At 56.2% G+C, this 42908-nt stretch carries 34 protein-coding genes; 14 read left to right on the top strand and 20 right to left on the bottom strand.

Annotation, left to right across the window (positions count from 1 at the left end):
• The 3 genes from CKW19_RS12840 to CKW19_RS12830 all read right to left on the bottom strand — a co-directional run.
• Positions 1 to 688 (bottom strand): aldehyde dehydrogenase family protein (locus CKW19_RS12840; RefSeq protein ID WP_143500354.1); only part of this gene is annotated, 688 nt, incomplete at its 3' end.
• Between the two features lie 72 nt (positions 689 to 760).
• Positions 761 to 2401, bottom strand: a complete 1641-nt coding sequence (locus CKW19_RS12835; protein ID WP_095058174.1) for a GMC family oxidoreductase — start codon at positions 2399 to 2401, stop codon at positions 761 to 763.
• A gap of 16 nt (positions 2402 to 2417) precedes the next feature.
• Positions 2418 to 3092, bottom strand: coding sequence for an NADPH-dependent F420 reductase (locus CKW19_RS12830; RefSeq protein WP_048393001.1), 675 nt, complete (start codon positions 3090 to 3092; stop codon positions 2418 to 2420).
• A gap of 189 nt (positions 3093 to 3281) precedes the next feature.
• Between CKW19_RS12830 and CKW19_RS12825 the strand changes: the two genes are divergently transcribed.
• The gene (locus CKW19_RS12825; protein WP_048392999.1) at positions 3282 to 4175 is read left to right on the top strand and encodes a LysR family transcriptional regulator; all 894 of its coding nucleotides are present in this window, start codon (positions 3282 to 3284) and stop codon (positions 4173 to 4175) included.
• 146 nt (positions 4176 to 4321) lie between these two features.
• On the opposite strand, the gene CKW19_RS12820 is transcribed toward CKW19_RS12825, so the two are convergent.
• From CKW19_RS12820 to CKW19_RS12805, 4 genes are all read right to left on the bottom strand, one after another.
• The gene (locus CKW19_RS12820; RefSeq protein ID WP_095058173.1) at positions 4322 to 5299 is read right to left on the bottom strand and encodes a ketopantoate reductase family protein; all 978 of its coding nucleotides are present in this window, start codon (positions 5297 to 5299) and stop codon (positions 4322 to 4324) included.
• 121 nt (positions 5300 to 5420) lie between these two features.
• Entirely contained in the window at positions 5421 to 6209 is a 789-nt protein-coding gene (locus CKW19_RS12815) for an HpcH/HpaI aldolase/citrate lyase family protein (RefSeq protein WP_048392996.1), read from the bottom strand.
• Between the two features lie 92 nt (positions 6210 to 6301).
• Entirely contained in the window at positions 6302 to 7753 is a 1452-nt protein-coding gene (locus CKW19_RS12810; RefSeq protein ID WP_095058172.1) for an aldehyde dehydrogenase family protein, read from the bottom strand.
• Positions 7754 to 7794: 41 nt separating this feature from the next.
• Positions 7795 to 8619 carry an SDR family NAD(P)-dependent oxidoreductase gene (locus CKW19_RS12805; protein ID WP_048392992.1) on the bottom strand — a complete coding sequence of 275 codons (825 nt, stop codon included), beginning with the start codon at positions 8617 to 8619 and terminating at the stop codon, positions 7795 to 7797.
• 582 nt (positions 8620 to 9201) lie between these two features.
• Here CKW19_RS12805 and CKW19_RS12800 point away from each other — a divergent pair.
• Both CKW19_RS12800 and CKW19_RS12795 read left to right on the top strand, forming a co-directional pair.
• Positions 9202 to 9993, top strand: a complete 792-nt coding sequence (locus tag CKW19_RS12800; protein WP_197679442.1) for a hypothetical protein — start codon at positions 9202 to 9204, stop codon at positions 9991 to 9993.
• Between the two features lie 112 nt (positions 9994 to 10105).
• Positions 10106 to 11557 (top strand): NAD-dependent succinate-semialdehyde dehydrogenase, encoded by a 1452-nt coding sequence (locus CKW19_RS12795; RefSeq protein WP_235868230.1) that lies wholly within the window; start codon positions 10106 to 10108, stop codon positions 11555 to 11557.
• A gap of 135 nt (positions 11558 to 11692) precedes the next feature.
• Here the strand turns inward: CKW19_RS12795 and CKW19_RS12790 are convergent, their stop codons facing one another.
• The gene (locus CKW19_RS12790) at positions 11693 to 12631 is read right to left on the bottom strand and encodes a LysR family transcriptional regulator (RefSeq protein ID WP_095058170.1); all 939 of its coding nucleotides are present in this window, start codon (positions 12629 to 12631) and stop codon (positions 11693 to 11695) included.
• A gap of 168 nt (positions 12632 to 12799) precedes the next feature.
• Here CKW19_RS12790 and CKW19_RS12785 point away from each other — a divergent pair, with 168 nt between their 5' ends.
• The 4 genes from CKW19_RS12785 (at position 12800) to CKW19_RS12770 (ending at position 18004) form a co-directional block, all read left to right on the top strand.
• Complete coding sequence (locus tag CKW19_RS12785) at positions 12800 to 14179, top strand: MmgE/PrpD family protein (RefSeq protein ID WP_048392984.1); 1380 nt, start codon at positions 12800 to 12802, stop codon at positions 14177 to 14179.
• Positions 14180 to 14270: 91 nt separating this feature from the next.
• Positions 14271 to 15035, top strand: coding sequence for an SDR family NAD(P)-dependent oxidoreductase (locus CKW19_RS12780; RefSeq protein ID WP_048392982.1), 765 nt, complete (start codon positions 14271 to 14273; stop codon positions 15033 to 15035).
• 173 nt (positions 15036 to 15208) lie between these two features.
• Positions 15209 to 16513, top strand: coding sequence for an MFS transporter (locus tag CKW19_RS12775; protein WP_048392980.1), 1305 nt, complete (start codon positions 15209 to 15211; stop codon positions 16511 to 16513).
• Between the two features lie 9 nt (positions 16514 to 16522).
• Complete coding sequence (locus CKW19_RS12770) at positions 16523 to 18004, top strand: aldehyde dehydrogenase (protein WP_048392977.1); 1482 nt, start codon at positions 16523 to 16525, stop codon at positions 18002 to 18004.
• Positions 18005 to 18097: 93 nt separating this feature from the next.
• On the opposite strand, the gene CKW19_RS12765 is transcribed toward CKW19_RS12770, so the two are convergent.
• The 10 genes from CKW19_RS12765 to CKW19_RS12720 all read right to left on the bottom strand — a co-directional run bounded on the left by CKW19_RS12765 (position 18098) and on the right by CKW19_RS12720 (position 30505).
• Positions 18098 to 19120: an SMP-30/gluconolactonase/LRE family protein gene (locus CKW19_RS12765; RefSeq protein ID WP_095058169.1), complete on the bottom strand. Its 1023-nt coding sequence runs from the start codon at positions 19118 to 19120 to the stop codon at positions 18098 to 18100.
• A 130-nt stretch (positions 19121 to 19250) separates the two neighbouring features.
• Entirely contained in the window at positions 19251 to 20624 is a 1374-nt protein-coding gene (locus CKW19_RS12760; RefSeq protein ID WP_048392973.1) for an MFS transporter, read from the bottom strand.
• Between the two features lie 142 nt (positions 20625 to 20766).
• The gene (locus tag CKW19_RS12755) at positions 20767 to 21510 is read right to left on the bottom strand and encodes an SDR family NAD(P)-dependent oxidoreductase (protein WP_095058168.1); all 744 of its coding nucleotides are present in this window, start codon (positions 21508 to 21510) and stop codon (positions 20767 to 20769) included.
• Positions 21511 to 21594: 84 nt separating this feature from the next.
• On the bottom strand, positions 21595 to 23172 hold the full coding sequence (locus CKW19_RS12750) for an aldehyde dehydrogenase (RefSeq protein ID WP_256580333.1): 1578 nt from the start codon (positions 23170 to 23172) through the stop codon (positions 21595 to 21597).
• 301 nt (positions 23173 to 23473) lie between these two features.
• Positions 23474 to 24301: an IclR family transcriptional regulator gene (locus CKW19_RS12745; protein WP_053078266.1), complete on the bottom strand. Its 828-nt coding sequence runs from the start codon at positions 24299 to 24301 to the stop codon at positions 23474 to 23476.
• Positions 24302 to 24555: 254 nt separating this feature from the next.
• Positions 24556 to 24846, bottom strand: coding sequence for a putative quinol monooxygenase (locus tag CKW19_RS12740; RefSeq protein ID WP_048392967.1), 291 nt, complete (start codon positions 24844 to 24846; stop codon positions 24556 to 24558).
• A gap of 55 nt (positions 24847 to 24901) precedes the next feature.
• Positions 24902 to 26347 (bottom strand): MmgE/PrpD family protein, encoded by a 1446-nt coding sequence (locus tag CKW19_RS12735; RefSeq protein WP_218232079.1) that lies wholly within the window; start codon positions 26345 to 26347, stop codon positions 24902 to 24904.
• Positions 26348 to 26383: 36 nt separating this feature from the next.
• Positions 26384 to 27853 carry an NAD-dependent succinate-semialdehyde dehydrogenase gene (locus tag CKW19_RS12730; RefSeq protein ID WP_048392963.1) on the bottom strand — a complete coding sequence of 490 codons (1470 nt, stop codon included), beginning with the start codon at positions 27851 to 27853 and terminating at the stop codon, positions 26384 to 26386.
• Positions 27854 to 27897: 44 nt separating this feature from the next.
• Positions 27898 to 29535, bottom strand: a complete 1638-nt coding sequence (locus CKW19_RS12725; RefSeq protein WP_048392960.1) for a GMC family oxidoreductase — start codon at positions 29533 to 29535, stop codon at positions 27898 to 27900.
• A 121-nt stretch (positions 29536 to 29656) separates the two neighbouring features.
• A complete protein-coding gene (locus CKW19_RS12720; protein WP_048392957.1) occupies positions 29657 to 30505 on the bottom strand; it encodes an SMP-30/gluconolactonase/LRE family protein in 849 nt (282 codons plus the stop codon).
• 750 nt (positions 30506 to 31255) lie between these two features.
• Between CKW19_RS12720 and CKW19_RS12715 the strand changes: the two genes are divergently transcribed.
• The 4 genes from CKW19_RS12715 (at position 31256) to CKW19_RS12700 (ending at position 35982) form a co-directional block, all read left to right on the top strand.
• Positions 31256 to 32254: a sugar ABC transporter substrate-binding protein gene (locus tag CKW19_RS12715; RefSeq protein ID WP_082157790.1), complete on the top strand. Its 999-nt coding sequence runs from the start codon at positions 31256 to 31258 to the stop codon at positions 32252 to 32254.
• 47 nt (positions 32255 to 32301) lie between these two features.
• Entirely contained in the window at positions 32302 to 33834 is a 1533-nt protein-coding gene (locus CKW19_RS12710; protein ID WP_048392955.1) for a sugar ABC transporter ATP-binding protein, read from the top strand.
• 3 nt (positions 33835 to 33837) lie between these two features.
• Positions 33838 to 35100, top strand: a complete 1263-nt coding sequence (locus CKW19_RS12705; RefSeq protein ID WP_218232077.1) for an ABC transporter permease — start codon at positions 33838 to 33840, stop codon at positions 35098 to 35100.
• Positions 35101 to 35205: 105 nt separating this feature from the next.
• Positions 35206 to 35982 carry a glucose 1-dehydrogenase gene (locus CKW19_RS12700; protein WP_048392950.1) on the top strand — a complete coding sequence of 259 codons (777 nt, stop codon included), beginning with the start codon at positions 35206 to 35208 and terminating at the stop codon, positions 35980 to 35982.
• Between the two features lie 392 nt (positions 35983 to 36374).
• Here the strand turns inward: CKW19_RS12700 and CKW19_RS12695 are convergent, their stop codons facing one another.
• Positions 36375 to 37430 (bottom strand): tartrate dehydrogenase, encoded by a 1056-nt coding sequence (locus CKW19_RS12695; protein WP_048393611.1) that lies wholly within the window; start codon positions 37428 to 37430, stop codon positions 36375 to 36377.
• Between the two features lie 644 nt (positions 37431 to 38074).
• Here CKW19_RS12695 and CKW19_RS12685 point away from each other — a divergent pair.
• A complete protein-coding gene (locus tag CKW19_RS12685) occupies positions 38075 to 39268 on the top strand; it encodes an MFS transporter (protein ID WP_095058165.1) in 1194 nt (397 codons plus the stop codon).
• 38 nt (positions 39269 to 39306) lie between these two features.
• Here CKW19_RS12685 and CKW19_RS12680 read toward each other — a convergent pair whose 3' ends face one another.
• Entirely contained in the window at positions 39307 to 40203 is an 897-nt protein-coding gene (locus tag CKW19_RS12680) for a LysR family transcriptional regulator (RefSeq protein WP_095058187.1), read from the bottom strand.
• A gap of 130 nt (positions 40204 to 40333) precedes the next feature.
• On the opposite strand from CKW19_RS12680, the gene CKW19_RS12675 reads away from it, so the two are divergent.
• Both CKW19_RS12675 and CKW19_RS12670 read left to right on the top strand, forming a co-directional pair.
• The gene (locus tag CKW19_RS12675; RefSeq protein WP_095058164.1) at positions 40334 to 41419 is read left to right on the top strand and encodes an AbrB family transcriptional regulator; all 1086 of its coding nucleotides are present in this window, start codon (positions 40334 to 40336) and stop codon (positions 41417 to 41419) included.
• A gap of 1102 nt (positions 41420 to 42521) precedes the next feature.
• Positions 42522 to 42908: carbohydrate porin (locus CKW19_RS12670; protein ID WP_256580332.1), on the top strand; the 387-nt coding region annotated here is incomplete at its 3' end.

Here is a 42908-nt window from a genome sequence, read left to right as displayed (position 1 = left end):
CTACCTGCGCACCGGCACCGGTCGAGCCCGTGAAGGAAACCATGTCGACATCGGGATGCCTCGACATCGCCTCGCCAATCACTCGCCCCGAGCCGTTGAGCATGTTGAAAACGCCCTTGGGTACGCCCGCGGCATCCAGCACCTCTGTCAGCAAAATAGCGCTGACCGGAGAGTTGATACTGGACTTGGATACGACTGTACAACCGGCGGCCAGCGCATAGATCAGCTTGATGACGGTTGTCTGGATCGGCCAGTTCCAAGGCGAGATCAGTGCGCAGACACCCAGGGGTTCACGGCGAACGATCGTATTGCCAATTCGCGCCTCGAACTCGTACGTCTTCAACAGGTCGCGAGCGACCTTCATATGTTCGATTGGCCCCATGACCTGAGCACGGGCGCTGCAGGGAATACCCACCTCTTGCGCAATGGCCTGTACAAAATCATCGGCGCGCAATTCGTAGGCTTCGATGATACGGTTGATCAGGTCGTAACGCTCATCGAGGGAAGACTGCGAATAGCTTTTGAATGCACGCCGAGCTGCGGCCACGGCAGTGTCCACCTCTTCAACGGTCGCCATGGCGACCGTGGCAAACGCTTCTTCGGTAGTCGGATCAATCAATTCCTGGCGCTGGGAGGTCGCGGCCTCTACCCATTCACCGTCGATATAAAACTTCGCGTAATCGTGCATCTTGCTGGTGCCTCCAGTTGTTGTTATTCGGTGAGGATTTTCGTGACAGGTGGCAACACGGTACCCGCCGATTCAACCAACAGTTTCGACCGGCGAACTGCTTGCCCGGCGAGCCATTGCATCTTCACGAATCAGGTCGGCGGCTTTCACACCAATCATGATGGACGGCGCATTGGTGTTGCCCGACGTGATGAATGGCATGATCGAGGCATCCACCACCCGCAGTCGCTCGATACCGCGGACACGCAGTCGTTCGTCCACCACCGCCATCGCGTCGTTACCCATCTTGCAGGTGCCGCCCTGGTGGTGGGCCGAATTGCCGGTTTCGACCAGATAGTTGTAGATATCTTCATCGGTACGAATGTGGGGCCCCGGCAATTCTTCCGAAACCACGCGAGACTTGATGGGCTCGCTGTTCATGATTTTGCGTATCCAGCGCACACCACTGATCACGGCATTGATGTCGTAATCGCTGCTCAGGAAATTTGGTGTGTAATCGGCCGGGTCAGACGGGTTGGTTGAGCGCAGCGTCACTGTTCCCGTGGTGCTGGGACGCAACTGATAGACCGACACCCCGAGCCCGGGATGCTTTTCAACGTCAACCGTGCCGTCAGGGAAGTATTGAAAGGTCATGGGCCGAAAGCTGATTTGGAGATCAGCGTAGTCCTCGTCCGGGCTACTTTTAACAAACGCCGCGACCTGGGAAGAGCCAAGGGCAAGATACCCTTTGCGGGTCATCAGGTAACGGAAGCCTTCCCAGTACTTTCGCAGGCCTACGAGGTTGGCGTTGTACGAACTGTCTGGGGTGCAACGGAAGGCTGTGTGAATATAAAAATGATCCTGCAGGTTTTGCCCTACTCCTGGGGAATTCAGAACTTCGGGAATTGCGTGTTTTTCCAGTTCAGCCCTTGGGCCGATGCCGGACAACATCAGCATCTGCGGTGTCTTCAGCGAGCCTGCTGACAGAATCACTTCGCGCGCCGCATAGATACGCTCCAAACGGCCACTCTTCAAAACCTCTATACCGACAGCGGTACGCCCCTCGAATAAAACGCGCTGCAGCTCGCATCCGGTTCGAACCGTCAGGTTCGGCCGTTCAATGACAGGCTCGATAAATGCCCGGTAAGTCGACATCCGTTGCCCGTCCTGGATGTTGTGCTGCATGAAACCTACGCCATCGTGCAAGGCGCCGTTCATGTCCTCGGTCACCGGGATACCGATACGGTTAGCGGCCTCTATAAAATCGTAGCTACTCTTTTCTTTGACGACCGGATCACTGATCCATAGCGGACCATTCGCTCCGCGATATTCATCGCCGCCCCGCTCAAAGTGCTCCATCTTTTTGAAATACGGCAAGACATCTTCATACCCCCAGCCTGGGTTGCCCAAGGCACGCCAGCCGTCAAAATCTTTTTGGTGACCTCGGATGAATACCATGCCGTTGATGGAGCTGGATCCACCGAGCAATTTGCCCCTAGGCCAGTACATCCGACGCCCTTGAAGCTTCTCCATTGGCGAGGTGCGGAAATTCCAGTTCAATGACTTATTGAAATAGAGCTTGCCCATTCCCGCGGGCGTATTGACCCAGAAACGATCTGAAGCAGGTCCCGCCTCAATAAGCAGGACGTTGTTCCGGGGATCGTCAGACAAACCGCGCGCAACCGGACAGCCCGAAGAACCGGCACCGACAACGATGTAATCATAAATCTGCATGTACCCGCTCCTCCCGCTATTTCCCGACGCGGGAAGTGCCTTTGAACAACCTGTCAAAACGCTCGAAGCGATAAGCCCATTCGGGCCCCTGGTCCGTTTCGTAAGCCAACACTGCGGAGAGCATCGCGAAAGGCTCTATATAACGGGCAACCTTCAGAGCCCCAGCGTCCACCGGATCAAAGCCCACCTGACTGATAAGATCCGAAACTGTGGCTTTACTGGCTTCGTCCTCGCCACAGAAGATCAAACTGGGACGTAACGCCTCGCCCCTGGCCGCGAACACATCGAACAGAACTTCACTGGGCGTCGACTGGAAGGCCGCAACGACATGGGCCCCAGGTATCATCTGTGCCAGCGTTTCCGCACCGGAAATCGTGTGGCCGATGACAAGCTCGGTGTCCTCTTCGTTTAAAGGATTGCAGCAGGTCATGACGATTTTGCCGCTCAAGTCATCCACCTGGCTGAGGACGTCAGGCACTTGAAGCCAATGCACAGCCAGGAGGACCAAGTCAGCATTTAATGCCGCGTCTGCCGGTGTGCTGGCCTGTGCATTTTTACCTGCCGACGCAGCCAGATCGGAAAGTTTCTGCTGATTACGCGAGTAACTGAAGGAGACCTCATGGCCAACCCGGGCGAACATGGTGCCCAGATGACTGCCCATTCGGCCGGAGCCCAGGATTCCGATTCTCATGAAAGGCCTCTTGCTATTTTTTCGATTAAAAACACGGATGGCGTTCGGGTGAAAGGCTCGACGGCGAATAGAGGTATGATCCAAATTGATTAATCCCCTACACGATCGGCATGGCCAGCTCATGAACATAGATCCTTGGCGCGGGCGCTTGAGCTGATACAGTATTCGCCCCCACGCAGAGAATGATGAATGGCAAAGGAACACTACAGCGACCTGCTCGCGCTCATTGCAGTTGCACGAGAGCAAAGTTTCACGCGAGCGGCCTCCCAGCTGGGAATCTCTCAATCGATGCTCAGTCATAGCATCCAGAGACTGGAAGCTCGGGTCGGGGTACGTCTGCTCACTCGAACGACCCGCAGCGTATCCGTTACCGAGGCCGGTGAACGTCTGCTCAATACCGTTGAACCGCGGTTACGGGAAATCGAAACCGAACTGATCGCCGTGGCCGAACTTGGCGACACCCCCGCCGGTAACATTCGCATCACCGCAACCGACCATGTCATCGAAACGGTTCTTTGGCCGAAATTGGCGCAAGCCCTGCCGAAATACCCACAAATAAGTGTAGAAGTCGTTATCGACTATGGCTTGACGGACATCGTGGCCGACCATTTCGACTTTGGCATCCGGCTCGGGGACGGATTGGCAAACGGGATCGAAGCCGTTCGTATCGCTCCCGACATGCGTTTTGTAATGGTGGGCGCGCCGTCCTACATGGAGTCTCGTGCCATGCCCACCAGACCTCAGGACCTCATGGAACATGAATGTATAAATATGCGCCTGCCAACACGTGGAGGCCTGTACGCGTGGGAGCTGGAAAAAGACGGCCAGGAAATCAATACGAGAGTCAAAGGCAGGCTCGTATTCAATGGCATCAATCAGATTTTGGATGCCGCTGTATCGGGTTTCGGACTGGCCTATGTTCCCGAGGACATCGCCCATCCCCATCTGGTTGATGGCACCCTGGTCCCTGTCATGGAAGCCTGGTGGAGAACATTTCCGGGACTGCACCTTTACTACTCAAGCGAGCGCGAGAAGTCTCGGGCGATGCAGGTTCTAATCGATGAGTTACGGTACCCCGGATAGTCACCGACGCTCTGAGCCTCTTCCTTCTTCGCATCTGAAAGTGCCATGCAGGGGCACTCAGGGGCAGGTCCCGATCAGTAGAGACCGACTCATACCAATCACTAATGAGGTTGCCGCGCCGGGCATCGGCGCGGGCTTTACCGAACTTAGTTGTCGTACAGACCGGCGGCTTTCGCCCGCTGCACAGCCAGGTCAACCACCAGATCAAGCGCAGGCGTCTCGACATCAGCCAGCCGTGCGAGCTCCAGCGGGGCCCTGAGTATCGTGTCGACTTCCATTGAGCGCCCCAGCTCGAGGTCTTGAAGAATGCTTTGTTTATGCGTCGAAACGGCCAATCGACGAAGCCCCTCCTCGACATCTCCCGGGTCGCATCCCAGCTTCCGAGCAATCGAGGCAGCCTCGTTTGCCATAGCCTGGGCAGTTTTCGAAATTGCTGGGCTAGCCAGGGCTTGCTTCATCGTCGACGCAGTCAGAATGGCCAGCGATCCACCCGTCAGATTGATGACCAGCTTAGTCCAGATAGCGTCCCGTATCCTGTCGGTGACTTCAATTTCCAGCCCCCCTCTGATCAAACACTCGGCCAAAGCATCCAGGCGCGCATCCGATTTCCCATCCGGGCGCCCGAGAATGAGCCGGTTACGTGGATTTTCCGCCTTGATCACTCCCGGCGCGGTAACCGTGCAAGCGGTATAAGCGACCGCACCCACTACGCGCTCGGGGGCAATGGCAGCCGTCAGGAGCGATTGCGGATCGATCCGAGGAAGTGATGCCCCCTCAAGCATTCCTCCTTGGCCTTGCAGGTACCACCAGGGAATGCCATTCAAGGCGAACAACACCAACGTTTCATCGCCCAATAATGGCTTGATACCTGCCACAATCCCGGGAAGCGCTGGTGCCTTGACCGATACAACCACGACGTCCTGTCGACCCAGCGATGAGGGATCATCGGTGGCCACTGGCTGACTCACGAAAACGCCATCCTTTGTTTCCACGCGCAATCCATTTGCGCGGATAGCAGCCAAATGCTCTCCCCGAGCGACCAGAGAAACCTCGGCTCCCCCCTCAGCAAGTCTCGCTGCAATATGCCCGCCGACAGCGCCGGCTCCGTAAATGCAAACTTTCATTCTTCTGCTCCGCTGCACGCACTCCAGCGGGCGAATCAAGGCATCACGCACGGACGCCTTGAGTCACCCTACGTTCGTGCAGTACCGATAGTTGTTGAGGCTTAGCTGCAGATCAGCCGGGTTATGCAAACTGTTGGCGTTTCTGTATCGCCGCCGCGAGAAGAAATGAGATGTCGTTGCCGGTTGAAACATATCGTGCGCCCAACGCCACGAGCTCTTTGATCAAGTCGGGCCGGCTGCCCAACCCTCCTACACCGAGAACCTTATTGTTCGCCAGACAGGCATTCAACACGCGCCTGTAGGCGTTACGCACCAGTTCATGGTCCATCTCGCCAGACACACCGAGGGCGCTGCTGAGGTCGTTGGCCCCCACCAGCAGGATGTCGACGCCTTCTACTGCTGCGATTTCCTCAACCGCTTCAAGACCTTCCAACGATTCGATCATGGCAATAATCATCGTCGCGTCGTCGAGTTGCTGCGTAGCGTCTACTGCGGGCAGGGATCGATAGTGAAATTGCGGCGGCGCGCCGGCCACCGACCGTTCGCCCAGCGGGGCATGCTTGGCCGCTCGTACGATAGCCCTGGCATCTTCCGCCGACTGCACACTTGGAACAATGATGCCCAAGGCGCCGGAGTCAAGCACGCGCGCGATGAAGTGCGGGTCTGTGCTGGGCACGCGCACGAATGGAGTTACGTCCAGACCGAGACACGCCATGCATACTTGCCCAGCAGCTTCCAGGGAATAGCTGCTGTGTTCCATGTCGATGTAGATCGAATCGAAACCTGCCGTATAGGCAATGCTGGCGATGTCAAAGGTTCTGACGAGCCGAGATGTCATCGAATACACCGTCTCGCCCCTGGCGAGCTTTTCTTTGACCCCGTTTCTGAGTGACGCATTCGAAGCATTCATGTTTTTGTTCTCTGAAAAGATTCATAGGCAAGCACTGCACTATTGCCAGGGCTGTGCACAGTAGTGCCGTGGCCCTGGATGGAGCATGGGTATCAGGCCTTCAATGACGGTAGCGTCGCGGCCTCTTCTTCAAAGCCATAGACCGACTTGATTTCCAGGTACTCTTCCAACCCAAATACCCCCATCGAGCGACCGATTCCGGATTGCTTGTAACCCCCCATTGGGGTCAAAGAGTTAGTCGCCGCGCCATTGAAGCAAACACGCCCGGCCCGCAGGCCGCTGGCAAACTCATAGGCTTTGCGCCGGTCCCCGCCAAATACATAGCCACCCAATCCATAAGGCGAGTCATTGGCGATTTCCAGTGCCTGCGCCTCGGAGGAATAGGGCACCACCACCAGGACCGGTCCGAAAATCTCTTCGCGGCAAATACTCATGTCCGGCGTCACGTCGACAAACACGGTAGGGCGAGTGAAGAAGCCACGCTCAAAGCCTTCGGGGCGTCCCGGACCGCCAGCGATCAACCGTGCACCTTCATCGATTCCCGCCTGGATGTGACGCTGAATGCTATTGAATTGAGCCTGGCTGACAATCGGGCCCATCGTTGTGGAAGGATCACGCGGATCCCCTAGACGGAACTGGTTTGCTTCGTCAGCCAGGAACGGAATGATCTGCTCCACTTGGCTTTCATGCACCAGCATGCGGCTCGGTGCGTGGCACGATTGCCCCGTATTGAAGAAGCAACGCTGTACGTTCCAACGTGCGGCCTTTTCGAGATCGGCGTCTCGCAGCACGATATTCGCCGACTTCCCGCCCAGCTCCAGACACACGCGCTTGATGGTGCGTGCAGCTGCCTCGCTTACCTGCGCACCGGCACCGGTCGAGCCCGTGAAGGAAACCATGTCGACATCGGGATGCCTCGACATCGCCTCGCCAATCACTCGCCCCGAGCCGTTGAGCATGTTGAAAACGCCCTTGGGTACGCCCGCGGCATCCAGCACCTCTGTCAGCAAAATAGCGCTGACCGGAGAATTGATACTGGACTTGGACACGACCGTGCAACCAGCGGCCAACGCATAGATCAACTTGATGACGGTTGTCTGAATTGGCCAGTTCCACGGTGAGATCAGCGCACACACGCCCAGGGGTTCGCGGCGAACGATCGTGTTGCCAATCCGAGCTTCGAACTCATAGGTTTTCAGCAGGTCCCGAGCCACCTTCATGTGTTCGATTGGCCCCATGACCTGAGCCCGAGCGCTACGAGGAATACCCACCTCTTGCGCAATGGCCAGGACAAAATCATCGACGCGCAGTTCGTAGGCTTCGATGATGCGGTTGATCAGGTCGTAACGCTCATCGAGGGAAGACTGCGAGTAGCTTTTGAATGCCCGTCGAGCCGCGGCAACCGCGGTGTCCACCTCCTCAACGGTCGCCATGGCGACTGTCGCAAACACCTCTTCAGTGGTCGGGTCAATCAACTCCTGCCGATGGGGCGTTGCGGACTCTACCCATTCACCGTCGATATAGAACTTGGCGTAATCCTTCATCTTGCGGGTGCCTCCAACTGGTATGCGGCGAGCGTCTGGAATCAGCTGCTGTGGGTGTAGCCGCCATCACAGGCAATGGTCTGGCCGGTGATGAACGACGCCGCCGGGGTGGCCAGGAACAACATGATTCCGACAAGGTCGGTGGGCAGCATTCCACGGGGAATGCACTGCAAGGCTGCCGCGCGCTGACGCAGCTCAACTGTGGGATTGGCGACCCGCTCCACTTCCGTGGCAACGCTACCGGGACGAATGCAGTTCACAGTGATGCCGTGTGGTCCGAGCTCTCGAGCAAGCGAGTTGGTCATGCCGATCAGCGCCGATTTCGACGTGACGTAGTGCAGGTAATTCATCGTGCCGCGGGGCACGGCGTCTGAGGAAATATTGATGATTCGGCCGAATTTCGCGTCACGCATGGCCTGAGCAACGGCGCATACGCACAGATAGGTCCCAGTGATATTGACGTGCAGGACCTTCTGCCATTGTTGATATGGAATTTGATCGAACGCGCATTTTTCCAAGGCTGCGAAAATGGATGCATTGTTGATCAAGACGTCGATACGCCCATGAACCTTCAGGACCTGCGCGACCATGGCGTCAACCGAGGCCTTGTCACCCACGTCGACTTGCACTGCCAAGGCCTGACCACCCGCGACCTCAATTTCTTGCACGACCGAAGCCGCCTTGTCGAGATTCAGATCAGCGATAACCGGAAAGGCACCTGCCGCCGCGTACTGCCGGGCCAGTTCTCGGCCAATGCCCTGGCCCGCACCGGTGATGATCACAACCAGTTCCTTGACGCTGAAATCACGGGCCTGCAGCGGAACGCCGGAGTCGGCGGGGGCGTGGGTAATGGATGATTCGCTCATGTCTATTCCTGGATTGAATTTTTTGTGAGGCCACAGGGACCTTTTTTTAAGTTGTTGTGAGTCACGCTTGGCCCTGGCAGAACCCAAACATCCTGCTCGCCCTCAACCGCTGATCAAGGGGGCTGACCGGCAACTGCCCGCCCTCCCCCCAAAAGTCCCGGTCATCGACGATTGATGCAAAACGATGAAACCACCAACCTGCGAATAGAATTATGTCGAATTGTGGGATTTGTCAAGCCAATCGACATCCTTGGATTCCGACTAAAAAAGCTTTATTAACGCCCCTACTCCCGCTCATACCGCCTTTATAGAGCTCATCTCTACCCTGAAGCACCAATGAAAAAGCCGACAACGCCAGCTTGTCATCCCGCCCAATTCAAAATTTGACCATATCTCACAGTGCGGGATATATTTAATCCGTGATCACAAATCGATCTTGGGGTTCCCATCACTACACGGGCGCCGAAAAACATCCCGCTGACAGGATTGAATAATCCAGCCACGACCAACATTCAGTTAAACGAGGAATGAAAAATGCGAGTAGGCAAGGCTGCAGACACGAACAGTGAAATGGTTGGAACCATGCGTGAAGGCAAGCTCGCGCAAAAGCATCTGCTGTTTGGCGAAGACGGTTCACCCAACAACTACGACTTGAACATGGGTCGGGCTGGCTCCGGGGGCTGGAGAACGCCACGCCATCGTCATAATTTCGATCAGATCCGCTACGTCATCAAAGGCGTCCTGCCTTACGGCGAGAACCAGTTTCTCAAACAAGGCTGGGTGGGTTACTTCCCGGAAAGCGTTCCCTACGGTCCTCAAGATCGTTCCGAGGGGCTTGAGACGCTCGTGCTGCAACTCGGCGGCGCCAGCGGCTTCGGCTACCTGAGCGTCGCCCAGCGTGAAGCGACAAATGCGATCCTCAACGAGAAAGGCGAGTTCAGGAAAGGCCTTTACTACTGGAAGGATGAGAACGGCAACGAGCAAAGCATGGACGGCTCCGATGCCTGCTTCGAACATGCGACCGGGCGCAAATTGCAGTTCGCCGAGCCTCGCTATACCGATGTGATCGCAATGAACCCCGATGCCTTTGACTGGCTGCCAGAAGGTTCGGAAGGTGTCTCGGTCAAGTGGCTCGGCACCTTTACCGAACGAAACATGCGCATCGGTTTTGTTCGACTGGACGCAAACGCTGTGTTCGGGGCCGGCCAGCACCCTTCCCTCCAGGTTCTCTATCTCACAAAAGGCCGACTCGCCGTTGGCAATGATGAATATGGCCCTGAGACCGGCTTTGAATTGCTGGCAAACGAAGGTCCCGTCGCCATGCGCGCGCTCGAACCAACCGAGCTGCTTTGTGTGGTCTTCCCGCAATTCTAAAGACGATAGCCGCGCGGCTTGTGCTGTGAGCAGCTCGTAAACAGCGCTGCGGTCGGATAGGACTGCAAATAATTATTCAAGGGATACTCCAATGTCTAATGCAAACAATAAGATCACCCTCAACGACCCTGAGCTGCTGAGAAACCAGAACTACATCAACGGTCAGTGGGTGTCCGCCGATAGCGGTGCCGTGATTGAGGTACGCAATCCTTCGACAGGTGAGCTCGTAGGCACTGTCCCATCCATGGGCGCGGAAGAAACCCGCCGGGCAATCGAGGCCGCCGGAGCAGCGCTCCCGGCCTGGCGCGCCATGACTGCCAAGGCTCGTGGCGCAATCATTCGTCGAATCGGCGAACTGATGCTGATCCACAAAGACGACCTGGCTACCATCATGACGGCCGAGCAAGGCAAACCCTGGGCGGAAGCCAAGGGAGAGATCGAATATTCGGCTGGTTTCCTGGAGTGGTTTGCCGAGCAAGGGCGCCGCGTGTATGGCGAAACCATGCCTGGGCACGTGCCGGGCCGGCGTGTCTTGATCACCAAAGAGCCGATCGGGGTTTTCGCTGCGATCACACCATGGAATTTCCCGTCAGCGATGATCACCCGTAAAGCTGGCCCCGGCTGGTCGGCAGGCTGCACCGGGATTATTCGCCCCGCCTCGCAGACGCCTTTTTCTGCCCTTGCCATTGCAGTGCTCGCCGAGCGCGCCGGCATGCCCAAAGGCGTTTGTAATGTCATCACCGGCCCTTCAGGTGCGACCGGTGGCGAACTGACCGGCAACCCGATCGTACGCAAGCTGTCTTTCACCGGATCGACCGAAGTGGGCCGTGTGCTGCTGGAGCAATGCGCCAAGACCATCAAGAAAACATCCATGGAGCTCGGGGGCAATGCGCCTTTCATCGTTTTCGACGATGCGAACCTGGATGAGGCGGTCAAAGGCGTCATGGCGTCCAAGTTCCGTAACACCGGCCAAACCTGTGTATGTGCGAACCGCATTCTGGTTCAGGATGGCGTCTACGATGCCTTCACCGAAAAATTGAAAGTCGCCGTGGAAGCCTTGTTCGTGGCGGATGGCATGGAAGAGGGAGCCACCCAAGGACCGCTGATCAACCAGGCATCAGTGCTCAAGGTCGAACAGCACATCAACGATGCCCTGGCCAAAGGTGCATCGGTCATCACTGGTGGTGCCCGACACGCAAGGGGTGGCAACTTCTTCCAACCTACTGTGCTGGCCAATGTGCCGAAAGATGCGTTGATCTTCCGCGATGAGACCTTTGGCCCGGTCGCCCCGCTGTTCCGCTTCTCGACTGAAAAAGAAGCGATCGATCTAGCAAACGACACACCGTTTGGCCTGGCGAGCTACTTTTACGCCCGAGACCTGGGCCGCGTTTTCCGTGTGGCGGAAGCTTTGGAGTACGGCATCGTCGGTATCAACGAAGGCTTGATCTCCACCCCTGAAGTACCTTTTGGTGGTGTCAAGGAAAGCGGCCTGGGTCGGGAAGGCGGCCATAACGGTATCGAGGAATACCTCGAAATTAAATACATGGCGCTGGGCGGCCTGTAAGCCAATAGGCCTCGCCATTCTCTAAAAGCGCGGGCGCGTTATGCGCCCGAAGCCCTACGACGGCTATTTTGCTGACCACATATCAACCCTGCCAATTCGTGATGCGCGAAGGCTCATGTTCGCCTCGAAAACGCGTCACCTCAATCGCCAAACGCCTCCTACCCCCAGCTCGTCGTTGCCTTTGAGCTGCTCCTCCAAAAACTCACAGAAACCTTGTGCTGCCGGAGACATCGCACGTGTGCTTGAATGGTAAATACACACCTGCCTGGTGACTTCCGGCTGAACAATCGGCCGCATCGTCAACCCGAGTAGTCGGGCCAGTAATCCCACGTATGCCGGGCCCAGTGTGGCTGCCATGCCCTGTGCTGCAATCCCCAACGCCGTACTGACATTCTCAACAATGTCCACGGGGATGATTCGTCCTTGCTCGAACTGTCCCCCGTGAGTGAGCGCGACGGTGCGTTCATAGTCGCGACCCGCGACAACAAGCGGTTGATGCCTTAACTGGCTCCACGGAATGCTTTGATATCCCGCGAGCGGATGGCTTGCCGAGCACCACAGCACCCAGGGACTCTTGAAAAGATCCTTGCGCACAATGTCATCTCCCACCGGCTGATCTGCGCCGATAGCAAAATCGGCGTCTGCATTGCTCACCCTATCTACCAGGCCATCCACGGGTGCGTCGCGTATACGAATTACAAGCTTAGGCCGCGTCCGGGTGTACTCCTTGATCAACGCTGGAAGCACCGAACTGGCCATGATCAGTGGAGCTGCAATCCGAACGACACCTGAAGCCCTGTTGCAGATGTCGTCAGCGGCGTTCTGTGCCAATTGCATGTGTTTGAGAACGCTCGTGGCTGAAGGAAGAAACTCCCTACCTGCCGGGGAAAGGACGACGCTGCGCGTCGTTCGATCAAATAAACGAAGCTCTAGAGCCAACTCCAGATCACCTACCAACTGGCTGACCGCAGAACTTGAAAGACTCAGTTGCTCACCAGCTTTGCGAAAACTTCTTGCCTGCGCCACAGCAACGAACGCAGCCAGCTGACGCGGGGTGAAACGTGGATGCGGCATCGGGCGGCCCTTTGATTATCCAGTTTTGCTTAATGATAGTCCGTAATTCATTGCTTGTTGATTGTAAGTCTCACCGGCAGATTGAAGGCGCTCACTAAGCCCACGGACGGGCTGCACAGGTGCTCAAGGAAGGTCCCAATAACAATTTCCCCGAGTGAAAGCGCCACTATGTCAACGATCGATTTAAGCCATGAAATTGCGCGTCATGTCGCTAATACCCGCTATGAAAATCTACCTGCTGAAGCCATTGAGGCGGCCAAAAAATCCATTCTGGACACCTTGGGCGTCATCCTTGCCGGCAGCGGAATGGAGCCTGCAGTCCAAGGCGTAGCCGATATCGTGCTGAACGGCGGCGGACGTCCAGACTGCTCCGTCCTGGGATTCAACAGCAAAGTTCCTGCCCCGATGGCCGCCTTCGCCAACGGGGTAATGGCCCACTGCTTGGATTACGACAACCAGACCCCATGGGGTGCGCACCCTGACAGTTCCGTGGTACCTGCCGTCCTCGCCATCGCACAGCACAAGGGCGGTGTCAGCGGCATGGACCTGATCACTGCGGTAGCCCTGGGCGAGGACCTTTTCGTCCGGCTGCGATGCAACGTGCGCTGGAAGCAGGATTGGAACCTCTCCTCTGTCCTCGGAGTGTTTTCCGCCGCCGCAGCTGCGGGCCAGATTCTGGGACTGAATGCAAAACAACTTGCTCATGCCCTCGGCATTGCGAGCATGCAGTCTGCCGGGACAATGGAAGTCATCTTCGGTATCGGCAGTGATCTGCGCGGCATGTACGCAGGGTTCACAGCCCAAGGCGCAGTGCTTGCAGCGCTGATGGCGGAGCGAGGGATAACTGGAATCAACGATCTGTTCGAAGGCAAGGCCGGCATTTTCAACGTCTACTTCGGCGGCGAATATGATCGCGCCAAAATGGTTGAAGGACTGGGCAAGACATTTTTTGGCGCTTCGATGATCTACAAAGCCTGGCCTGCGGTCGGCAACGTGCATACCTATATTCACGCAGCGATTGAAATGATGCGTGAACATTCCCTCAAGGCCAGCGAGATCGAGCAGATCTACGCCTACGTGGGCGACTTCCATATGCGCATGTGCACTCCCCTCGACGTGCGCCGCGCCCCGAAAACTCTCGTGGATGCGAAATTCAGTCTTCCTTACTGCGTTGCCTTGGCCCTGGCACGCGGGGAAATCCGAATCAGCGATTTCAATTCGGCAGCCTTGGCCGATCCGGAAGTGCTCGCTTTAGCGCAAAAAATCGTTCCGATTGAGGACAGTGATCTGGACTGGAAAGTGACGATCCCCGATGGCCGCCTGGAAATCCTCATGCGCGACGGCCGACGGCTGCAACGCAAGGGCGACAACGTCCCGGGCAGCCCGGAAACGCCATTGTCCTGGGATCGACTGATTTCAAAATTCCGGGACTGCGCTTCGGTCGCTGCACATCCTGTGGCACCGGATGCCATCGATGCGGCTGTGCAGATGGCGCGAAATCTGGAGTCTTTGGACGACTGCGCCAAATTGCTGAACGCACTGAGCTAACCGCAAAGGCTTCCTCCTCGGCAGCCGGACGTTCGACTGCTTTTCCCAACGTTGAAATCTAGTCACTCATCCAACAATAAGAGGTGCATTCATGAAACGGTTCGAAGGCAGAGCAGTTCTGATAACGGGCGCAGCCAGCGGGATTGGCGCGGCTTGCGTGCAACGCTTGTACGACGAAGGTGCAAGCGTCGCAATCGCGGACATCGATCAGGCTCGAATCAACGATATAGCGGCTCGGTTCGATGAACCCGAGCGGGTTTACGCAGCAGCACTCGATGTATCTGATCCCGAGCAGGCGAAAACATTTGTCGCTGAAGCTCAAAACAAGTTGGGCAACCTGCATGGGCTGATCAATTGTGCCGGGATCAAAGGTGTCGGCAACGTTCTCGACTGCGATCTGGAAAACTGGAAGAGAGTGATGGCGGTGAATCTGGATGGCACGTTCTTGATGTGCCAAGCCTTCGCACGCGCGGTCCGAGACGACAAGAGCCCGCGCGCGATCGTCAACATTTCCTCAGGTGCCGGCATCCTCGGCGTTCCGAATCGTTTGCCCTATGTCGCGTCGAAGTTTGGCGTTTCCGGCATCACTCGCACCATGGGCGCGGAACTCGGAGCCTTCGGAATCCGCGTGAATGCCATTGCACCTGGGATGATCCGCACTCCGTTCACCGCCTATATGTTCGAAGACCCCGAGAAGACCAAGCGCATTCGAGCAGCGCACGCGATCGGTCGCGAAGGCGAACCAGAAGAGATCGCAGCAGTCGCCGCGTTCCTGCTGACCGATGACGCAAGCTTCATGACTGGAGCGGTGGTCAGCGTCGACGGAGGCCAGACCGCCTGCATTCCGCCGGTGTAACGCCGGGCTAAAACCGGCACCTCCCGATGGCGTTTATCTATCAGAAACGCAGGGAGAGTGCCGTCAGCCCGGCGAACAATACGCATGCGAATCGCGGCCCCAAAAAGAGCCTTAGAAGACCTAAGCAATCCAGGCGCTGCGCAGAACAACGCTGAATAATAAGGGAGAACACCATGACAACTGCCGATGACACCGCGGCAAAAAAGGCATTTCGGCGACTGATGCCGTTAATGATTGTCTGCTATTTCGTCGCTTATCTGGATCGCGCAAACGTAGGATTCGCCGCACTTCACATGAGCAAAGACATCGGCCTCACCGCTGCCGCGTTTGGGCTGGGTGCCGGGCTGTTTTTCCTGACTTATTTTTTATTCGAGATCCCCTCCAATCTGATGCTGGCCCGCTATGGTGCACGACGTTGGATAGCGAGAATATTATTTACCTGGGGCCTGATGTCCGGGGCCATGGCCTTCGTTACCACAGATACGGAGTTCTATGCTCTGCGCCTGTTATTAGGCGCAGCAGAGGCAGGATTTTTCCCAGGAATCACTTACTTCGTGACACTCTGGTTCCCCGCCCGTTATCGCGCCCGGGTTATGGGAACGTTTCTGTGCGCAGCTCCAATATCGCTATCACTCGGGGGGCCGGTCTCCGGTGTGCTTCTGGAGCTCGACGGAACCCTCGGCATTCCAGGCTGGCGCTGGATGTTCTTTCTCGAGGCGCTGCCGGCGATTGTTCTTTCGTTCGTCGTTCTTCGGTATTTGACCGATCGCCCCCACGACGCAACCTGGCTATCTCCTCAAGAGAAACAAGCGTTGGCTGCACGTCTGGCCGAGGATGCCGACGCCTGCCCTCCTTTGCCCCATGACAGCCTGTTTCGTGCATTGACCAGCGCACGGGTTCTGCTGCTGGGGCTGGCCAACTTCGCGATCGTCGTAGGCGCCTATGGCGTAAGCTTTTTCCTTCCCAGGATCATCAAGGAATTTGGCCTTGGCGATCTGCAGACCGGATTAATTTCTGCCGTGCCTTATGCTCTGGCCGCAATCGCCATGATCTGGTGGGGAAAACGATCCGATGCCAGGCTGGAACGTCGTTTTCATACCGCCGCCCCGATCGTACTCGCAACGCTGGGTTTAACGGCGGCGGCGTTGCTGAGCGATCCCCTTGCCCGGATGGCGGCTTTTTCCTGCGCAGCGATAGGCTGTTGGGCTTCGATCTCGCCATTCTGGTCGTTGTGCTTCAGTCAGATCCCCACGAAATTCGCTGCCGGCGCGATCGCCGCCATTAATGCGATAGCCAACTTAGGAGGCTTCACGGGTCCCGCCATCATGGGTTTCTTCCGCGACCGCACCGGTGATTTCACCGTGGGCCTGCTGATCCTGGCGGGCATCAATTTGAGCGCCGTGGCAATCGTGTTGTTTATCAACCGAACGCGCACGAATCATGTCCCGGCCGTACAGCCTGAAACGTCACTCAGTTAGGAGATTTTCGTGAAAACTTACGCGCATTGGATTGACGGCAGTTATCGAAATCCGACGAGCATGCAATGGATGGACAGTGTCGATCCTTATCGCGGCGAGCCGTGGGCAAAAATTCCCCTGGGTTCTGCTGCCGACGCGGATGCTGCGGTCGCATGTGCCAAACGCGCCATGACAGTGGGCCCATGGGCACGCATGAGCGCAACCGAACGTGGCAAGATCATGCGGCGTATTGGCGACCTCACGCTAGAACATATTGATCTGCTCGCGGAGCTCGAAGTACGTGACAACGGCAAACTGTTCGCCGAGATGCGGGGGGCGATAAAAAGCGTCGCGGATATCTGGTACTACTACGCGGGGCTCGCCGACAAAATCCAGGGCTCCGTGATGCCGATCGAGAAGACGGGAATAGTCGCAATGACCACCCGGGAACCGGTTGGGGTGGTGCTTGCGTTGACCGCTTGGAACGCCCCCTTGAACTTCCAGGCACTCAAATGTGCCCCCGCGTTGGCAGCCGGTTGCGCTGCAGTCGTAAAACCTTCCGAATACTCCTCGATCAGCTCCCTCGAATTTGCCCAACTGACCAGGCAAGCCGGATTGCCGGATGGCGTCCTCAATGTGGTAACCGGACTTGGTTCGGATATCGGCGCGCCCCTCGTCGAGCACCCGGACGTTGCGATGGTCACCTTCACCGGCTCTGATCTGACCGGGACAAAGGTATACGAAACTGCTGCTCGCCATATGAAACGAGTCGCCCTGGAGCTGGGCGGTAAATCGCCTAATATTGTCTTCGAAGACGCTGACCTGGAGCTGGCCGTTGCCGGGGCGGTTTCCGGTATCTTCGGTGGCGGAGGTCAAATGTGCACGGCAGGCTCACGCCTGTTGGTGCAGAGTTCGATTCTTGAAACCTTCACTGAGCGGTTGCTCGAAAGCGCTCGGTCCGTGAGGCTCGGTAACCCCATGGATCCAGCCACCCAAATGGGTCCCATGTCCACCGCACCACAATACCGAAAAGTACTGGAATACATCGAGATCGCCCTGGGCGAAGGGGCGCATTGCATTCTGGGTGGCAAGCCCGCAACCGGACCCGGCCTCACGGGCGGCCAATTTGTCGAGCCCACAATATTTGTCGGCGTTTCAAACGGTATGCGTATCGCCCAGGAAGAAGTATTCGGTCCAGTCTTGTCCGTCATTGCCTTCGAAGACGAAGCCGAAGCTATTTCGATCGCGAACGACATCCCTTACGGATTGGCTGCAGGCGTTTGGACGCGCGATACTGGACGATTGTTCAGGATGTCCAAAGCACTGGAGGTTGGAACCGTCTGGGGTAACACTTACCGCACCTACAGCTACATGATGCCGTTTGGAGGCATGAAGCGTTCAGGCATCGGTCGCGAAATGGGGATCGAAGCCGTCGACGAGTTCCTGGAGACGAAAAGTCTCATGATCTCGATTGCAGATGCGCGTCCGGGTAACAATTTCATCCCACGCTAAAGCATGACCAAGTTGCTGTTTACCCACTCACTTGGGCGCTAGTCAAACTGGAAGCGGGCACTCAACAAAGCCGCTTCCAGCTCATGCCCCCCTTTACTGATGGGAAAACAGTGGAAGTGCCTGCGCAAACCCTCGCGCCCGGAAAATCATCGACCCTTGTCCCCGATCACCGTCGTTCGCCACAAGATACACTTCCCGGGTGCCTGGCTTGAGAGCCATGCTGGTAGAGAACAGGAAATGCCCCGCTTCTCTACCCGGTAGCAGAATCTGTCCGATTGGTAGACCGTTGGGATTAAGTACCAGTACGCGCCCCTGACTGTATTGCGCGACATAGACGTTGCCGTCTGCATCCACCCTCATCGAGTCAGGCGACGGCCCATGGAAGCGGTAAACCACCACCGCCCCGAACGGCGCAATTGACTGTGCGTCCTTTAGCTCAACGCGGTGCAGCAACCCCGTACCAAACTCTGTGACCCACAATCTCTTCCCATCCGGAGAGAGAGCTATGCCGTTGGCGTTCGCCATATTAGGCAGGATTGGCACAATGCTCTTGTGATCGGCTGGTACGTAATATACGCCGCCAGTGGGCTCCGTGGAGGTGCCCTTAAGGTCGGTAAAGTAGAAGCCGCCGTGAGCATCGAATACCAGATCATCGACCAGGAAACCCTTATTCGCGTCGATAATCACCTCAGGTTTTTTACCGTTGGCATCGTAGACCGTAAGATTGCCTGTATCGACGTAATTCCCCAGCCCGGCGACAAACAAGCGCCCGTCCTTGTGTATGGCGAGGCCCGCAGAACCACGCGCGTTTTTCGCCACCACCACCTGAAGCTGGCCTTGAGTGTCGACCTTCAGTACCTGTCCGCCTAATACTTCCACAAATAACAGATTGCCTTGGCGATCGAAGGCGGGTCCTTCCAGTTGCCATGCCTCTCCCGTCACTTTGAACCAAGGCTGCGCGGTGATTGTAAGCAGATCCTTTTCTGCTGCGGCTGTGGCGTAGAGCTGTTGGCCCTGGGTCGGGTAGTTCAACGTGGGTAAGGTGTCCGAATTATCTGCCAGTGACAATCTGGAAGTCAGCGCTATGGCAAGGGCTACTAAGGTCGATTTCTGCATGGAACAACACCTCTGTACTTATTTTTGGAGTGGAGTGCCTGGGCCTGCGTACTTTGGATATGAGTGAATAAAACACAGGGACGTAAGCGCTTTTGACATACACCACGGTCCCAAGAATTTTCCTCTTCGTTCAGCTTGCCAAATCCCGCCCGCGGGTTTCTTTCACCAGAAACCGCACAGCCAACACCGCGATAAGTGCCAGCGTCATGAAGTAGAAAATAAAGGCATTGGGCGAAACATATGCCGTCAGCCATGACTTCATGTAGGGCGCGGTTCCGCCGAATATGACGGCTGAAACAGACGAGGGAATGCTGATCACCTGGGCCCGGACCCGGTTGGGGACCAGTTCACTCATAAAGGCGACCTCAGTGGAGGCCACCGCCGCGAAGAAGAACAAGCCGATCGCCATGGGCAGCAGAATCTGCAGAAAGCTTGGACCCAGTAAAAAATGTTGTAGCGGGTAAACGAGCAGGAAAATGGCCCCGAATCCAACTGTGTAGTTGAAGCGCCGCCCGCGACGGTCAGAGATATAAGCCCAGACGGGCAACATGAACAGGTACATGACCTGCGCGACGAGGACCGCCCAATAGGCATCCTTTGGCTTGGCCCCAAGCATGGTGATGGCGTAATCGCCAAAGGTTACGAGCATGGTGTATGAAGCGACATAATTGGCGGGCCAGATCAGGAACAAGATCAGCACCGTCTTTCTGTATCGCCAGACATTTCGCCAATAGCCGTTATCCTCGAGATTCGCCTGGTGCTTGGCATCCTCGTAGGTGGACGATTCGTCCATTCCGTGGCGCAGGAATACCGTCAAAAGCCCATACAGAACGCCAATCGCGAAGGGAATGCGCCAGCCCCAGCCCTGCATGTCTTCTGCACTGAGGACCGAGCTGAGGATCGCGCCGAACAGCGTTCCTTGGATGATGCCAAGAATCAGTCCGATCGGATAAGCGCAGCTCTGCAGCGTTCGCCATTTAGGGTCGGCCATTTCGCCCACATAGACGAACGCCGAGATACTCTCCATCCCATGGGCAAGCCCCTGCATCAGCCGAGCCGCCACAAGCACAAACGCCGCAGTGGCCCCGATGGAACCGTAGGTCGGGGCGCAGGCGATGACCAAGCTGCCCAGGGTGGCAAGCATCAAGGCGCACAGCATGATCGGCTTGCGTCCGAAACGGTCCGCCAGTCTGCCGGCCAGCATCGCTCCAACCGGCCGCGCGAGAAAGCCGATGGCGAAAATGCCGAGCACATTGAGCGACGCGGCAAGCGCGCTGTCCTGAGGGAAAAACAACCTGGAAAAATAAGGAGCGAACGTCGCATAGACGACGAAATCGTAATACTCGAACGAAACCCCCAGCACGCCTCGAATCAGCGATTTTCGACGAGCCTTTTCAGCCGACAAGGTTGCGTCCGAGGGGCGGATCGGATGTTGTTCTTCAATAGGTTTTGCGTAACGCGGAGATGAGTCGGCCGTCTGGCCAAAGGAGTCTGTACCTGCCATTTTTATTGTCCTTGTGATGACCGTAAGACGGCCGCCTTCCATCGCGAAAGACGGCATCCAGGGATACTTCACTCACTGATGATCGATCCAGCTGGCGGGCACGTTGCCAGCCGGCACCCACGTGCCCTGATGTCGCTACCTCTCAATGAAAGGAACGACCACCGTCAACGGCCAACGCCGTACCGGTGACGTAGGAAGATTCCGTAGAGGTCAAGAAGAGGATGGCCGCGGCGATCTCCGATGCATCGGCCAAACGCTTGAGTGCGTAATTGCTGACGTTGGCCCGGTAGCCGTCCGCCATCGGCGTGTCCACCATGCCTGGGCAGACGCTGTTGACCCGCACCCGTGGCGCCAACTCCGCTGCCATGCATCGTGTCAGGTTGATCACTCCACCTTTGGATGCCGCATAGGCGGTAAGGCCCGGCGCATTGGGTAGCAGGCCCGCCGCTGAGGCAATGTTCACGATCGTTGCAAAGGGCTCATCCGTCATCCATCGCAGACAGTTGCGCGAAACGATGTAGGTGCCCACCAGGTTGATCTCGATCTGTTGACGAAACTCATCGGCAGGTACTTCAAGGATGGAGCCCTTGCCCATGATCCCGGCGGCGTTGACGACGCCGTCGATACCGCCCATGTCCCGCGCCGCTTGCTCAGTGACTTGCGCTACAGCCTTCTCGTCGCTGATATCGACAGCGAAGCAATGGCCCCTGCCCTTGAACGCCGCGTTCAATGCCTCGCCATTCCTGTCAAGCAACGCGACGCTGGCCCCTTCCGCTAGAAAGCTCTCCGCTGTCGCTCGCCCGATACCCGATGCAGCGCCAGTGATTACGATTCGCCGTCCGTCCAGACGGGCGTGGCTGGATTGATGAGAAGCCTTATCGGTCATTTTCTTGTTTTCCTTTTTTGTTCTGTAAGGACAAACAGTCATGAGCGCTGATGTCGTCACTCGCTCATGCTGCTATCAGCCGGCTCAACGCGGAATGAAGTTGTTTTGCGGGCGTGCATCTGCGATGGAAATCATCAGGCTTTTGGTTTCGAGGAACTCATCCACCGCCTCGATGCCCATCTCCCGTCCTATGCCGGACTTTTTCATGCCGCCGAAGGGCATCGTGTAGCTGTAGGTGCGGTATGTGTTGCCCCAGACCGTTCCGACCTCGAGCGCCTTGGCCATGCGAAACACGCGACCAATGTCACGGGTCCACACCCCAGCTGTCAGCCCATAAGCAATGTCATTGGCGATGGAGACAGCTTCAGCCTCGTCCTCAAAGCCGATGACGGACAGCACCGGGCCGAATACCTCTTCCTGAGCAATGCGCATCGAATTGGATACGTGGGTAAAAATCGTCGGTTCGACGAACTGACCGCCGCGAATGCCCGGCCCACTGGCAGGCTGACCGCCGAATACGCAGCGCGCTCCTTCTGCCTTGGCTATCTCGATGTAATTGAGCACTTTCTGATATTGCGGAGCGGTGGACATGGGTCCCATCTGGGTGGCCGGGTCCATCGGATTGCCCAATTTTACCGAACGCGCACCGGCAATTAACTGCTCGGTAAAAGCCTCCAAGATAGAATTTTGAACCAATAGCCGGGAGCCGGCCGTGCACATCTGGCCGCCGCCGCCGAAGATACCGGAGACAGCTCCGGCCACAGCTAGCTCCAGGTCCGCATCGGCGAAAACGATATTGGGTGATTTGCCGCCCAGCTCCAGAGCGACTCGTTTCATGTGGCGAGCCGCGGTTTCGTAAACTTTGGCGCCCGTTGCGTCAGATCCGGTAAAGGTGACCATCGCAACGTCGGGGTGCTCAACGAGCGGAGCGCCAATGCCAAGGCCCAAGCCTGTGACCACATTCAGGACGCCGTCCGGCAGACCGGCTTCCTTGGTCAGCGCTGCGAACTCCAGCGAACTGACCGAAGAAAACTCCGAGGGTTTAACCACCACTGCGCAACCTGCGGCTAATGCGGGGGCACACTTAAGCGCCAAAAAATTCAAGGGCGCATTCCAAGCAGTCAACGCAAGCACCACCCCAACCGGTTCCCGGGTAGTCATCGCAACGATGCCTTCTTTCTCGATCGGCATCACGGAGCCTTGGATCTTGTCGGCAAGGCCCGCGTAGTAATACCAAATCTCCGCCACGTTGCTGATCGCGCCGCGCATTTCCGCCAGCAACTTGCCGTTGTCGCGCACCTCAAGTTCGGCTAGACGATCAGCATTCTCCAAGGTCAGGTCACCGATACGCCGCATGATTTTTCCACGCTGGGTTGCGCTCATGCTTGCCCAGGGCCCGGACGTCATCGCGCGTTTGGCCGCAGACACCGCCGCGTCGGCATCAACTGCCACTCCCAGGGGAATTCTTGCCCATGCCTCGCCCAGATAAGGGTCCTGGGTGTCCATCCATTCGCGCCCCGCCGGCTCTTGGTAAGCTCCATCAATCCAATGTGCGTAGGTCTTCAACTGCCATTCTCCTTTCTGCTGATTTGCGCCCTTGCAAAGGTGCGCGAAAATGCCGCGCAGCAAAATAAAACTATCTCGCATAGTGGGATAAATCAACAATAAATCTATAGCTGACTTTATTGCCGTCGAGTTCAATATCGTAGGATCAGACAGGAACGATCCTGTCTGACTACGTTAAAAACAGGTGCAAGCACGCAATGGCGCACCGAAGACTCGGTGTTCCGGAGGGCGGGAAAAGCGATCAGTGGGAGGGAAGTAAACCGATAGACGGTGGCTTACGAGCAAAACTCTCTTAGTGGTAACGACCCATCCAGGCGGCCAGAATCAGGCGCCTGGATTCACGTAAGAAGGATGACCTTGGCTGGTCGGAGAGACCATTCACTCTGAGTTGGAACGGCTAGATGTTTACTTCTGCCTGGGCAAGGCGACTGGAGATCTCTCGCGCCGCGCGCTTGACAGATACCACCGCACGCTTGACGTCGACATCGCGCCGCTCCTTTTCATCCCAAGCAACGCCAATACTGCCCAAGACGATATTGCTCTCATTGATAATAGGCGCCGCCACACCATAGACACCGGGATTGAATTCGCCCTTGGTGATGAGATAGCCGTCTTTTTTGATTTTGCTGAGCGTGCTCCGGAACTCCTCCCATGTGTCGCCTAGGCCCGCTCGCTGTATATCGGGTTGCGCACGGCTATAAAGGCTTTTGAGCCGATGATGAGGGAAATAAGCAAGGATGACCTTGGACACGGCGCCTTGGAACAGTGGCCTGCGCTGCCCACGTCGAAAGCGATTTTCGGGACTCAGAGGCGCACGATGCTCCCGAATACATAGCACCGAGTCCCTGAACGCCGTACACAAGAGCGCCGAGTGACCGATCGTATCGACCAATTCCTCCAGCACACCCTTACTGGCCTGCAGCAGCGGATCGGTATTACGGATTTGTAAGTCCAGCTCGATAATGCGCGAACCCAATACGTAGTTGCCATTTCCAACGGTACTTAGCAAACCTGCAGAGTGCAGCGCCTTGATGTAGCGATACCCTGTAGACCGAGAGGTTTCGAGTGCTTCGATGATGGCAGTGGTCGATAACACAGCCTGATTGGAACTGAACAGATCGAGGATGCTGAGCATCTTTGTAAGACTGCTCGCGCCGTCGCGAGCATGCTCTTCTCTCTCGTCTTCAATGGCCGGGTTTTCCCCCTGAAGCGCTTCTATGTCCATTACCCACTCTATCCTACGTTAAAGGGTCCCTCGGAATACCTCAGGCCCCCGTGAAAACCATGATTGCGTTGCGCGCAATTCGGAGTGCGCTGGCTTTTGATCATAGTCTCAAATTGTAGGATCGAGCAAGAAACAGACAAACAACAAAAACTTTAATCCCATAATATGAATAAAATTCGAGATACACAGGAAAAGCCCGAAGTGACGATTGAACGTCATCGGGCTTGCCCTTAACGGCTCGTTTGACCTGTTGCCTATTTGTGGAAGGACAAAGGATGAAAGAAGTTTTCTTCGATCAAACCTTCTGTTTTTCGCAGAAACTCTTTCACATGCGGTGCGTGCACATGAGCCTCGAAATCCTCGTAGGTTTCCCATTCCTCGATGAACACGAAGCGTCTCGGCTCAGTGCGATCACAGTACATTTCATACTGGATCATGCCCTTTTCCTGATGAACAGGCTCGATCAACGCTTCAAGCGCCGCCTTTACCGCATCCAGATGTTCAGGCTTGGCCAGCGTTACAGCTACGCAGTGCACTCTTTCCATCGTACGGACCTCATTTTTGTGGTTCTTCAAAATAGGCTGCGCAGGTATCAACCCGTCATTGCAACGTGCGCATCAACTCGGCAACATCCTCGACGTCTTCCAGTAACTGCACCAGCCGCTGGACTTCTGCAATCCTGTGAGAGCTCAACGGACTCACCGCCACCGCTGCGCATTCGGCGAATTTCGAACAGAGATCGGCCCAGGTCATTGGGTTGTCCGCATTACCGGGAATATGGGTACCGGACCTTTCCCAGCGACGACCATCCGCTGCTACCACTTCGACACGCCCTAGTGGCAGTTCCAGCTTCCAGTCCAGTGACGCATCGGCGACCAAGGAAATTTTGTTGGCGGTGGCCAGGACCTTCGTATCACGCAGGCCCGACTCGGTGAAATCCAGCACACTCATGCCACGACGCACAGCTGCAACCGCGACGAGAAAAGGTAGGCTGAACTTCGCATCCGCCAACGTCGCCGGCGCCTTGCGTACGTCCAGCGGCTCGCACATGAGCGCGTGATAGTCGCCCACGAACAACCGGATTTCGGCGATATCGTCGGGCGCAAGATCGTTGTCCGAAACAATGTCGATAATTGCTTTCATATGACTGTGCGCGGTACCCACCGAGGGCCAGCGCTTGTACAAGGTGACGCTACCCTTGTAGTCGACACCGATATCCTCAAGGATTTTGTCTCGATCGTAACGGCCGTCGAAATAGGTGTTGAAAAACCCGTACCCGCCTTCAAAAAGACAATCGATACCAGGCACGCCTTTTTCCGCCATGAGCGCTGCTAGCACTGCGCCTTTGGCCGAAAAGCCGGCATATAAGCCGCGCAGGTCGCTACCCGTACCACACACCATCTCCATGATGCCCGAACACTGCATACTGGCGATGCCCAGGGCGTTGGCGGTCTGCTTCGCATTGAAGCCCATGACGCGCCCGGCAGCCGCGGTGGCAGCAAACACCCCCATAACAGTGGACAGGTTCCAGTCTTTCTTCCAACCGACATTGCACCGCAGTCGCGCAAAGATGTCCTGCCCGGCAGCCACGGCGGCAATCATGTCCTTGCCAGTCACGCCCCCCTTACGTTCGGCCAAGGCAAACACCGCTGGAATGATCGAGCTCGCCGCGTGCTGCCCCCAAGGTGTTTGATCGTCGTAGTCCAGGCAGTGCGCCAGCGCCCCGTTGGCCAGGGCCGCCATCGTCGCTGGGACGCGCCCCCCAAAGCCCAGAATCGACGCCTGGGGGGTACCTGCAGACTCCTTGACCACCTCGATGACCCCCAATACCGCAGGCTCCATCCCGCTCGCGGCGAGCATTACCCCAAAGGTATCGAGAATGCTTTTCTTCGCGGCTTCGCGTGCGGCCTCAGGCAAGTCTTCGTAACGCAGCCCGGCCGCCAATGCAGAGAAGTGATGGACGATGTCGGCGCTTATGGCCACGTGTTTCGCATTGAATATCTGTTCTGACATGAAACGGTCTCCCGTCGCTGCAACCAAAATCACGGCCCCGTACGCTGATCACAAGCTGGGGCCCCTTGCTTAGACGCGGACCGTCTTTTGCAGCACTGTCTTGCTGACCATGTAGGACTCAAGACTCCACGGCCCCCCTTCTCGACCAATCCCACTGTCCCTCATACCCCCGAACGGCGTATCGGGATCCGGCGCACCGAAATGGTTGATCGACAGAACTCCCAGGTCCAATTCGCGACTCAGCCGCTCGGCCTCCTCGAGAGTATTGGTGAAAGCAAACGCGGCTAAGCCCACGGAAAGGCTGTTGGAGATTTCGATCGCCTCATCAAGGGTCTTGAACGGGACGGCCACCGCGACCGGACCAAACGGCTCTTCGCGCATGATTTCGCAATCGAGCGGGGTATCGACCAGCAGCGTTGGCGCAAAAAAGTAGCCACGATCACCGACGCGATGACCACCCACGGCAGCCTTGCCACCGCGCTCGAGCGCGTCATCGACGAAATGCTGCATTGCCGCCAGCCGTCGCCCGCTGGTGACGGGTCCCATATCTGCCTTGAGGTCTAGCCCATCAGCGACACGCACCTGCTGCGCCGCTGCAACGAACCCAGCGACAAATTCCTCGTAAAGACTTTCGTGAACCAGGAAACGTCCCGGCGCGGCGCACCACTGAGAATTGATACGGATCTTGCTTTTGAGCGCCATCTTGCCGATTTCGCTCGCATCAACCCCAGCACAGACAATCACCGGCGCATGACCACCAAGCTCCATCAGCACCGGTTTCATAGCGGCTCCCGCCAAGGCGCTGAGGTGTTTCCCCACGCCGACCGAGCCAGTCAGCGTGACCATGCGAGTCACTGGAGAGTCAATCAGCGCCAGGGAAACCTCGGCGGGGTTACCAAACACCAGATTCAGGACTCCCTTGGGCAAGCCGGCCTGCTCGAAACATTGAACCATGGCGACAGCCGCCCCAGGCGTTTCTTCCGGAGCCTTCAGGATAATCGAGCAACCCGAACATAACGCGCCGCTGATTTTTCGACCTGGCGCGCTAAGCGGCACATTCCAAGGGGTGAAGGCAGCTACCGGCCCGATCGGTTGGCGTAGAATCAGCTTTTGCATCTGCGCTTCGCCCGGAACAATGGTGCCGTAAGCACGTAACGCCTGCGCCATGTCCCAATCAAAGAAGCTCGCCGAGCGTTCAACTTCGGCCCGCGCATCTGCGATCAACTTGCCATTCTCACGGGTAATGATCTGTGCGATTTCCTCGGCGCGCTCACGCACGCCAGCGATGGCACGAGCAATAATAAGGTTGCGCTCAACCGGTGGCGTCGCTCGCCATACCTTAAACCCCCGCTCCGCAGCGACCAATACGCGCTTCAAATCTTCGGAGTTGGCGCCGGGTACCGTAGTGAGCACGGCTTCGGTGCTTGGATTGCGGACTTCGAAACATGATGGACGATCAAAAATCCATTCACCATCGATGAACAAGCCAACTTGCGGATGCGTAGCATCGGCGACGTGACTTTGAGTTTCTGTGGACATGGGATTTTCCTCTGCAAGTGGCGACACGGTGTTCACCGACTCGCTCAATTAGTTTCGGCCAGGGAGCTGCTTGCGCGGCGCGCCAGCGCATCTTCACGAATCAGGTCGGCGGCTTTCACACCTATCATGATGGACGGCGCATTGGTGTTGCCCGACGTGATGAATGGCATGATCGAAGCATCTACCACCCGCAGTCGCTCGATACCACGGACACGCAGTCGTTCGTCCACCACCGCCATGGCGTCGTTACCCATCTTGCAGGTGCCGCCCTGGTGGTGGGCCGAGTTGCCGGTTTCGACCAGGTAGTTATAAATATCTTCATCCGTACGGACATGGGGCCCCGGCAGTTCTTCGGCGACCACCCGGGACTTGATGGGCTCGCTGTTCATGATTTTGCGTATCCAGCGCACACCACTGATCACGGCATTGACGTCGTAATCGCTGCTCAGGAAATTGGGTGTGTAATCGGCCGGGTCCGACGGGTTGGTCGAACGCAACGTCACTGTTCCCGTGGTGCTGGGACGCAACTGATAGACCGACACCCCGAGGCCAGGATGCTTTTCAACGTCAACCGTGCCGTCAGGGAAGTATTGAAAGGTCATGGGCCTGAAGCTGATTTGGAGATCAGCATAGTCCTCGTCCGGGCTACTTTTAACGAACGCCGCTACCTGGGAAGAGCCGAGGGCAAGATAACCTTTGCGGGTCATCAGGTAACGAAAGCCTTCCCAGTACTTTCGCAGGCCTACGAGGTTGGCGTTGTACGAACTGTCTGGGGTGCAACGCCAACCTGTGTGAATATAGAAGTGATCCTGCAGGTTCTGCCCCACCCCCGGGGAATCCAGGACCACAGGTATCGCGTGCTTTTCCAGTTCAGCCCGTGGGCCAACACCCGATAGCATGAGCATCTGCGGAGTCTTCAGTGAACCCGCTGACAAGATCACCTCACGCGCCGCATAGATCCTTTCCAAACGACCGCCCTTCAAAACCTCTACGCCGACGGCGGTGCGTCCATCGAATAAAACGCGCTGCAGTTCGCATCCGGTTCGAACCGTCAGGTTCGGTCGTTCAATGACCGGCTCGATAAATGCCCGGTAAGTCGACATCCGCTGTCCGTCCTGGATGTTATGCTGCATGAAACCCACGCCATCATGCACAGCGCCGTTCATGTCCTCGGTCACCGGGATGCCGATACGGTTCGCGGCCTCTATAAAGTCGTAGCTACTCTTTTCCTTGACGATCGGATCGCTGATCCATAGCGGACCATTCGCTCCCCGGTATCGGTCGCCGCCCCGCTCGAAATTCTCCATTTTTTTGAAGTAGGGCAAAACATCTTCATAGCCCCAGCCTGGGTTGCCCAGGGCACGCCAGCCGTCAAAATCTTTCTGATGCCCGCGAATGAATACCATGCCGTTGATGGAGCTGGATCCACCGAGCAATTTGCCTCGAGGCCAGTACATTTCGCGCCCTTGGAGCTTGTCCATCGGCGCGGTGCGAAAGTTCCAGTTCAACAGCTTGTTAAAATACAGCTTGCCCATTCCTGCCGGCGTGTTGACCCAGAAACGATCTGCCGCGGGACCCGCCTCGATTAGCAGGACGCTGTTCTGTGGGTCGTCAGACAAGCCGCGCGCAACCGGACAGCCGGAAGATCCAGCACCGACGACGATGTAATCATAAATCTGCATTGACCCTATTCCTCGCTCTTTCAAACCTGGTAGCAACGAACAGGCGATGCCTGCCCGGGCTCAACCATGGGATGCCCTAACCGCAAACCGTTGTTATCAGCAGCCGATCTGGCTTCGTTGTTCAGGATCCAGCACGAGGAATGTCGACTTGCACTTGGTTAAGCGCCCCAAGTCGCTTGCGCGCTTGCTGGTCAGGGATCGTGCCATCATAGGTAGTAATAAAGAGGGTATGGCCGTCCTCACCGCCCAGTTCGCAGGCAACGGCGCTACCTGGGAAATGCAAACGATGTGTGATTTCCCCTCCCTCCAAGACCCGCAAAACTTCCCCTGTATTGAACGAGCAAACCCAAACACCGCCTTCTGCATCGGCGCACATACCGTCCGGCTCTCGTCCTGCGATGTCGGCAAATAGCCGGCGATTGGACAAAGATCCATCCAGCGCACGATCAAATGCCGTCAGCCGGCCGCGCCAGGTTTCTGCGACCACCAGCGTTCGCCCATGATTAAGAATTACCGCGCCATTGGGGAATTCGACGCCATCGCTACCGTGGCTGACGGTGCCATCCAGCTCGACGATATGGAGAGAGGTTTCGCGCTTCTCTTCGCCCATGAACAGGTCATAGCCAAAATTGCCGACATAGAGACAGCCATTGTCGGCCACCGCGAAATCATTCAAATCACCAGTGGCCCACTTCGAGAGGTCAGCGTGTACAAGCAACTCTCCATCCACCAGCTTCAATATCTGGCGAGCGACGGATGACACGATAAGAGGAGTTCCATCAGACAGGAATCCGAGACTATTAGGCCGCGGTGGCAAATTGTCTTTCAGCACAAGCCGGCGCCCGCTCACGTCGACTTGGTAGAGAATCGAGTCAAAGACGTCTGGCACCCACAGGCAACCGTCGTACCACCGAGGAGCCTCAAGGAAGACGAAATCATCAGCGAAGCGATGCGCCTTTAGCTCTTGCATGTTCTGCCTGCCCTTTCTTTTATTTTTAGATGAAAAACGGTAGAGCGAATGCGATCTGTGCAGACCACCGAGCGAAGCCCAATGAAAACCACCTGCTGTCACAAACCCTATCGAACAATAAAAATTGTGTCAATAAATGGGATTAATTAATTTACAGACATCCAAAGCTGGCCTGTAAATCCGGCAAACAGGTGAGTTCTGCGTAGGTTATCGGCATCGTGGACGGCTCATTATCATTGTCCTCAAAGGCCCGGCGAGACGCCTGAAGCCACACATCACTCGTGCTTCGGTGTGATCGTAAAACATGATTGGGTTGCCTGTCCCCAAGGCTTGGCACCTTAATCGTTGGGAATGACTGTAGGACTCCCGACGCCAACCGCCTCTTACAAATAGCGAGCGCTCCGATGGTGCAGCGATTCGGCGCGGCGCTGTGCCCCGCCAGACGGTAGACCCGAACCAGGAAATGATCGAATCAAAATCTGTTGCGCAATCCCACAATCAGGGATATGTTGATTTTGAGCAGCGCAAAATTGACTCGAATGTGCCTAGCGAGAAATCCACCCTCCAACCGGTAGGGCAGGTATTCACGCAAAAGCGCCTGCAGATCGGATGAATGTGTCGTGCGCATCACGGCGGTTCGCCCTCTGAGTTTCGTGATTGGAAATGCGTGCTTTACCAAGGCAAAACCAAGAAAGACCTGACGCAAAACACAAAAACAACAACGTTTCGACAAGTTTCAGGGAGCTATAAATGCCGAATAAGAATTTCAGCGTGCGCCAAAACCACGCTATCCGTGCGCTTTTCAAACACATGATCCCCGCCGTCCTGGCAGTGACTGCCACCGTCAGTAACGCTGCCGAGCTGACCTTCGGCTATGTTCCAGGCAACCTCGCCTATCCCTACAACGTAGCGACCGCTAAGGGCTTCGAAGCCGCAGCCAAAGCTGCCGGCGTAAAAGCAGTCATCATCGACCCGCGAGGCAGCGTCGAGAAGCAGGGCAATGCGCTCGACGACATGATCGCGCAGCGCGTCGACGCTATCGGTTTTCTGCCCCTGGATTCGGTGGTGGCGCAATCTTTCGTCGACAAGATCGTAGACCACGACATTCCCGTGGCTGCGGTTGCCGTGATGGTAGGTGACCCTCAGGAACGGGCGATCAACAAGCCCTACGAACAACTTGTTGCCTTGGTTACCACCGATGACATCCGCGCTGGCGAAGTGGCCGGTGAGCACGCAGCGACGCTGTTGCCTAAAGACCGTGTCGCAAAAATCGCAGTCGTCGAAGGCGTACCTGGCTACGCCGTGGTCAAGCAGCTCACCGAGGGCTTCAAGACGGGCCTGAAAAAAGCCGGCGCGAAATATGAAATTGTTGCGTCTCAGCCCACCGACTGGACGCCTGAGCAGGGCGAGCGCGTTTGCCAGAACATGCTGACTGCCCATCCAGACCTCGACCTCATCTTTAGTCAGGCCGAGGACATGGCCATTGGTTGCGCACGCGCCTTGGCTGCCCAAGGTTCAGAAATCGCCCTGGTCGCAACAGGGGGCGGTTCCAAGGTCGGGTCTACCGGGATCGCGGCTGGCGAAATCAATGCATCGGTCTGTGTGCGTCCCAAGCTGCTCGGCGAACTTCTCTTCAAGTCTCTTTATGAGTCTGTGACCCATCCGGAAACACCGAAAGGCAAGTACGTGACCTACGACCTGCCATTGCTGACCAAAGACACGCTCAACGCCTGCCCCGACAAGTGGTAAGCCGCTTTATATAAGCCGATAACAAAGAACAAAAACGGATTATCGAGATGACTCATCAAGAAACGCTTCTCATGCGGCTCCAAGGGGTTGCGAAAGAATACCCAAACGGGACTGTCGCACTGCGCGGCGTCGATCTCGACATTGCGAGGGGCAAGGTTCACGGATTGCTTGGCGCCAACGGCGCTGGCAAGTCGACCCTGATAAAGATCCTGTCCGGCGCGAATGCTCCCACGAGCGGTGAAATTGTCTGGCGCGGCAAGCCAGTGACGTGGGCGAGTCCAAAGGTGGCCAACGACATGGGCGTAGCCACCATCCACCAACATATACCGCTCGTGCCCACCCTCTCCGTGATCGAAAACGTCTTTCTCGGAAAGAACGGCACGTGGCGCTATCCCAATTCGATGCGCGAGCGCTTTGATGAGCTCTGCCAGCGCGTCGGCTACAGACTGGATGCCGATAGCAAGGTGTGCGACCTCTCGATAGGTCAGCGCCAGATGGCAGCGATTTACCAAGCCTTTGCCACGGGTGCGGACTTGATTGTCATGGACGAGCCAACCGCCTCTCTGGCTACAGAGGAGCGGGAAATTGTCTATGACACTGTCCGCCGCCTGTCAAAAGTAGAAAACAAAGCGATTCTCTTCGTCTCGCACTTCCTGGACGAAGTCATAGCTCTGACAGACTGCGTCACGGTCCTGCGTGATGGGGTCGCAGCCATGCGAGCCAACACCTGCGATCTGGACGAAAATCTTTTAGCCGAAGCCATTGTCGGCAAACCCATTGCCAAACAAGCGCGTGCGACCGCTCAACGCAACAGTTGCGCCGATCCATCCCGAACCGTGCTGGAACTGCAGAACGTCTCTTCCTCGGGCAAGCTGCACCCGATATCGCTGAAACTCGCAGCAGGCGAGGTCATAGGGATAGCTGGTCTTCTGGGCTCAGGTCGAAGCGAACTGCTGCACGCAGCATTCGGCGCCGACCCGCATGCCTCAGGCAAGGTCATACTCAATGGCCGGGAGATTGGGCGCAGCACCGGGGCTTCCGTGAAAGCAGGCATAGGCCTGGTGCCGGAAGATCGTATAAAGCAGGGCCTGGTACCGGATTTCGAGATCTGGCGTAACACTTCCCTGCCCGCCTTGAATTCCGTGTCGGCATTCAATTGCCTTCCCAACGAGCAACGTGAACTGAACCGTGGCTGGGATGCCATCCAACAACTCTCCATCAAGGCCAGTTCGCCTGACATTCTCGTCAGCGAACTCAGTGGCGGCAATGCCCAGAAGGTGACGATCGCGAAGTGGTTATTCAGCGACGTCAAGGTGCTTCTTTTGGACGAGCCAACCGCCGGCATCGATATCGGTGCAAAGACCGAGATCATCTTCCTGATCCGTCGGCTTGCCGCAGAAGGCAAAGCCATCATCGTCGTGTCGTCAGAGTTTGAAGAACTGCTCGCCGTCAGTGATCGCATCATCGTCATGCGCGATGGATGCTGTGTCGCGGAGCGCCCCGTCCATGAAACATCGGAACATGAACTGCTCCTGCTCGCTGGCGGTAAATGCGTTACTCCTGAAAGCAGAGGTCACTGAGCAATGGACAATCTAGCTATAGAGATAAAAACAATGAGTACAACAACTCAACCAAAAATCGAACCGGTGCGGCTCGCCAGTCAAAATGTAACACCGCCACCGCCCGCGCCTGTCTATCGTCAGGTTGATTGGCGACGCCTCTTCAGCCTGCGTGAAATGGGTGTCTATTATGCATTGCTGCTATTGCTGGTTGGCCTATCGTGTATCACGACTTACCTGGGGAAATCCAACTATCTCAGCGTTTTGAACATTACCAATATCGTCTATCAGTCCTCACTCATCGCCATTATGGCCGTGGCCATGACGGTCATATTGATCAGCGGTAATTTCGATTTGTCAGTCGCGTCGGTCGCGGCGCTTTCGGCCGCGATTCTTATCGGTTTCGCCGATCAGCTGGGCTTCTGGCCCGCATGCGCCTTTTCGATGACGGTCGCCATTTGCGCCGGCTTGCTGAACGGGTCCATCGTGCAATTCGTGGGTATCAATGCTTTTATTGTTACCCTCGGCACCATGACTGCGCTACGCGGCGCGGTTTTGATTTTCACTGACGGCCAATCTCTGTCTGTGCAAAAACCCGAAGTCATCGAAGCCATGAAAGCGTTCGAGTCGGGTCGCCTGGACGCTGGCGTGGTTGCAATCCTCCTGGGTGCGGTACTGCTCGGCATCAGCACCCTGCAAGCGGTGCGGGCACGAAAAGCGGCGAGACCCTTGACACCAGCCATGCTCGGAATGGCTCTGGGCGGCCTCTGCCTGCTAGCAATGAGCTGGGGCGCCGGGGGCAAAATCATGCTGCCGAAACCGGTCATCTACATGGCGATTTTCACCACCATCGTTTGGGTGACGCTGAGTTTCACCATGGTAGGCCGTCGCCTTTACGCCGTCGGCGGCAATGCCGAAGCCGCCCGCCTCTCCGGTATCAATGTTGTCCGTTACAAGTTGGTTGCCTTCGTGTTGTGCAGCGCCGCGGCGGGCTTTGCCGGGATCCTTTTTGCGAGCCGCCTGCGCTCCATCAACCCCGCAGCCCTGAGTGGTGCTGAATTGGCTGTTATCGCGGCGGCAATTCTGGGCGGCACTTCGCTGTTTGGCGGCGCCGGCAGTGTTATTAAAACCCTGGCTGGGGCACTGCTGCTTTACTCGCTCACCAACGGCTTCAACATCTTGAATCTGGGGGCGAATTATCAGGGGTTGATCGAGGGCATCGTGCTCATTGGTGCTGCCGCGCTATACACCGTTGGCAACAGCCGAAGCAAAGCCAAATCCAAGTGACCCTATGACCGAGACCGGTGCCCCGCCGCTGTAACAGAAGGCGAGGCACTGGCCCCAATCTCTGCTCGAACCCTTCAGTAAAAAACAAATCAAGAGGACAGCACCATGACCCTATCTACCGCAGGGACCTATACCGGCAAAGTTGCATTTGTTACCGGCGCCGGTAGCGGCATCGGCCGCGCCACGGCCATCGCATTCGCCAAAGCCGGTGCCAGCGTTACGGCTGTAGACATTTCAGAAAAAGGTCTACAAGAAACCGCCGCACTCATCGAAGCGTTTGGTGGTCGGGTCCTCACCATCCCCTGCGATGTGACGAGCAGCAAGGGTATCAAAGCGGCTCTGGATAAAACCGTGGCGACTTTTGGAGGGCTCGACTGCGCTTTCAATAACGCCGGCATCGAGCAACCCGTGAACAAGCTCAAAGACATCGACGAAGACCTCTGGGACCGCGTGCTCGCGGTCAACCTGAAGAGTGTTTATCTGTGCATGAAGCACCAGATCGATATCATGTTGACGAATGGAGGCGGTGCGATCGTTAACACCTCCTCTGGGGCCGGAGTATTGGCGATCCAAGGGCAATCGGCTTACTGCGCTTCAAAGTACGGCGTCACCGCCATCAGTAAATGCGCAGCTCTGGAACATGCCTCCCAAGGTATTCGAGTGAATGCCCTGTGCCCTGGAATTATCGATACCGATATGATCTCTCGCTTCACTGGTGATACCGAACAAGGCCGCGCTCGCGTGATTGCACAGGAACCGATTGGTCGTATGGGTCGCCCCGAGGAAATTGCCAATACCGTCCTGTGGCTCTGCTCCGAACAGGCAGGTTTCGTCACCGGCCATGCCATGGTCATTGACGGTGGTCAGACTGCGGGAATCTGAAGCTCACACATCGTCGCATTGAGATTTCGCTGCCGGGCCTTATGGTTCGGCAGCGACGCCATTCATGGCCCAGCGTCACGTTCGCCAGAACCCAAATGACGCCCGCCCCAAACCGCCCCTGGCCGCCGCCCCGTTTCGTCCGAAACCGAAACCGAAACCGAAACCGAAACCGAAACCGCCGCATATATCTCTGAGCTTATCAACGCGTCCCAGCGGTTTTTGCCGATATAGAACTCGTCGATGCCAGGGGCTGACTTCGCATTTGCGTTTTGTCTGAAGAGGGACGCGAGTGGAGACTTGAGCGAGGAGCATATAAATCAAACTGCGGATAAGCCAAGGGCGGATCGATGATCCGCCCTTGGCTTCCGGCTGCAGTTTTACCAGTAGTGAAATCAGCGATTGATCAGTTCAAGTACCGCGTCGGTGATCTGCCGAGTAGTGGCTTTACCACCGAGATCAGGTGTATGCAGGCCGCTTTCAGTCACCGCTTCGATGGCCGACATCAAGCGGTTTGCGGCGTCCACTTCACCCAGATGTTCGAGCATCATCGCTGCCGTCCAGAACGTTGCAATCGGGTTGGCCACGCCTTTGCCAGTGATGTCGAAGGCAGAGCCATGGATCGGCTCGAACATCGATGGAAACTTGCGTGAAGGATTAAGGTTAGCCGTCGGAGCGATGCCCAGGCTACCGGACAACGCCGCAGCCAGATCGGACAGGATGTCGGCGTGCAGATTGGTCGCCACGATGACGTCCAAGGTCGAAGGTTTGAGAACCATGCGAGTCGTCACCGCATCGACCAACTCTTTGTCGATTTTTACGTCCGGAAAATCCTTGGCCACTTCGTAAAAAATCTCGTCCCACAACACCATACCGTGGCGTTGGGCATTCGACTTGGTGACCATCGTCAGGTGCTTGCGTGGACGGCTCTGGGCCAACTGAAAAGCAAAGCGATGGATACGCTCAACACCGGCCCGCGTGAAGACAGACACTTCAGTCGCCACTTCTTCTGGCAGACCACGGTGGACACGACCGCCATTGCCGGAGTACTCGCCTTCGGAATTTTCCCGGACCACCACCCAATCAATTTGGTCGCCGTTGATCAGCGGGCTTTTTACCCCTGGCAACACACGGGCTGGACGCACATTGGCGTATTGGTCAAAGCCCTGGCAAATCGGCAGGCGCAGGCCCCAGAGAGAAATGTGGTCAGGCACATTAAGCGCACCGACAGCGCCAAAGAAGATGGCGTCGAATGTTTTCAGTTCCTCAAGGCCGTTCTCAGGGATGTAGTAACCGTTTTTCAGGTAATTGTCCGAATTCCAATCGAAGTGTTTGAACTGCAAATCGAAACCGGATTTTTTTGACAGTGCCTCGAGCACCTCGACGCCCGCTGCAATGACTTCAACACCAATGCCATCACCGGGAACTGCAGCAATTTTGTACGCGCTCATTTTCATCTCCGCTCTTGTTTTGGCTCTTGCAACCCGCCATACCGGACTGGCCAGGCGGGGTCGTGAGCCAATTATATGGAGCGCAAAAAGAAGCAGAGTCGACTCAAAATCACTACATACATAACCTTGAGTTACGAATCAGAATCTTAACTGGGTTCCGGTAGGTGCAAGTGATGCTCCCAATCCTGGAAGTGTCTTGAACAACCTCCCGAAATGCCCAACGCGATAATCACAGGAATAACTCAATCGGCGCTCAGTCGTAGCATCCAGAGAAGGAAGCCTGGGTTAGCGTTCGCCTTCTCACACGAACGAGCCGCAGTGTTTCCATCACAGAGACTGGGAACGTCTGCTTCAATCTGTAGAACCCCGACAGAGGGAAATCGAAGCCGAACTGATTGCTGAATATGCGTCCTTTACGCAGCTGAATTATTCGCCAGCATTCATAGGTGCTTTCGGATTTCAGATCATTACAGATCATCCTTAGCACCCTATCATTCCACCTCAAACAATTCGCGATGAGGCAGTGACCCATCGCCCGCCGGGTCAATCCCTGGCGTTCTCAATTTCCTTGCATTCATTCGTCCATTTGCACAGTGCCCCAATCGTTTGGGGCGTTGTGTATTGGCTATTTCATGGGAACAACGATGACTACCTCAACTTTTACTTCGGCTCAGGTCGATAGCCGGACCTGGAGCTCCGTGGGGTCTTTGACACTCTGCGTCGCTCTGTTGATCGCGGCAGAGTTCATGCCCGTGAGTCTGCTGACTCCAATCGCCAACGACCTTCATACTTCTCAAGGCATGGCTGGACAGGCGATTTCCATTTCCGGTTTCTTTGCGGTGGTGGCAAGCCTCTGTATCGCCTCTATCGCCGGACGCTTCGATAGACGTCATGTCCTGATTTCAATGACCGTGCTGATGCTTGTTTCGCTGGTAGTCATCGCTCTGGCGCCTGGCTTCACTTGGCTGATGATTGCCCGAGCCTTCTTGGGGGTCGCCATCGGCGGTTTCTGGGCTTTATCCACTGCCACTGTCCTGCGAATAGTCCCCGAGGATTCGGTGCCTAAAGCCTTAGGCATGATTTACATGGGGCATTCGGTGGCCGCTGCATTTGCCGCGCCGATTGGGGCTTACGTGGGAGGCCATTTGGGATGGCGCTTCGTGTTCGCTGCGCTGGTGCCGATTGTCATCATTAACGTGATCTGGCAATACAAAAGCTTGCCCAAGATGCAGCCAGAAAAAACCATCCCCCTTTCCAGGCTGTTCGGCGTGATGAAACGCAGAAATGTATTGTTCGGTTTGCTAGCCGCCATGCTGACTTTTGGTGGTACGTTTACCGCCTTTACCTACTTGCGCCCATTCCTGGAACAAGTTACTGGCGTTGACTCGACCCAACTGTCGGTTTTGCTCTTAAGCCTGGGTATCGCCGGTTTCGGAGGTACATACCTCGTCAGTCGGCTGCTGGAAAAACAGTTTCTCTTTCAACTGTTGCGCTGGTTGCCAGTGGCCCTGGCTGTCATGACGGTAGCTTTGGCCGAGCTCGGATACATTTTCGCTGCCGCCGCCATCATGATGTTTGGCTGGGGGATGCTGTACTCAGCCATCCCGGTATGCTGGTCGACCTGGCTGGCCAAAGAAGTGAGCGATGAGCCAGAAACCGGCGGTGGGTTGATGGTTGCAGCTATTCAGATGGCGATCATGATCGGCGGCGCGTTCGGCGGGAGCCTATTGGATCATGTGTCGGTGGCTGCCCCTCTAATCGGCGGCAGCGCACTGCTCATCCTGGCAGCACTGGTGGTTGGAAACGGTGAGCGGCTCACTCAGTCCTCGCCGGCTTGATAGGCCCGATCGATGCAAGCGGCTGCCAAGAGCATCCGCTAGCCCAATAAAATGGTTCCATCGTCTTTAAGGACGCTCAGCAACATTTGTGCGGCCGGCGATAAATAGGCGCCCGCGCGGACGAACACGACGATAGTACGTTTCATCGTGGTTTCCTTCAGTCTCACCTCACGAAGGTGCGTGACCCCCTTGACGTCTTCGAGGGTCTCCCTGGCTAGAAAGCTCAGCAGGTTGGTTTCGCCAATCAGGCGTGGTAACAAAGAGATTGAGGTGGTTTCGATCTGTACCTGAGGTAAAGGCAGATCCCTGGATTGGAACGCATTGTCTATCCAGCGCCGCGCCGGCACAGTGGAGGCAGGCAACACCCATTGGTACTGACACAAATCGCGTAACTCATAGCCGGCGCTGAATAATGGATGATGACGGCTGGCGACCACCACCGCCTCGTCGTCAAACAAGGCATGAAACTGCAATAACGGATCCGCTTCGTATTGTGGGCAAATCACCATATCCAGCCTCCCGGAGAACAGTGATTCGCGCAGTAAATCGTCTTGGCCGATCACCAAGTTCAAGGTGATCTGCGGCGCACGCGAAAGCAGCGTCGCGGTCAGGTGTGGAAGCAGGTGATCAGCCATAGAGGCTGCGCAGCCCAAGCGGATGTTTCCCATCACACCGTTTGCAAAATCACGTATTTCTCGCTGGGTTTCGGCAACGCTCTGCTGCAGCTGTTTGCCACGCACTTTCAGCAACTCCCCCACTGGTGTGAGCTTAATCCGCCGCCCATCGCGCTCGAACAACCGGGTCCCTAGAGACTCCTCAAGCCGCTGGATGCTTTTAGTCAGCGCTGGCTGACTGCGGTTGAGCTTTTGCGCAGCCCGGCCCAGGTGCCCCAACTCGGCGATGATTTCAAAATAGGCAAGATCACGCAGGTCCATATCCATCAACCAAAGTTATCAATCAATCGATATTAGAAAATAGACTTTATCAAACTAGGTATCAATAATTATCAGCACATCGATAGCGATGCCACGCCCTCGCGGCGACCAGCGTTTTGGAGTACGACTCTTGTCTTCTTCTGCCAGATTTTCCCTGCATACCTACCCCGCGCCGCTTCAATGGTTGGCGCTTGCACTATTGGCTGGAGCGGGCGGTCAGTTGCTGAGGTTTCTAGAGGTGCCCGCAGGCCAATTCCTGGGGCCTATGCTGGTTGCCATCATGTTCGGCGTATGCGGTGCGACCATTCGACTACACCGCTACGCCTTCAAGCTTGGCCAGGGCTGCATCGGCATTCTTGTCGCTCATTCGATGACACTCGCCGTACTCGTTTCGATAGCACAGTCCTGGCTAATGATGCTGTTTGCGACCGTGGTGACGGTAAGCCTTAGCGCGCTGGTGGGGCTTGCGTTGGTGTGGATGGGCATCCCGGCCAGTACCGCAGCTTGGGGTACATCGCCAGGCGCAGCTTCTGCCATTGTCTTGATGGCTGACGAATATGGCGCCGATTCCCGAGTGGTCGCCACGATGCAATATGTGCGCGTGGTGTGCGTGGTAATGATCGGTGCGTTGGTGAGCAACTTGCTGGAAGCACCGGTCGGAGGAAGCGAGGTGCATGCTGCAGACGTCGCGTTGCAAAGCTTCGGCCTGCTGCATCTGGGCCTCACAATCGTCACTCTACTAATCGGTGTGGCGTTGGGAAATCGATTGCCGGCCGGTGCGCTGCTGATGCCGCTAATGTTGGGCGGAGCGTTACAGATCAGTGGCCTGTTGCATATCACCCTGCCCAGTTGGTTACTCGCTATCGCCTACGGTGCTATTGGTTGCTACGTTGGCTTGCGCTTTGATCGAATGACCGTCAAATACGTCTGGCGGCGATTGCCGGCGATGATACTCGGAGCGCTCCTGATGATCGCTTTGTGCGCATTGTCTGCGTGGCTGTTGGCAGCAGTGTTGAACAAGGACTTCCTCTCGATTTACCTGGCCACGAGCCCAGGGGGGCTCGATACGATGGCGATCATCGCGGTGGACACGCACTCCGATGTAGGTCTGGTATTGGCCATGCAGACCCTACGACTGTTTGCGGTCATCTTGACGGGGGCTTTTGTGGCCCGATTGATTATTCGCTTGGGCAGTTACCGTCGGATAACGTTATAGACTTGAGCCTCACCGCAACGATCTCCAGCGCAGATGCCAGCGTCCGCGCCTCTTTATCCCCCTTCACCTTCCAAGAGACGGCAGCGCACAGCTGCCGCACATCTAGCTCCCCTGCGCATCATTGAGAAACTCGTTTCGACGATGCATCAGCCACCGCATGCCAGGCCGTCTCTCCGCTGACAATGTATCGGCATCGAATGAGCGCCTTGGGTTAGGCGCGCAGCGACGAGTTCACTGTGGTTTAGCTCATGAATGCATGCACCTATTTCATTAAATAAATCCCACAATAAGATCTTCTTCAAAAAAATAAGCGCCCATGCATTAGCTTTTAGGCATCAACCTCAACTTTTACTTGTACAAAAAATTCATTTATTTCAGATATTTAAAAATTTTACCTGTCTGTATAGTCAGAAAAAACCCAAGACCCTTTGCTAAAAATGGGAACCAGACAAAAAACAGACTGTTGACTAAAAATCCCACCATGTGCATATTTGCAACAACGCCACAAGCGAATGACAGGTGACAGTCTCATATCGAGCAAAGCGAGCATTGCTGCTCGGGCGCATGCCCAATGACGACTTATCCACTCCGTCCTTGACCGACCATCAAGGGCCCATGGGCACGAATCCAGCAGAACTCGGCTGCAAAGACACTGACCTGGGAACTTTCAATCACGCTAGCCAGCACAGCGTGAAAGTTCATAGGTATTTATAACGAAGTCACGAATGAATCTTCTCCATAACAATCAGAATCGGAGAGTCGCTCCATGGCCAAGGTAAATATGAGCACACGTTCTCTTGCCCCCTGTGAGCTGTTGCACCCTGCCCCATCAAAGCCACTTCTAAAGTCTTCTGCCTGTCTTCCGAAGCCGGCCTAGTTAAGCGCTTCGCCCCTAAAAATATCCAATTAATAACCTTAGAGGTCGCTATCGCCGAAAAACACTAGACGCGTCGTACTACTCAATGCCATTGCACTACACCCTTAGGCCGATACTCAGTATTCGGTCGACAGCAGGGTGCGCTCAATTATCTGACCAACAAAAACAAAAGCAGAGATCAAGATGATTACCCACTCGAACCGCATTACCCGGAACAAGATATCAATGGCACTGCTGCTGCTTTGCGGAGCGACCAGCAGTCAGGCGCAAGAAGCCTTCAATCCCGAGTCCCCCTGGATGTTGGGTGACTGGGGCGGCCTACGCTCAGAATTACTGGAAAAGGGTTATACCTTTAACGTGCTCTACACGGGCGACGCCGCGACGAATCTGGCCGGTGGCTATGATTCGCACACCACGGCGCGGTATACCGACCAACTTGCACTGATGAGCAATTTTGACCTTGAGAAAATACTCGGTTGGGAAGGCGCTGATTTTCAATTCACGATATCGGATCGTAACGGGCGCAATCTCACCAATGATGTCATCACCGATCCTCGGGTAGGCGGCATCAGTCAGGTTCAAGAGGTATACGGGCGCGGCCAGACCTGGCGC

The organism is Pseudomonas sp. Irchel s3f7, assembly GCF_900187615.1.
Taxonomy (GTDB): domain Bacteria; phylum Pseudomonadota; class Gammaproteobacteria; order Pseudomonadales; family Pseudomonadaceae; genus Aquipseudomonas.
This window is presented reverse-complemented; position numbering and strand designations above follow the sequence as displayed.

Excerpts from the sequence above, each read along its gene's own strand:
- CKW19_RS12835 (WP_095058174.1), bottom strand. The coding sequence starts at position 2,401 with ATGCAGATTTATGATTACATCGTTGTCGGTGCCGGTTCTTCGGGCTGT.
- CKW19_RS12830 (WP_048393001.1), bottom strand. The coding sequence starts at position 3,092 with ATGAGAATCGGAATCCTGGGCTCCGGCCGAATGGGCAGTCATCTGGGC.
- CKW19_RS12825 (WP_048392999.1), top strand. The coding sequence starts at position 3,282 with ATGGCAAAGGAACACTACAGCGACCTGCTCGCGCTCATTGCAGTTGCA.
- CKW19_RS12820 (WP_095058173.1), bottom strand. The coding sequence starts at position 5,299 with ATGAAAGTTTGCATTTACGGAGCCGGCGCTGTCGGCGGGCATATTGCA.
- CKW19_RS12815 (WP_048392996.1), bottom strand. The coding sequence starts at position 6,209 with ATGAATGCTTCGAATGCGTCACTCAGAAACGGGGTCAAAGAAAAGCTC.
- CKW19_RS12810 (WP_095058172.1), bottom strand. The coding sequence starts at position 7,753 with ATGAAGGATTACGCCAAGTTCTATATCGACGGTGAATGGGTAGAGTCC.
- CKW19_RS12805 (WP_048392992.1), bottom strand. The coding sequence starts at position 8,619 with ATGAGCGAATCATCCATTACCCACGCCCCCGCCGACTCCGGCGTTCCG.
- CKW19_RS12800 (WP_197679442.1), top strand. The coding sequence starts at position 9,202 with ATGCGTGAAGGCAAGCTCGCGCAAAAGCATCTGCTGTTTGGCGAAGAC.
- CKW19_RS12790 (WP_095058170.1), bottom strand. The coding sequence starts at position 12,631 with ATGCCGCATCCACGTTTCACCCCGCGTCAGCTGGCTGCGTTCGTTGCT.
- CKW19_RS12785 (WP_048392984.1), top strand. The coding sequence starts at position 12,800 with ATGTCAACGATCGATTTAAGCCATGAAATTGCGCGTCATGTCGCTAAT.
- CKW19_RS12780 (WP_048392982.1), top strand. The coding sequence starts at position 14,271 with ATGAAACGGTTCGAAGGCAGAGCAGTTCTGATAACGGGCGCAGCCAGC.
- CKW19_RS12775 (WP_048392980.1), top strand. The coding sequence starts at position 15,209 with ATGACAACTGCCGATGACACCGCGGCAAAAAAGGCATTTCGGCGACTG.
- CKW19_RS12765 (WP_095058169.1), bottom strand. The coding sequence starts at position 19,120 with ATGCAGAAATCGACCTTAGTAGCCCTTGCCATAGCGCTGACTTCCAGA.
- CKW19_RS12760 (WP_048392973.1), bottom strand. The coding sequence starts at position 20,624 with ATGGCAGGTACAGACTCCTTTGGCCAGACGGCCGACTCATCTCCGCGT.
- CKW19_RS12755 (WP_095058168.1), bottom strand. The coding sequence starts at position 21,510 with ATGACCGATAAGGCTTCTCATCAATCCAGCCACGCCCGTCTGGACGGA.
- CKW19_RS12745 (WP_053078266.1), bottom strand. The coding sequence starts at position 24,301 with ATGGACATAGAAGCGCTTCAGGGGGAAAACCCGGCCATTGAAGACGAG.
- CKW19_RS12740 (WP_048392967.1), bottom strand. The coding sequence starts at position 24,846 with ATGGAAAGAGTGCACTGCGTAGCTGTAACGCTGGCCAAGCCTGAACAT.
- CKW19_RS12730 (WP_048392963.1), bottom strand. The coding sequence starts at position 27,853 with ATGTCCACAGAAACTCAAAGTCACGTCGCCGATGCTACGCATCCGCAA.
- CKW19_RS12725 (WP_048392960.1), bottom strand. The coding sequence starts at position 29,535 with ATGCAGATTTATGATTACATCGTCGTCGGTGCTGGATCTTCCGGCTGT.
- CKW19_RS12720 (WP_048392957.1), bottom strand. The coding sequence starts at position 30,505 with ATGCAAGAGCTAAAGGCGCATCGCTTCGCTGATGATTTCGTCTTCCTT.
- CKW19_RS12715 (WP_082157790.1), top strand. The coding sequence starts at position 31,256 with ATGCCGAATAAGAATTTCAGCGTGCGCCAAAACCACGCTATCCGTGCG.
- CKW19_RS12710 (WP_048392955.1), top strand. The coding sequence starts at position 32,302 with ATGACTCATCAAGAAACGCTTCTCATGCGGCTCCAAGGGGTTGCGAAA.
- CKW19_RS12705 (WP_218232077.1), top strand. The coding sequence starts at position 33,838 with ATGGACAATCTAGCTATAGAGATAAAAACAATGAGTACAACAACTCAA.
- CKW19_RS12700 (WP_048392950.1), top strand. The coding sequence starts at position 35,206 with ATGACCCTATCTACCGCAGGGACCTATACCGGCAAAGTTGCATTTGTT.
- CKW19_RS12695 (WP_048393611.1), bottom strand. The coding sequence starts at position 37,430 with ATGAGCGCGTACAAAATTGCTGCAGTTCCCGGTGATGGCATTGGTGTT.
- CKW19_RS12685 (WP_095058165.1), top strand. The coding sequence starts at position 38,075 with ATGACTACCTCAACTTTTACTTCGGCTCAGGTCGATAGCCGGACCTGG.
- CKW19_RS12680 (WP_095058187.1), bottom strand. The coding sequence starts at position 40,203 with ATGGACCTGCGTGATCTTGCCTATTTTGAAATCATCGCCGAGTTGGGG.